The 55,388-nt window shown below is 71.5% G+C and carries 52 protein-coding genes; 26 read left to right on the top strand and 26 right to left on the bottom strand.

Annotated features, from left to right (window positions below; all coding sequences use genetic code 11):
* Positions 1-2: 2 nt before the first annotated feature.
* Positions 3-1,634: an LCP family protein gene (locus tag ABZ642_RS41360; RefSeq protein ID WP_360495186.1), complete on the top strand. Its 1,632-nt coding sequence runs from the start codon at positions 3-5 to the stop codon at positions 1,632-1,634.
* A 218-nt stretch (positions 1,635-1,852) separates the two neighbouring features.
* Complete coding sequence (locus tag ABZ642_RS41355; RefSeq protein ID WP_360495255.1) at positions 1,853-3,409, top strand: LCP family protein; 1,557 nt, start codon at positions 1,853-1,855, stop codon at positions 3,407-3,409.
* Positions 3,410-3,437: 28 nt separating this feature from the next.
* Here ABZ642_RS41355 and ABZ642_RS41350 read toward each other — a convergent pair whose 3' ends face one another.
* Complete coding sequence (locus ABZ642_RS41350; protein WP_360495183.1) at positions 3,438-4,475, bottom strand: glycosyltransferase family 2 protein; 1,038 nt, start codon at positions 4,473-4,475, stop codon at positions 3,438-3,440.
* 249 nt (positions 4,476-4,724) lie between these two features.
* On the opposite strand from ABZ642_RS41350, the gene ABZ642_RS41345 reads away from it, so the two are divergent.
* Positions 4,725-6,107: an LCP family protein gene (locus tag ABZ642_RS41345; protein WP_360495180.1), complete on the top strand. Its 1,383-nt coding sequence runs from the start codon at positions 4,725-4,727 to the stop codon at positions 6,105-6,107.
* Positions 6,108-6,204: 97 nt separating this feature from the next.
* Here ABZ642_RS41345 and ABZ642_RS41340 read toward each other — a convergent pair whose 3' ends face one another.
* Positions 6,205-6,753 (bottom strand): acyl-CoA thioesterase, encoded by a 549-nt coding sequence (locus ABZ642_RS41340; protein ID WP_360495177.1) that lies wholly within the window; start codon positions 6,751-6,753, stop codon positions 6,205-6,207.
* A 119-nt stretch (positions 6,754-6,872) separates the two neighbouring features.
* On the opposite strand from ABZ642_RS41340, the gene ABZ642_RS41335 reads away from it, so the two are divergent.
* Positions 6,873-8,174 (top strand): LCP family protein, encoded by a 1,302-nt coding sequence (locus ABZ642_RS41335; protein WP_360495174.1) that lies wholly within the window; start codon positions 6,873-6,875, stop codon positions 8,172-8,174.
* A 66-nt stretch (positions 8,175-8,240) separates the two neighbouring features.
* On the opposite strand, the gene ABZ642_RS41330 is transcribed toward ABZ642_RS41335, so the two are convergent.
* Both ABZ642_RS41330 and ABZ642_RS41325 read right to left on the bottom strand, forming a co-directional pair.
* Positions 8,241-8,606: a four-helix bundle copper-binding protein gene (locus ABZ642_RS41330; RefSeq protein WP_360495171.1), complete on the bottom strand. Its 366-nt coding sequence runs from the start codon at positions 8,604-8,606 to the stop codon at positions 8,241-8,243.
* Positions 8,607-8,748: 142 nt separating this feature from the next.
* Positions 8,749-9,906 carry an acyl-CoA dehydrogenase gene (locus ABZ642_RS41325; RefSeq protein ID WP_360495168.1) on the bottom strand — a complete coding sequence of 386 codons (1,158 nt, stop codon included), beginning with the start codon at positions 9,904-9,906 and terminating at the stop codon, positions 8,749-8,751.
* Positions 9,907-10,084: 178 nt separating this feature from the next.
* Here ABZ642_RS41325 and ABZ642_RS41320 point away from each other — a divergent pair, with 178 nt between their 5' ends.
* The gene (locus ABZ642_RS41320; protein ID WP_360495165.1) at positions 10,085-11,428 is read left to right on the top strand and encodes a UDP-glucose/GDP-mannose dehydrogenase family protein; all 1,344 of its coding nucleotides are present in this window, start codon (positions 10,085-10,087) and stop codon (positions 11,426-11,428) included.
* 187 nt (positions 11,429-11,615) lie between these two features.
* On the opposite strand, the gene ABZ642_RS41315 is transcribed toward ABZ642_RS41320, so the two are convergent.
* Complete coding sequence (locus ABZ642_RS41315) at positions 11,616-12,122, bottom strand: CGNR zinc finger domain-containing protein (protein WP_360495162.1); 507 nt, start codon at positions 12,120-12,122, stop codon at positions 11,616-11,618.
* Between the two features lie 118 nt (positions 12,123-12,240).
* Between ABZ642_RS41315 and ABZ642_RS41310 the strand changes: the two genes are divergently transcribed.
* Positions 12,241-12,600: a VOC family protein gene (locus ABZ642_RS41310; RefSeq protein WP_360495159.1), complete on the top strand. Its 360-nt coding sequence runs from the start codon at positions 12,241-12,243 to the stop codon at positions 12,598-12,600.
* Between the two features lie 14 nt (positions 12,601-12,614).
* Positions 12,615-13,001 (top strand): VOC family protein, encoded by a 387-nt coding sequence (locus ABZ642_RS41305; RefSeq protein WP_360495156.1) that lies wholly within the window; start codon positions 12,615-12,617, stop codon positions 12,999-13,001.
* 111 nt (positions 13,002-13,112) lie between these two features.
* Here ABZ642_RS41305 and ABZ642_RS41300 read toward each other — a convergent pair whose 3' ends face one another.
* The 4 genes from ABZ642_RS41300 to ABZ642_RS41285 all read right to left on the bottom strand — a co-directional run bounded on the left by ABZ642_RS41300 (position 13,113) and on the right by ABZ642_RS41285 (position 17,414).
* Positions 13,113-14,213, bottom strand: a complete 1,101-nt coding sequence (locus ABZ642_RS41300; RefSeq protein ID WP_360495153.1) for a dipeptidase — start codon at positions 14,211-14,213, stop codon at positions 13,113-13,115.
* A 340-nt stretch (positions 14,214-14,553) separates the two neighbouring features.
* Positions 14,554-15,732: a dipeptidase gene (locus ABZ642_RS41295; protein WP_360495150.1), complete on the bottom strand. Its 1,179-nt coding sequence runs from the start codon at positions 15,730-15,732 to the stop codon at positions 14,554-14,556.
* 21 nt (positions 15,733-15,753) lie between these two features.
* On the bottom strand, positions 15,754-16,278 hold the full coding sequence (gene purE, locus ABZ642_RS41290; protein ID WP_360495147.1) for a 5-(carboxyamino)imidazole ribonucleotide mutase: 525 nt from the start codon (positions 16,276-16,278) through the stop codon (positions 15,754-15,756).
* A complete protein-coding gene (locus tag ABZ642_RS41285; protein ID WP_360495145.1) occupies positions 16,275-17,414 on the bottom strand; it encodes a 5-(carboxyamino)imidazole ribonucleotide synthase in 1,140 nt (379 codons plus the stop codon). The genes purE and ABZ642_RS41285 overlap by 4 nt, the downstream gene beginning before the upstream one ends.
* Positions 17,415-17,621: 207 nt before the next feature.
* Here ABZ642_RS41285 and ABZ642_RS41280 point away from each other — a divergent pair, with 207 nt between their 5' ends.
* Entirely contained in the window at positions 17,622-18,131 is a 510-nt protein-coding gene (locus tag ABZ642_RS41280; RefSeq protein ID WP_360495142.1) for a GtrA family protein, read from the top strand.
* A gap of 5 nt (positions 18,132-18,136) precedes the next feature.
* Here the strand turns inward: ABZ642_RS41280 and ABZ642_RS41275 are convergent, their stop codons facing one another.
* A complete protein-coding gene (locus ABZ642_RS41275) occupies positions 18,137-19,411 on the bottom strand; it encodes an ATP-binding protein (RefSeq protein ID WP_360495139.1) in 1,275 nt (424 codons plus the stop codon).
* A 138-nt stretch (positions 19,412-19,549) separates the two neighbouring features.
* Positions 19,550-20,227: a response regulator transcription factor gene (locus tag ABZ642_RS41270; protein WP_007382513.1), complete on the bottom strand. Its 678-nt coding sequence runs from the start codon at positions 20,225-20,227 to the stop codon at positions 19,550-19,552.
* Between the two features lie 489 nt (positions 20,228-20,716).
* Here ABZ642_RS41270 and ABZ642_RS41265 point away from each other — a divergent pair, with 489 nt between their 5' ends.
* Complete coding sequence (locus tag ABZ642_RS41265) at positions 20,717-22,213, top strand: oligopeptide:H+ symporter (protein WP_360495136.1); 1,497 nt, start codon at positions 20,717-20,719, stop codon at positions 22,211-22,213.
* Between the two features lie 112 nt (positions 22,214-22,325).
* Here ABZ642_RS41265 and ABZ642_RS41260 read toward each other — a convergent pair whose 3' ends face one another.
* The 6 genes from ABZ642_RS41260 to ABZ642_RS41235 form a co-directional block, all read right to left on the bottom strand.
* A complete protein-coding gene (locus tag ABZ642_RS41260; RefSeq protein ID WP_360495133.1) occupies positions 22,326-23,645 on the bottom strand; it encodes a hypothetical protein in 1,320 nt (439 codons plus the stop codon).
* 2 nt (positions 23,646-23,647) lie between these two features.
* Entirely contained in the window at positions 23,648-24,703 is a 1,056-nt protein-coding gene (locus ABZ642_RS41255) for a hypothetical protein (RefSeq protein ID WP_360495130.1), read from the bottom strand.
* Positions 24,704-24,714: 11 nt separating this feature from the next.
* The gene (locus ABZ642_RS41250) at positions 24,715-25,566 is read right to left on the bottom strand and encodes a hypothetical protein (protein ID WP_360495127.1); all 852 of its coding nucleotides are present in this window, start codon (positions 25,564-25,566) and stop codon (positions 24,715-24,717) included.
* 29 nt (positions 25,567-25,595) lie between these two features.
* On the bottom strand, positions 25,596-26,306 hold the full coding sequence (locus tag ABZ642_RS41245) for an LPXTG cell wall anchor domain-containing protein (protein ID WP_360495124.1): 711 nt from the start codon (positions 26,304-26,306) through the stop codon (positions 25,596-25,598).
* 209 nt (positions 26,307-26,515) lie between these two features.
* A complete protein-coding gene (locus ABZ642_RS41240) occupies positions 26,516-27,034 on the bottom strand; it encodes an ATP-binding protein (RefSeq protein ID WP_360495121.1) in 519 nt (172 codons plus the stop codon).
* A gap of 174 nt (positions 27,035-27,208) precedes the next feature.
* A complete protein-coding gene (locus tag ABZ642_RS41235; protein WP_360495118.1) occupies positions 27,209-27,604 on the bottom strand; it encodes an STAS domain-containing protein in 396 nt (131 codons plus the stop codon).
* 304 nt (positions 27,605-27,908) lie between these two features.
* Between ABZ642_RS41235 and ABZ642_RS41230 the strand changes: the two genes are divergently transcribed.
* A complete protein-coding gene (locus ABZ642_RS41230; protein WP_360495116.1) occupies positions 27,909-28,802 on the top strand; it encodes an RNA polymerase sigma factor SigF in 894 nt (297 codons plus the stop codon).
* 311 nt (positions 28,803-29,113) lie between these two features.
* Entirely contained in the window at positions 29,114-30,622 is a 1,509-nt protein-coding gene (locus tag ABZ642_RS41225) for an RICIN domain-containing protein (RefSeq protein WP_360495113.1), read from the top strand.
* Between the two features lies 1 nt (position 30,623).
* On the opposite strand, the gene hutI is transcribed toward ABZ642_RS41225, so the two are convergent.
* From hutI to hutU, 4 genes are all read right to left on the bottom strand, one after another.
* Positions 30,624-31,802, bottom strand: coding sequence for an imidazolonepropionase (gene hutI / locus ABZ642_RS41220; protein ID WP_360495110.1), 1,179 nt, complete (start codon positions 31,800-31,802; stop codon positions 30,624-30,626).
* A gap of 47 nt (positions 31,803-31,849) precedes the next feature.
* On the bottom strand, positions 31,850-33,196 hold the full coding sequence (locus ABZ642_RS41215) for a formimidoylglutamate deiminase (RefSeq protein WP_360495252.1): 1,347 nt from the start codon (positions 33,194-33,196) through the stop codon (positions 31,850-31,852).
* Positions 33,187-34,389 carry an allantoate amidohydrolase gene (locus tag ABZ642_RS41210; RefSeq protein ID WP_360495249.1) on the bottom strand — a complete coding sequence of 401 codons (1,203 nt, stop codon included), beginning with the start codon at positions 34,387-34,389 and terminating at the stop codon, positions 33,187-33,189. The genes ABZ642_RS41215 and ABZ642_RS41210 overlap by 10 nt, the downstream gene beginning before the upstream one ends.
* A gap of 167 nt (positions 34,390-34,556) precedes the next feature.
* Positions 34,557-36,221 (bottom strand): urocanate hydratase, encoded by a 1,665-nt coding sequence (hutU, locus tag ABZ642_RS41205; RefSeq protein ID WP_360495107.1) that lies wholly within the window; start codon positions 36,219-36,221, stop codon positions 34,557-34,559.
* 164 nt (positions 36,222-36,385) lie between these two features.
* On the opposite strand from hutU, the gene ABZ642_RS41200 reads away from it, so the two are divergent.
* From ABZ642_RS41200 to ABZ642_RS41180, 5 genes are all read left to right on the top strand, one after another.
* Complete coding sequence (locus tag ABZ642_RS41200; RefSeq protein WP_360495104.1) at positions 36,386-37,816, top strand: diaminopimelate decarboxylase; 1,431 nt, start codon at positions 36,386-36,388, stop codon at positions 37,814-37,816.
* Positions 37,817-37,987: 171 nt separating this feature from the next.
* A complete protein-coding gene (locus ABZ642_RS41195; protein ID WP_360495101.1) occupies positions 37,988-38,377 on the top strand; it encodes a hypothetical protein in 390 nt (129 codons plus the stop codon).
* Positions 38,374-39,165 carry a transcriptional regulator gene (locus ABZ642_RS41190; RefSeq protein WP_360495098.1) on the top strand — a complete coding sequence of 264 codons (792 nt, stop codon included), beginning with the start codon at positions 38,374-38,376 and terminating at the stop codon, positions 39,163-39,165. Before ABZ642_RS41195 ends, ABZ642_RS41190 begins: the two co-directional genes overlap by 4 nt.
* A 31-nt stretch (positions 39,166-39,196) precedes the next feature.
* A complete protein-coding gene (locus ABZ642_RS41185; protein ID WP_360495095.1) occupies positions 39,197-39,703 on the top strand; it encodes a roadblock/LC7 domain-containing protein in 507 nt (168 codons plus the stop codon).
* A 21-nt stretch (positions 39,704-39,724) separates the two neighbouring features.
* On the top strand, positions 39,725-40,099 hold the full coding sequence (locus ABZ642_RS41180) for a hypothetical protein (RefSeq protein ID WP_360495092.1): 375 nt from the start codon (positions 39,725-39,727) through the stop codon (positions 40,097-40,099).
* 16 nt (positions 40,100-40,115) lie between these two features.
* Here the strand turns inward: ABZ642_RS41180 and ABZ642_RS41175 are convergent, their stop codons facing one another.
* From ABZ642_RS41175 to ABZ642_RS41165, 3 genes are all read right to left on the bottom strand, one after another.
* Positions 40,116-40,718 carry a hypothetical protein gene (locus tag ABZ642_RS41175; RefSeq protein ID WP_360495089.1) on the bottom strand — a complete coding sequence of 201 codons (603 nt, stop codon included), beginning with the start codon at positions 40,716-40,718 and terminating at the stop codon, positions 40,116-40,118.
* 119 nt (positions 40,719-40,837) lie between these two features.
* The gene (locus ABZ642_RS41170; RefSeq protein ID WP_360495087.1) at positions 40,838-41,680 is read right to left on the bottom strand and encodes a MurR/RpiR family transcriptional regulator; all 843 of its coding nucleotides are present in this window, start codon (positions 41,678-41,680) and stop codon (positions 40,838-40,840) included.
* The gene (locus ABZ642_RS41165) at positions 41,677-43,155 is read right to left on the bottom strand and encodes an aromatic amino acid ammonia-lyase (protein ID WP_360495084.1); all 1,479 of its coding nucleotides are present in this window, start codon (positions 43,153-43,155) and stop codon (positions 41,677-41,679) included. The genes ABZ642_RS41170 and ABZ642_RS41165 overlap by 4 nt, the downstream gene beginning before the upstream one ends.
* A 171-nt stretch (positions 43,156-43,326) precedes the next feature.
* Between ABZ642_RS41165 and ABZ642_RS41160 the strand changes: the two genes are divergently transcribed.
* The 6 genes from ABZ642_RS41160 (at position 43,327) to ABZ642_RS41135 (ending at position 47,917) form a co-directional block, all read left to right on the top strand.
* Complete coding sequence (locus ABZ642_RS41160; protein ID WP_360495081.1) at positions 43,327-44,361, top strand: ABC transporter ATP-binding protein; 1,035 nt, start codon at positions 43,327-43,329, stop codon at positions 44,359-44,361.
* Positions 44,358-44,999, top strand: coding sequence for an ABC transporter permease (locus ABZ642_RS41155; RefSeq protein ID WP_360495078.1), 642 nt, complete (start codon positions 44,358-44,360; stop codon positions 44,997-44,999). Before ABZ642_RS41160 ends, ABZ642_RS41155 begins: the two co-directional genes overlap by 4 nt.
* A gap of 1 nt (position 45,000) precedes the next feature.
* Positions 45,001-45,663 carry an ABC transporter permease gene (locus ABZ642_RS41150; protein ID WP_360495075.1) on the top strand — a complete coding sequence of 221 codons (663 nt, stop codon included), beginning with the start codon at positions 45,001-45,003 and terminating at the stop codon, positions 45,661-45,663.
* A 10-nt stretch (positions 45,664-45,673) separates the two neighbouring features.
* Entirely contained in the window at positions 45,674-46,603 is a 930-nt protein-coding gene (locus ABZ642_RS41145) for an ABC transporter substrate-binding protein (protein ID WP_360495072.1), read from the top strand.
* A 147-nt stretch (positions 46,604-46,750) separates the two neighbouring features.
* On the top strand, positions 46,751-47,437 hold the full coding sequence (locus ABZ642_RS41140; RefSeq protein WP_360495069.1) for a carbonic anhydrase: 687 nt from the start codon (positions 46,751-46,753) through the stop codon (positions 47,435-47,437).
* A 72-nt stretch (positions 47,438-47,509) separates the two neighbouring features.
* Positions 47,510-47,917, top strand: a complete 408-nt coding sequence (locus tag ABZ642_RS41135) for a hypothetical protein (protein WP_360495066.1) — start codon at positions 47,510-47,512, stop codon at positions 47,915-47,917.
* A 16-nt stretch (positions 47,918-47,933) separates the two neighbouring features.
* Here ABZ642_RS41135 and ABZ642_RS41130 read toward each other — a convergent pair whose 3' ends face one another.
* A complete protein-coding gene (locus ABZ642_RS41130) occupies positions 47,934-48,695 on the bottom strand; it encodes an SDR family oxidoreductase (protein WP_360495063.1) in 762 nt (253 codons plus the stop codon).
* A gap of 146 nt (positions 48,696-48,841) precedes the next feature.
* Here ABZ642_RS41130 and ABZ642_RS41125 point away from each other — a divergent pair, with 146 nt between their 5' ends.
* A complete protein-coding gene (locus ABZ642_RS41125) occupies positions 48,842-49,672 on the top strand; it encodes a helix-turn-helix transcriptional regulator (RefSeq protein ID WP_360495061.1) in 831 nt (276 codons plus the stop codon).
* A gap of 361 nt (positions 49,673-50,033) precedes the next feature.
* Here the strand turns inward: ABZ642_RS41125 and ABZ642_RS41120 are convergent, their stop codons facing one another.
* Positions 50,034-51,425, bottom strand: coding sequence for a cystathionine beta-synthase (locus tag ABZ642_RS41120; RefSeq protein ID WP_360495058.1), 1,392 nt, complete (start codon positions 51,423-51,425; stop codon positions 50,034-50,036).
* 150 nt (positions 51,426-51,575) lie between these two features.
* Between ABZ642_RS41120 and ABZ642_RS41115 the strand changes: the two genes are divergently transcribed.
* The 3 genes from ABZ642_RS41115 (at position 51,576) to ABZ642_RS41105 (ending at position 55,281) form a co-directional block, all read left to right on the top strand.
* Positions 51,576-52,634 (top strand): SGNH/GDSL hydrolase family protein, encoded by a 1,059-nt coding sequence (locus ABZ642_RS41115; RefSeq protein ID WP_360495055.1) that lies wholly within the window; start codon positions 51,576-51,578, stop codon positions 52,632-52,634.
* A gap of 316 nt (positions 52,635-52,950) precedes the next feature.
* The gene (locus tag ABZ642_RS41110) at positions 52,951-54,171 is read left to right on the top strand and encodes an acetyl-CoA C-acetyltransferase (protein WP_360495052.1); all 1,221 of its coding nucleotides are present in this window, start codon (positions 52,951-52,953) and stop codon (positions 54,169-54,171) included.
* 315 nt (positions 54,172-54,486) lie between these two features.
* Positions 54,487-55,281, top strand: a complete 795-nt coding sequence (locus ABZ642_RS41105; RefSeq protein ID WP_360495049.1) for a hypothetical protein — start codon at positions 54,487-54,489, stop codon at positions 55,279-55,281.
* Positions 55,282-55,388 lie beyond the last annotated feature (107 nt).

The raw sequence follows: 55,388 nt of genomic DNA, 5'->3' as shown, positions 1-55,388 counted from the left end.
CGATGTCCCTCGCACCGAAGACGTCCGGGGCGCCGGGCGGTGCGGGCGGCGGTCGTCGCAAGGGCGGCAAGGGCGGCAAGGGCGGCCCCAACGGATCGCACGGCGCGAACGGCGGCCGGCGCAGACGCGGACGACGCGCGTTGCGCTGGTCGGCGACCGTGCTGTCGGTGGTGGTCCTCGGTACGGCCGGTGCCGGTTACCTCTACTACCAGCACCTGAACGGCAACATCCACAAGGGCGAGCGCGACATCGGCGACGCCAAGGCGCGGAAGACCGCGGCCAACGCGGCCGGTCAGACGCCGCTGAACATCCTGCTGATCGGCTCCGACAGCCGTAACTCCGACGAGAACGTGAAGCTCGGCGGCGCCAAGTACGACCGGGGCAGCCCGCCGCTCGGGGATGTCCAGATGCTGATCCACCTGTCGGCGGACCGGAAGAGCGCGGCGATGGTGAGCATCCCCCGGGACACCCGCGTCGACATACCCAAGTGCACGGACCCGGACACCGGCAAGGTGTACCCGGCGACCAACACCATCATCAACGAGTCGCTGGCCCGCGGCGGCGCCGGCTGCACGCTGGCCACCTGGGAGAACCTCACCGGGGTCTACATCGACCACTGGATCACGATCGACTTCGCGGGCGTGGTGAACATGGCGGACGCCATCGGCGGCGTCGACGTCTGCGTGAAACAGAACGTGTGGGACCGGCCGACGGCCGCGGTGTCCGGTGGCTCGGGGCTGAAGATGACGGCCGGCACGCACAAGGTGCAGGGCGAGCAGGCCCTGCAGTGGCTGCGCACCCGGCACGCCTGGGGCAGCGACCCGCTGCGGGCCAAGGCCCAGCACATGTACCTCAACTCGATGATCCGGACGCTGAAGGGGCAGAACGTCTTCACCGACACCGGCAGGCTGATGGACCTGGCCGAGGCGGCCACCAATTCGCTGACGGTCTCCGAGGAGATCGGCACCCCGAAGAAGCTCTACGACCTGGGCATGCAGCTCAAGTCGGTGCCGACGGACCGCATCACCTCGCTCACGATGCCGAACCTCCAGGACCCGCAGAACAAGGACCACCTCGTACCGGACACCGCGAACGCCGACAAGATGTGGCAGATGCTCCGCGACGACGTGGCGTTCGACAAGAACGGCGACGCCAAGGAGAGCAAGAAGAAGAACACCGGGACCGCCGCGGCGACCAAGGCGCCCTCCGTCCCCGCCGGCCAACTCGGGGTGCTGGTGCAGAACGCCACCGGGACCTCGACCGAGGCCGCGGTCCCCCTTCGGGCCCGGACGATGGCCACGGAACTCGGCACCAAGGGCTACACCAGGGCGGCGGCGGACACCTCGTCGGCCACCGAGTCCGTGGAGAAGACGGTCGTGGAGTATCCGAGCGCGGACCTGCAGGGCGACGCCCAGGCGGTCGCCAAGGCGCTGGGGATCCCGGTCGGCCAGGTGAAGCAGACCACCGATGTGTCGGGTGTCACGCTCGTCGTCGGTGCCGACTGGCGCGAGGGGACGACATATCCCAAGCAGTCCGTACCGAAGGCCGGTGACCTGCCCGACAACTCCGACGCCATCAACGGCTCGGACACCGGGCAGTGCATGGACGTGTACGCGCCCTATCGGTGGCAGTAGCCCCGCAAGGTCTTAGCGGACGGGGCGGTCGCTTCACCTACAGGTCCCCACAGCTACGCACAGGCAACTCCTAAACGACTGCATGACACTGCCGCCGTGCCCCGGTGCCCAGGTACCCGGGTGTCGGGTGCGGCGGCAGTGGCGAGCGGGAGGGCGGGCAGTTGGTGCGCGGCAATGTGCGAGGGGAGGTGTCCGACGTGGCCGTGGTCGACGACACGATGACCCTGACTCCCCAGGGCGGTGACGGTGGGCACGGCGGCAGACGGCGCGGCGGCGGGGCGAACGGTGACCGCGGGCGGCGCGGACGCCGGGTGCTGCGCTGGTCGGCCTCGGTCGTGGCGCTGGCGATGGCCGGCACCGCCGGCGCCGGATACCTCTACTACGAGCACCTCAACGGCAACATCAAGAAGGAGTCCCTGAACATCGGGGACTCCAAGGACCGCGCGGCCGAGTCGAAGGCGAACGCGGCCGGGCAGAAGCCCCTGAACATCCTGCTGATCGGCTCCGACGCCAGGGACACCGCCGAGAACCAGAAGCTGGGCGGCGCCAAGGACATCGGCACCGCCGCCCGCGCCGACGTGCAGATGCTGCTGCACGTCTCGGCGGACCGCACCAACATGTCGGTGGTGTCCATGCCCCGCGACACCCTGGTCTCCATCCCCAAGTGCACGGACACCGACACCGGCAAGGTCTACGCGGCGACCTCCGACACCATGACCAACTCCTCCCTGGAGCGCGGCGGCCCCGGCTGCACGGTGGCCACCTGGGAGAAGCTCACCGACATCCACATCGACCACTTCATGATGGTCGACTTCTCGGGCGTGGTGTCCATGGCGGACGCGATCGGCGGGGTGCCGGTGTGCGTGGACGCCGACATCTACTCGCACACCTCCACAGGGCACGGCTCGGGCCTGAAGCTGAAGAAGGGCACCACGGCCGTCAAGGGCAAGCAGGCCCTGCAGTGGCTGCGCACCCGGTACGGCTTCGAGGACGGCAGCGACATCGCCCGCACCAAGGCCCAGCACATGTACATGAACTCGATGGTCCGCCAGTTGCGCTCCAACGCGACCCTCAGCAATCCCGACAAGCTCCTCAAGCTCGCCGAGACGGCCACCCGGGCACTGACGGTGGACGACGGCCTCGGCACGGTCACCGAGCTCTACGACCTGAGCAAGGAGCTGAAGAAGGTCCCCACCGAGCGCATCACCATGACGACGATGCCGTGGGTGTACTCCTCGGACGGCAACCGCGTCCTGCCCAAGCCCACCGACGCGGCCAAGCTGTGGCGGCTGGTCCGCGAGGACATCGCCCTCGACGGCAAGGACAAGAAGAAGACGACGACCGCGACCAAGGTCACCGACAAGGCGGCGGCCGACGACCGGATCGCCGTACAGGTGCAGAACGGCACCAGCAGCGGCACGGAGTCCGCCGTCACCGGACGGGCCGCCGCGGTCACCGGGCTGCTGGTCGCCAAGGGCTTCACCAAGGCGGCCGCCGACTCCTCGGCGCTGCTCAGCGAGGACCGGACGCTGGTGCGCTATCCGAGCGCCGACCTGGCGGGCGACGCCCAGCGGGTCGCGAAGGTGCTCGGCATCCCGGCCGACCAGGTGAAGAAGTCCACGGACGTCGACGGGGTCACGCTGGTGGTGGGCGCCGACTGGCGCTCGGGCACGAAGTACACCGCCGACGACGACACCACCCCGGCCTCGGCGAGCGCCCTGAACGCCGCCGACACCAAGGCGTGCATGCACGTCGACCCGGACTACACCTGGTAGTCCGGGCCGCGCTGACGGGAGCGGGCGCTCAGCTGGAGGAGGAAGGGCTGAGCACCGCGGGACGGCGGGACGCGATGACCCGCTTCGCCAGGGACCTGGGGCTGGTCAGGAAGCCGTATCCCCACGACATGTGCATGGTGGCGAGGGCCAGCGGGATCTGCAGCCGCGCCTTGAGCGGCAGCCCCTTGCCGGCCGGGACCGACCCGGCGGCGATCGCCGCGAGATAACCGCCCGGGATCACGAAACCGAACGGGGTCACCAGGGCCCCGACGACGATCCCGGCGGCTATCGCGCACACCGCCACCGGCGGGGCGAGGTAGCGCAGGTTGATGGAGCCCTCGTGGTAGCGGGCGACGACGTGCCGCCAACGGCCGTAGTCCTTGTACTGCTTGGCGAGCGCCTTCACGCTCGGCCGCGGCCGGTACGACACCTTCAGCTCCGGCGAGAACCAGATCAGGCCGCCGGCCTCGCGGATCCGGAAGTTCAGCTCCCAGTCCTGGGCGCGGATGAACTCCTCGTTGTAGCCGCCCTGTTGCTCCAGGGCCTCGCGGCGGAAGACACCGAGGTAGACGGTCTCGGCGGGACCGGCCTCGCCGCCCGTGTGGAAGGCCGCGTTGCCGACGCCGATCTTCGAGGTCATGGCCGCCGCGACCGCGTGCTCCCAGGCGTTCTCGCCCTCGGCGTGCATGATGCCGCCGACGTTCTGCGCGCCGGTCTCCTCAAGGAGCCGTACGGCGGTCGCGATGTAGTTCGGGGAGAGCATGCCGTGGCCGTCCACGCGCACCACGATCGGATGCCGGGAGGCCTTGATCGCGGCGTTCAGCGCGGCCGGGGTGCGGCCGGTCGGGTTCGGGACGGTGTGCACGCGCGCGTCTTCCGCAACGAGCTGCGCCGCGATCTCGTCCGTGCGGTCCGTGGACGGACCGAGGGCGATGACGACCTCCAGCTCGCCGGCGTACTCCTGCGCGAGGATCGCTTGGACGGCCCCACGCAGATGCCGTTCCTCGTTGAGGACGGGCATGATCACAGAAACTGCGGGGTGCCGCACGTCGGGCTTGGCGTTCATAGGGGGATCACGTTACCGCGAACGGGGGACACCGGTGCGCGCCGCCGGTGCCAAGCCGCGGGCTGAAGGTCGTATCGGCCTACGGTGCTCACGGATCCCACGTACGGCCTCGTCCGGAGGTGTCCTTTGGCCGCCAGCCCGCCCCGGTCCCCTGCCCGGCCCGCCCGGCCGCAGCGTCGACCACAGCCCACCCGTCAGGCCCCGCGGCCGCCGGTACGACCCGCGAGGCCCCGGCGGCCGCGCTGGGCCATGCGAGCCGTGACCACACTCTCGGTGGTGGTGCTGGCGTCGGCCGGGATCGGACACTCCGTGATGGCCAGTCTCGACGCGGACATCGCGCGGGTCGACCCGTTCAAGGACATGAAGAACCGCCCGGCCCCCGGCCACGGCATGAACGTCCTGCTGGTCGGCACCGACGGCCGCGACAAGATCACGGAGCGGGAGCGGCGGAAGTACCGGCTGGGCGGGGCGCCCTGCCACTGCACGGACACGATGATGATCGTGCACATCTCGGCGGACCGGGAGCGGGCGACGGTCGTCAGCCTGCCGCGCGACTCGTACGCCGAGGTCCCGCCGCACACCGACGAGACGACGGGCCGGGTGCACGGCGCCCACCCCATCAAGCTGAACGCGGCCTACGCGGAGGGCGGCCCGCAGCTGACCGTCCGCACGGTCGAGGCCATGACCCGTCTGAAGATCGACCACTATCTGGAGGTCGACTTCATCACGTTCATGCGGACCGTGGACGTGCTCGGCGGGGTCCGGATCTGCACGCCCCAGCCGCTGAAGGACTCCTACACCGGCCTCGACCTCTCCCCCGGCACGCACAAGCTGAACGGCGGGCAGGCCCTGCAGTTCGTCCGCTCCCGGCACGTCGACGCGGCGAGCGACCTCGGCCGGATGAAACGGCAGCAGCGGTTCCTGGCCGCGCTGATCGAGCGGGCGTCGTCGTCGGGGGTGCTGCTCAACCCGATCAAGTTCCGGGACGTGACACGGGCCGTGCTGGGCTCCGTACGGGCCGACATGGGCTTCGGCACGGACGAGCTGCTGGACCTCGGCCGGGCGATGCGGAACTTCTCCCCGTCCTCCTCCGAGTTCACGACCGTCCCCATCGGACAGCTGGGGTACGCCGTGAAGGGCATCGGCTCGACGCTGAAGTGGGACCAGGCCAGGTCGGACCAGCTGTTCCAGTCCCTGCGCGAGGACAAGCCGCTCGCGCCGCCGGCACCCGCGCGGCCCGCCCGCCCGGCGCCGACGACCGTGGAGGTGGCGCCTGCACAGATCCATGTGCAGGTGGAGAACGGCACGGGGACGGCGGGGCTCGGGCGGCGGATGGACGCGGCACTGGCGGCGGCGGGGTTCGCGACGAACCACCTGCCGGTGACCGCCGCCCGGCACGACGTGCGGCGGACGGTGATCTCCTTCGACCCCCGCTGGGACCGCTCGGCCCGGTCGCTGGCGGCGGCCCTGCCGGGGAGCGAGCTGCGGGCGGTGCGGGGGATGGGCCCGGTCCTGCGGGTGACGACCGGGGCGGACTTCAAGGGGCCGGCGAGTGTCCGGAAGGTACGGGCGGAGGAACCGGTGCCGCAGGGGGACGCCGCGGTTGTTCGGGGCGACGAGGCGGTGTGCTGAGGGTCGCCGGTCGACTGCGGGTGCGTGGGGGTTGTTCGCGCAGTTCCCCGCGCCCCTGAAGGGGCGCGGCCCCGCGGCAGACCGGTGCGGCCCCGCTCTAGTCCTCGAACCCCTGGGCCACCCGGCGCTCGCGCAGCTCGCGTATCTCTCGCCGCCTCGCCAGCCGGTGCGTCCGCCGGATCTGGGCCTCCTGATGCCGCCGCCGGTCCCTGTCGGTCTCGGGAACCACCGGCGGTACCCGGCGGGGCTTGCCGTCGGCGTCGACCGCCGCGAAGACCAGGTAGGCCGAGCCGACCTGGGTGGCGGGGGTCGACTCGTTCCAGCGCTCGGCGAGGACCCGCACGCCCACCTCCATGGACGTCCGGCCGGTCCAGTTGACCTGCGCCTTGACATGGACCAGGTCACCGACGCGGACCGGCTCCAGGAACGCCATCTCGTCCATGGAGGCGGTGACGGCGGGACCGCCCGAGTGGCGCCCGGCGACCGCGCCCGCCGCGTCGTCGACGAGCTTCATGATCACACCGCCGTGCACCGTGCCGAGGAGGTTGGTGTCGTTGTGGGTCATGATGTGGCTCAGCGTGGTCCGGGAAGCGGACGTCGGCTTGCCGGGAATATCGGACTCCGCCTCGGGGGCCTGGTCTGTCATGGCCCCTACCTTATGCCGAAGTGACAATCACGGAATTTGTGTCGGGTTGGCAACAGCGGTGCCCTGATTTCCCGACGACCCTTGTAAGAGGTACAGGCGCTGCCTGCACACTGGGGCCCATGAACGAATGGCCCGAGGGACGGTCGAACGACAACCGCGGCAACCGGTACGGACGCGGTAGCGCAAGCGCGCAGCCTGAGGGCGCCCGCGTGATGCGCCAAGTACGACGCGGGGAGCCGTCGGCGCCGCCGTACGGCGCGCCGCAGCAGGGGGGCGGCGGCTACGCCGGCGTCCCGCAGCAGCCGGCGTACGGCAACGGGTACGACGACGGCTCCGGGTACGACAACGGGTACGACAGCGGCTACAACACCGGCCAGGTCTACGGCGGCGGCCCCGGGGGCGGGGGACCCGGCGGCACCCGTGAGCGCGGCCCGCGGCCGGCTCCGAACTGGCGCAAGCGGATCAAGTGGACCGCGATCGTCGTCCTGAGCGTGCTGATCGTCACATCCGTCGCGACCTACTTCTGGGCCGACTCCAAGCTGCACCGGGACGTCGACCTGTCGAAGGTCATAGACCGTCCCGCGGCCGGCGCGGGCACCAACTACCTGATCGTCGGTTCCGACAGCCGCAAGGGCATGTCGGCCGACGAGAAGAAGAAGCTGCACACGGGGTCGGCCGAGGGCCAGCGCACGGACTCGATGATGATCCTGCACGTCGGCGACAACGGCGACACGCTGATCTCCCTCCCCCGCGACTCGGACGTGGAGATCCCCTCGTACAAGGGGTCCACGTCCGGCAAGGTCTACCAGGGCACCGGCCGGCACACGAAGCTGAACGCGGCCTACGCCGAGGACGGCCCGACCCTGCTCGTGCGCACGGTCGAGTACAACACCGGGCTGCACATCGACCACTACGTGGAGATCGGCTTCGCCGGTTTCGCGGACATCGTGGACGCGGTCGGCGGGGTCACGATCGACATCGACAAGGGCTTCACCGACAAGTACTCGGGCGCGAACTTCAAGGCGGGCAAGCAGACCCTGAACGGCGAGGAGGCCCTCGCCTTCGTCCGCACCCGGCACGCCTTCGCCGCGTCCGACCTGCAGCGCACCAAGAACCAGCAGAAGTTCCTGGCGGCGCTGGCCCATCAGGTGGCCACCCCCTCGACGGTCCTGAACCCCTTCAAGCTCTACCCCACCCTCGGCGCGGGCCTGGACTCCCTCACCGTCGACAAGGACATGAGCCTGTGGGACCTGGCCTCCATGTTCTTCGCGATGAAGGACGTCAACGGCGGCGACGGCACCTCGATGAACATGCCGGTCTCCGGCTCCACGGGCGGCAACCTCGTCTGGGACAAGGCGAAGGTCAAGACCCTGGTCGACGAGCTGAAGAACGACCAGAAGGTCACCGTCACCAGCAACTGAGCCCGGTCGTACCCGGTTCGGGGGCACCCTGTTGCGGGGTGCCCCCGACGCCGTTTCAGCGGGGTGTCACATGGCCGCGCCGGCCATCGAGCGGCACATCTCGGCGCAGCGGCGACACGCGTCGGCGCAGCGCTTCATCTGCGGATCCTCCGGCATGGACATACACGCCTCGGCGCACATGTCACAGGCCCTGGCGCACATCGCGCACATCTCGGCCGACAGGGGCGAGCGCCGCATCATCATGTCGGCGCACATCCGGGTCATCTCGGAGCAGTCCATCAGCGCGCGCATGATCCTCATGTGGGCCTGGCCGCCGTCCATGGACATGCAGGAGCTCATGGTCTCCTCGCACATCGTGTGGGTGGCCATGCACGCGTTGACGCACTCCTGCATCTGCTTGCTCATGGCCGTCATGGGTCCGGTCTGGGTCATGACTCCTCCAAGGGAGAGGGGAAGGGCCCGGGGCAGGCCCCGTTCGTCTCCCTTCTAAGCCCGACCGAGCGGTAGCGCCATTCGGCGACAGAGCGGGAAAAGGCGCCCCGAGGGGCGCCTTTTCCGGTGGATTCCTTGCGGGTTACGGCAGGTTCCGGGCCATCACGATGCGCTGGACCTGGTTCGTGCCCTCATAGATCTGGGTGATCTTCGCGTCACGCATCATGCGCTCGACCGGGTAGTCACGGGTGTAGCCGTAGCCGCCGAGGAGCTGGACGGCGTCCGTGGTGACCTCCATGGCGGTGTCGGAGGCGAAGCACTTGGCCGCCGCGCCCTGGAAGGTCAGGTCGGCGTCGCCGCGCTCGGAGGCGGCCGCGGCCTGGTAGGTGAGGGCGCGGGCGGCGGCGATCTTCATGGCCATGTCGGCGAGCATGAACTGGATGCCCTGGAAGTCGCCGATCGGCTTGCCGAACTGCTTGCGCTCCTGGACGTAGCCCTTGGCGTAGTCCAGCGCGCCCTGCGCGACACCCAGCGCCTGGGCGGCGATGGTGATGCGGGTGTGGTCCAGCGTCTTCATCGCGGTGGCGAAGCCGGTGCCCTCCTCGCCGATCATGCGGTCGGCGGGGATGCGGACGTTGTCGAAGTAGACCTCACGGGTCGGCGAGCCCTTGATGCCGAGCTTCTTCTCCGGGGCGCCGAAGGAGACACCCTCGTCCGACTTCTCGACCACGAAGGCCGAGATGCCCTTCGAGCGCTTGGACGGGTCGGTCACGGCCATGACGGTGTAGTACTCGGACACGCCCGCGTTGGTGATCCAGCGCTTCACGCCGTTGAGGACGTAGTGGTCGCCGTCACGGACCGCCTTCGTCTTCATGCCGGCCGCGTCGGAGCCCGCCTCCGGCTCGGAGAGGCAGTACGAGAACATCGCGTCGCCCTTGGCCAACGGCGCCAGGTACTTCTTCTTCAGGTCCTCGGAACCGGAGAGGATCACCGGGAGCGAACCCAGCTTGTTCACCGCCGGGATGAGGGAGGAGGAGACACAGGCGCGGGCCACCTCCTCGATCACGATGACCGTGGCGAGCGCGTCGGCCCCGGCACCGCCGTACTCCTCGGGTACGTGCACGGCGTGCAGGTCGTTGGCGACCAGCGCGTCGAGGGCCTCCTGCGGGAAGCGGGCCTCCTCGTCGACCGCGGCCGCGTACGGGGCGATCTTCGCCTCGACCAGCGCGCGGACGACGTCGCGGAGCATGTCGTGCTCCTCGGACGGGCGGTACAGGTCGAAGTCAGCCGATCCGGCCAAGGTCTCTCACTCCAGACGCAGTGGTGCTGACGCTAATTACTGTTAAGTAACTCAAAGTTTAGAGCGCGGCCCACGGAACGGTGACGTGAGGTACGCGACAGCGGGAAAGTTGCCCGCAGGAGGGCCCGGTTATGCTCGGCCCCGCAGCAGCACCGACATCCCCGAGCTGGAGCATTCCATGAGCCTCAAGATCACTGTGATCGGCACCGGTTACCTCGGCGCCACGCATGCCGCGGCCATGGCCGAGCTGGGTTTCGAGGTGCTCGGGCTCGACGTCGTACCCGAGAAGATCGCCATGCTGGAGCGCGGCGAGACCCCGATGTACGAGCCGGGCCTCGACGAGCTGCTGCGCAGGCACGTGGCGGGCTTCGAGGGCTCCAGCGGGCGGCTGCGCTTCACCACCGACTGGGCCGAGGTGGGCGCCTTCGGCGACATCCACTTCGTCTGTGTGAACACCCCGCAGAAGCACGGCGAGTACGCCTGCGACATGTCGTACGTCGACTCCGCGATCGCGTCACTGGCCCCGCATCTCACCGGGCCCGCGCTCGTGGTCGGCAAGTCGACCGTGCCGGTCGGTTCGGCGGAGCGGCTGGCCGCCTACCTCGCCGAGAACGCGCCCGCCGGCGCCGACGCCGAACTCGCCTGGAACCCGGAGTTCCTGCGGGAGGGCTTCGCCGTCCAGGACACCCTGCACCCCGACCGGATCGTGGTCGGCGTGCGCGGCGAGCGCGCCGAGAAGCTGCTGCGCGAGGTGTACGCGACGCCGGTGGGCGAGGGCACGCCGTTCGTCGTGACCGACTTCCCGACGGCCGAGCTGGTGAAGACGTCCGCGAACTCCTTCCTCGCCACCAAGATCTCCTTCATCAACGCCATGGCCGAGGTGTGCGAGGCCGCGGGCGGAGACGTGGCCAAGCTGGCCGAGGCGATCGGGCACGACGACCGGATCGGGAAGAAGTTCCTGCGCGCCGGGATCGGGTTCGGCGGCGGCTGCCTGCCGAAGGACATCCGCGCCTTCATGGCCCGCGCGGGTGAGCTGGGCGCCGACCAGGCGCTGACCTTCCTGCGCGAGATCGACTCCATCAACATGCGGCGCCGGGGGCAGATGGTCGAGATGGCCCGCGAGGCGCTCGGCGGCGGGTCGTTCCTCGGGAAGCGGGTCGCGGTGCTCGGCGCGGCCTTCAAGCCGGACTCGGACGACGTACGGGACTCGCCGGCGCTGAACGTCGCCGGGCAGATCCATCTGCAGGGCGGGCAGGTGACGGTGTACGACCCGAAGGGGATGGCGAACGCCCGGCGGCTGTTCCCGACGCTGGGTTACGCGGAGACCGCGCTGGAGGCCGTGCGGGGGGCACATGTCGTGCTGCATCTGACGGAGTGGCGGGAGTTCCGGGAGCTGGACCCGGCGGCGCTGGGTGCGGTGGCCTCGGCGAAGGTGATCCTCGACGGGCGGAACGCGCTGGAGCCGGAGGTCTGGCGGCGGGCGGGGTGGTCGTTCCGGGCGATGGGGCGGCCGACCGCCTGAGGCTGCCGGCGCCGCTTGGGTCTGCCGGCGCGCTTTGGTCTGGGGTGCGCTTTGGTCTGCGGGTGCGCTTGGGGCCGCCCTGGGCAGAAAGACGACACCGGTTCGGCCGAGGCTCAGTCGGCCGAACCGGTGTCGTGTCGCATTCTGCACCATGCCACACAGGTGTGACCGGTGAACTGCCTGTGCCTTACTTGTCCTTGGCCCGGTACCGGCGCATCTTCGCGCGCGCCCCGCACACCTGCATCGAGCACCAGCGGCCACGTCCGGCCGGGCTGCGGTCGTAGTAGGCCCAGTGGCAGGTGTCGGCCTCGCAGGCCTTGAGGCGCATCCAGGTGCCCTCGACCAGGGCCGTGGCGACGGCGGCGGCGATCCGGGAGAGCAGCGGGGCCGAGCCGGCGGGGGTGAGGGCCGCCGAGCCGTCCGAAGGGTCGACGGCGACATACAGGGGGGCTTGCGCGAGGAGCTCGCCCAGCGGGGTGACCTCGCGGTGCGGGGGGTGTCCGGCATGCGCGAGAAGGGCGGCGCGCAGGGACTCGCGCAGGGCGCGGGAGAGCGGGAGTTCGGTCTCCGTGATACCGAGGGGCGCCCTGCCGTCCGGCGTGTCGAGCGCGTCGGCGCCCGACTCGATGTCCAGCGTGTTCACCAGGGCCTCGACCAGGGCCAGGCCGCCCGGCGCGGGCGATCTCTCACTCATCCCTGCAAGCCTCCCGAATTCCCTTGCGAGGTTACCCCCGCTGCGGGAGCATGCGGTAACGGTGACTGGTTACCCGGCTCTACGGGTAACAAGCAACTCGGAACTCGAGGAGGAAGTCATGGCTCTCGCCAAGCTCGGTGCCGTCGTCCTGGACTGTCCCGACCCGTCCGCGCTCGCCGGTTTCTACGCCGGGGTGCTGGGTGGCAGTGTCGAGGGGGACGAGGAGTGGGTGGATCTGGCGGTGCCCGGCGGGCAGGCGCTGGCCTTCCAGAAGGCGCCCGGTTTCGAGCCGCCGAAGTGGCCCGCGCCCGACGATTCGCAGCAGTTCCACCTGGATCTGGTGGTGGACGATCTGGACGCTGCCGAGAAGGGGGTGCTGGAGTTGGGCGCGAAGCCGCTGGACGCGGCGGACCGGGGGCGCAGCTTCCGGGTGTACACCGACCCGGCGGGGCACCCGTTCTGTCTCTGCGCCTGCTGACCCAGGGAGGACTCGTGGCGATCGTCGCCCGTCTGCGCAACGTAGTGATCGACTGTCCCGACCCGCTCGCACTGGCCCGCTTCTACGCCGCCGTGGCCGGGGGTACCCCGGTGGCGGAGGACGACGAGTGGGTCGTACTGCAGGTACCGGACGGGCCGCGGCTGGGCTTCCAGCGGGTGGTGGGGTACACGCCGCCCGAGTGGCCGCGGGCCGACCGCAACGCCCAGCAGTTCCATCTCGACTTCGACGCGGGGTCGACCTGGGAGGAGGTCGACGCGGCCCACGAGAAGGTGCTGGCGCTGGGGGCACGGCCGCTGGACCTGGAGGACCGGGAGAAGAAGGACTTCCAGGTGTACGCCGATCCGGCCGGCCATCCCTTCTGTCTGTGCCGGATCCCCTGATCTCTGTCCGTGCCGGATCTCCTGATCCCGATCCCCTGATCCCGATCCCCTGATCCGGATCGCCCTGATCCCGATCCCCTGATCGCGCCGCCCGGATCGGCCGGGCGGGGCTCACGTCTCCGCGTCGGCCGGTCCCTGTCTGCCCGGGATCGGCTCGCGGCGGCCTTGGGCCGCGCGGGCGGTGAAGTCGGCGCTGCGCAGGACTCGCTGGACGTTTTCCCAGGTCAGCAGGGACAGCTCGGTGTCGGACCAGCTTCGCCGGAGCAGTTCGGCGATCAGGTGCGGGTAGCGGGAGGTGTCGGCGAGGTCGCGAGGGTGGGCGGCGCCGGAGTCGTAACTGCCGGACAGCGCGACGCACTCGGGGCCGGCCACGATACGGACATGGTCGAGATGGTCGGCGACGTCCCGGACGGTCGGCCCGGACTGCTCGGCGGTGAGCGGCACCATGCACAGGCCCCGCTGCTCGCCGAGCTGCGCGAGCAGCGCGTCGGAGAGGTTGGCGGGGTGGGGGCGTACGGCGGCGGCGGCGGAGCGGGTGCACAGGACCGGCGTCTTGGACAGGGCGAGCACCCGGGCCAGGACGGTCTCCGGGGCGCCGGACAGGTCGGCCAGCACGCCGAGCCGGTTCATCTCGCGGATCATTTCCTCGCCGAACCGGGTCAGACCCTCCCGGTCCGCCCAGTCGGCGCCGGCCAGCGAGAGCACGCGCAGGCCGAGGGAGTTCAGGACGCGCAGGATGCCGAGGGAGTCGTCGACGGCGGCGGCGGAGGCGGGGCCGAGCACCACGGCGACCCGGCCGCAGTTGCGGGCGTCGATGATCTGCCCGGCGGTGCGCACCAGCCGGAGCCCCTCCGGGTGTGTCTCGACCACCCGGCGCACCAGGTCCAGCTGTTCCAGCGTGGCCCCCACGGCCCGGTCGCCGCGCTCCTGCTCCGGCAGGTCCAGCGACCAGAACAGCGCGCCCACGTGCCCCTCGCGCAGCCGGGGCACGTCCGTGTCCACGGCCGCCTCGCCCAGCTCCAGGTCGTACCAGGGCAGCGGCCCCAGTGCCCGCGGCAGCCCGCTGTAGCCGTCCGCGACCGGGTACGCGTCCAGCAGGACATGGGCCCGCTCCAGGAACTCGGTGTCGGGCACCGAGAGGAACGGGTCGTCCGGGAGGCTGTCGTCCTCGCCGACCTCGGTCGTGGCGGGAATGTCGTGGAGGTCGGCCATTGCGGGCTCCGTACGTCGTCGTGAGCTACGTCGTGATGGGGCTGTAGCCCACCGTCGCACGGCCGCCCGGGAGGGTTCCTGGTGGACGCGGCGTTCGGGGGTACGGCCGCACGGCCCGGTCCCCCGAACCGGCGGCCGCACGAACCCGACCGGCCCGACGTCCCGACCGGCCCGACGTCCCGCTCGCCCACCCGGCCGAATCCGAGTCACTCATGGCGCCGCCCGGTGCCGTCCCGGGCCAGGAACGACGCCGTCGCGGCCCGGCAGGGGACCGACCCGCAGGTCAGGGCCGCCCCACCGAGCCGCTTGGAATCACGTCATGCGCGTGCCTGGCCGGACGTCAGCCGTCCAGCGACTCGATCGTCGCGTTCGACGGCCCCCGTGTCCCCTGGAGGTCCCGGGCCACGTCCTCCGCCGCGCCCAGCACGCGGACCGCGTTCTGCCAGGTGAGCTTGGCCAGGTCGGGACGGGACCAGCCGCGGTCGAGGAGTTCGGCGATCAGGTTGGGGTAGCCGGAGACGTCGTTCAGGCCGTCGGGGGTGAAGGCCGTGCCGTCGTAGTCGCCGCCGATGCCGACGTGGTCGATGCCGGCGGTCTCGCGCATGTGGTCGAGGTGGTCGGCGACCGTGGCGGTCGTCGCGACCGGGCGGGGGTGGCTCTCCTCGAAGGCCCGGTGGACCTTCATCGCGTCCTCGGTGGTGTCGAGGTGGTGGAAGCCGTGCGCGCGCATGTTGTCGTCGGCCGCCGCCGTCCAGTCGACCGCCGCCTGGAGCACGAACTTCGGCACGAACGTCACCATGGCCACACCGCCGTTGGCGGGGAGGCGTTCGAGGACGTCGTCCGGGATGTTGCGGGGGTGGTCGCAGACGGCCCGGGCGGAGGAGTGCGAGAAGACCACCGGGGCGGTGGTGGTGTCGAGCGCGGCCCGCATGGTCGTCGGGGCCACATGGGAGAGGTCCACCAGCATGCCGAGGCGGTTCATCTCCCGCACCACCTCGCGGCCGAAGGCGGAGAGACCACCGACCTTCGGCTCGTCCGTCGCCGAGTCCGCCCAGTCGTTGTTGTCGTTGTGGGTGAGCGTCATGTAGCGCACGCCGAGGGCGTACAGGCCACGCAACGTGCCCAGCGAGTTGTCGATGGAGTGGCCGCCCTCCGCGCCCATGAGAGAGGCGATCCGGCCCTCGGCGCGCGCCGCCTCCATGTCGGCGGCGGTCAGCGCGGCCCGCAGGTCGGCCGGGTAACGGGCGATCAACTGACGTACGCAGTCGATCTGTTCGAGGGTCGCCGGGACCGCGCCCGGCAGGTCCGAGCGGACGTACACCGACCAGAACTGCGCGCCCACCCCGCCCTCGCGCAGGCGCGGGATGTCGGTGTGCAGATGCGCGTTCTGGTGGCCGGCGATGTCACGGGCGTCGAGGTCGTAGCGGACCTGCTCGCGCAGCGCGTAGGGCAGGTCGTTGTGGCCGTCGACGACCGGGAACTCGCGCAGCAGGGACCGGGCTTCGTCGAGAGAGGTCATTGCGTATTGCTTCCCGGTGTCCTACTTGCCGAAGCCGAAGCCGTCAGAGCCGCTTTCGACCTTTGACCGCAGGCGCTTGCCCTTCTCGGTCGCCTGGTCGTTGAGGTCCTGCTGGAAGTCCCGCATCCGGGCCAGCAGGTCCTCGTCGTGCGTGGCCAGGATACGGGCGGCCAGCAGGCCCGCGTTACGGGCGCCGGCGACCGAGACCGTGGCGACCGGGACACCGGCCGGCATCTGCACGATCGACAGCAGGCTGTCCATGCCGTCGAGGTACTTCAGCGGGACCGGGACGCCGATGACCGGGAGGGGGGTCACGGAGGCGAGCATGCCCGGGAGGTGGGCCGCTCCCCCGGCACCCGCGATGATCACCTTCAGGCCGCGCTCCGCCGCCCGCTCGCCGTACGTCACCATCTCGCGCGGCATGCGGTGCGCGGAGACGACGTCGACCTCGTACCCGATCTCGAACTCGTCCAGGGCCTTCGCGGCGGCCTCCATGACGGGCCAGTCGGAGTCCGAACCCATGACGATGCCAACAACAGGGCTCATTCGGTGATCGTGCCTCTCAGGTAGCCGGCAGCGTGACGTGCGCGTTCGAGAACGTCGTCCAGGTCGTCGCCGTAGGTGTTGACGTGCCCGACCTTGCGGCCGGGCTTCACGTCCTTGCCGTACATGTGGATCTTCAGTTTGGGGTCGCGGGCCATGCAGTGCAGGTACGCGGAGTACATGTCGGGGTAGTCGCCGCCGAGGACGTTGACCATGACCGTCCACCTGGCGCGGGGCCGCGGGTCGCCCAGGGGCAGGTCGAGAACCGCTCGCACATGGTTGGCGAACTGGCTGGTGATCGCGCCGTCCTGGCTCCAGTGGCCGGAGTTGTGCGGGCGCATCGCCAGCTCGTTGACGAGGATGCGGCCGTCGCGGGTCTGGAACAGCTCGACGGCGAGGTGGCCGACCACGCCCAGTTCCTTCGCGATCCGCAGGGCCATCTCCTCGGCCCGCAGGGCGAGGGACTCGTCCAGGTCGGGGGCGGGCGCGATCACCGTGTCGCAGACGCCGTTCACCTGCTGGGACTCGACCACCGGGTAGGCGACGGCCTGGCCGTGCGGGGAGCGTACGACGTTGGCGGCCAGCTCGCGGACGTAGTCGACCTTCTCCTCGGCGAGCACGGGCACACCGGCCCGGAACGGGTCGGTGGCCTCCTCGGCGGTCTCCACGACCCAGACGCCCTTGCCGTCGTAGCCGCCGCGGACGGTCTTCAGGACGACGGGGAAGCCGTCGCCCTCGGCCGCGAACCGGACCACGTCCTCCGCGTCGGCCACGATCCGGTGCCGTGGGCACGGGACGCCGATCTCGGTGAGCTTCGCCCGCATCACGCCCTTGTCCTGGGCGTGCACCAGAGCGTCGGGGCCGGGGCGCACGGGGATGCCGTCCGCCTCCAGGGCCCGCAGATGCTCGGTGGGCACGTGCTCGTGATCGAAGGTGATCACATCGCAGCCGCGTGCGAACGCGCGCAAGGTCTCCAGGTCGCGGTAGTCGCCGATGACGACATCGCTCACCACCTGGGCCGCGGAATCCTGAGGAGTGTCACTGAGGAGCTTGAACCTGATGCCCAACGGGATGCCCGCTTCGTGCGTCATACGCGCGAGCTGGCCCCCGCCGACCATGCCGACTACCGGGAACGTCACACCCCCAGGGTATCGGCCGCGCCACAGTGGCCGGTTTCCGCGCCCGCGACCAGGGCTCTTACCGGCCGCTTCGCTGCCTCTTGTCCTGCTTTTCCGCTGCTCTTTCCAAGCCGTTCCCGACCTGTGTCGTCATCCACAGGCATGGGACATACTGGATCGTTAGCATGGCTGGGTCGCCAACACCTACGGACAGGAGCCCGCACAACCATGGAACGTGGTTCCTCGGGGCTGCAACGGCTCGTACGCGAGGTCGCCAAATTCGGCGCCGTCGGCGGTGCCGGCATTCTCGTCAATCTCGGCGTCTTCAACCTGGTCCGGCACCTCACCGAGCTTCCGGTGGTACGGGCGAGCGTGATAGCCACCGTCGTCGCCATTGTCTTCAACTACCTCGGCTTCCGCTACTGGACGTACCGGGACCGTGACAAGGGCGGCCGCACCAAGGAACTCACCCTGTTCCTGCTGTTCAGCGCGGTCGGCCTGGTGATCGAGAACGGTCTGCTGTATCTGGCGACCTACGGCTTCGGCTGGGACAGCCCGCTGCAGAGCAACGTCTTCAAGTTCGTCGGCATCGGCGTGGCGACGCTGTTCCGCTTCTGGTCGTACCGCTCCTGGGTGTTCAAGGCGCTGCCGGCCCGTGAGACGGTCGCCGACGCGGAGGCGATCCTGGAGCAGGCCGCCGACTCCCCGGAGCCCAAGCCCAAGCAGCGGGTCTTCTGAGCCTTCTAGCGGACCGTCGGCCGGTCGTCGTCCGGCGGCTTGTGGGCCGGCGGGGTGCGGGACAGGAACAGGCCGAACACCGGCGGCTGGGCCTGGAGCAGTTCCAGACGGCCGCCGTCGGCCTCCGCGAGGTCACGGGCGACGGCCAGCCCGATCCCGGTGGAGTTACGGCCGCTGATGGTGCGCTCGAAGATGCGGTTGCCGAGATCCGCGGGCACCCCGGCGCCCTCGTCGGTCACCTCGACGACCGCCTGATTACCGGTGACCCTGGTCCGCAGGGCGACCGTGCCGCCGCCGTGCATCAGCGAGTTCTCGATCAGTGCGGCCAGCACCTGCGCGACCGCGCCGGGCGTGCCCACCGCCCGCAGATGCCGCTTGCCCGAGCTGACGATCGCCCGGCCCGAGCTGCGGTAGGCGGGGCGCCACTCGGCGAGCTGCTGCTGGATGACCTCGTCCAGGTCGAAGGAGACGGCGGAGCCGGTGCGCGGGTCGCGGGAGTTCGTCAGCAGCCGCTCCACGACATCGGTCAGCCGCTCCACCTGCGTCAACGCCACGTTCGCCTCGTCCTTCACCGTGTCCGGGTCGTCGGTGAGGGTGATCTCCTCAAGGCGCATGGACAGGGCGGTGAGGGGAGTGCGCAGCTGGTGGGAGGCGTCGGCGGCCAGCCGCCGCTCGGCGGTGAGCATCCGCCCGATCCGCTCGGCCGAGGAGTCCAGCACGTCCGCGACCCGGTCCAGCTCCGGGACGCCGTACCGCTTGTGCCGGGGGCGCGGGTCGCCGGAGCCCAGCCGCTCGGCGGTCTCGGCGAGGTCGGTGAGCGGGGAGGCGAGCCGGTTGGCCTGCCGGATGGCCAGCAGCACGGCGGCGATCACGGCGAGCAGCGCGACGGCCCCGATGATCAGCAGCGTACGGCCGACCTCCCGGGTCACCGTGGACCGCGGCTCCTGGACGGTGACCGTCTCGCCTTCCTCGCCGTCGACGGTGTAGTGGATGACATCACCCTCGGGCCGGACCCCGAGCTCGATCGGCGCCTTGCCCGGGATCCGGATGACGGCGTACTGGTCCTTGCCGACCTGGCTGTGCAGTATCTCGGCGGTGACGTCCTCGTCCCCGAGGATGCGGCTGTCGACGATGCTGGCGAGCCGGAGCGCCTCGGAGTCCACTCGCTCCTGGGCGCTGTTGCTGATGGTCCGCGACTCGACGATCACGAGAGACACGCCGAAGACCGCGATGACGACCAGGACGACAGCGAGGGTGGACTGGATCAGACGACGACGCACAGGATTCTCCGAGGGGCGACTTCAGCGCCCCGCCAGGGGCGCGGGGCGCAGACATGTGCGGCTCCGCCGCGTGGGCGCGACCAGTCACCCACGACGGTCAGTCGCGCAGTGTGATGTACCACCCACGTCGATCCACACTCAGCTCTTCTCGAACCGGAAGCCCACACCACGCACCGTAGCGATGTACCGCGGGTTCGCCGCGTCGTCACCGAGCTTCTTCCGCAGCCACGAGATGTGCATGTCGAGCGTCTTGGTCGAGGACCACCACGTCGTGTCCCAGACCTCCCGCATCAACTGGTCACGAGTAACCACCCGCCCGGCGTCCCGTACGAGCACCCGCAGCAGGTCGAACTCCTTCGCGGTGAGCTGGAGTTCCTCGTCCCCCATCCACGCCCGGTGCGACTCGACGTCGATCCGCACACCGTGCGTGGCCGGCGGCTGCGCGGGCTCCGCGGCGCCGCGGCGGAGCAGCGCCCGTACCCGGGCGAGCAGTTCGGCGAGCCGGAACGGCTTGGTGACGTAGTCGTCGGCGCCCGCGTCCAGGCCGACGACGGTGTCCACCTCGTCGGCCCGCGCGGTCAGGATGAGGATCGGTACGGCGTGGCCCTCGGCACGCAGTCGGCGCGCGACCTCCAGGCCGTCCATGCCGGGCAGCCCGAGGTCGAGCACGACCAGGTCGATGCCGCCCTGCATTCCGGCGTCGAGCGCGGTGGGTCCGTCCTCGCGCACCTCGACCTCGTAACCTTCCCGGCGCAGTGCGCGGGCCAGCGGCTCCGAAATGGACGCGTCGTCCTCGGCGAGCAGTACACGGGTCATGGGGTGATGGTAGTCCGATTACGCGCTGTGCCGGGGTGTGATCGGCACCAGGGATTCTTACCTTGGGGCACAGTGGTACGAACCTGTGGGCGAGAGGTGAGACGGTAGAGGGGCCTTCGAAAGCGGGCACGCGGTTCCCCCGACACCTGTGATCCGTGTCTCAAGTCCTTCCATATACGGCAGTGTCCTGACGTACAGTGACGTGAACGCCTGTAGTACACCCGGTGACCTTTGGTGGGCTTTGACACTGAAGGTCTCTTTTGTGTGCGGGTCGGCCCCGGCCGGCCTTGAAAGGAATGACCTCTGGCCGGGCTCCGGACGCGACACAGCGTCACGGGGCGTGGATCCCGGTGGTCGCCGTCCGCCGCTCCGTGATCCGGGGCGGACTCCCCTGGGCGTGGGGTGGACGGTCCGACCCGCCGGTGCCGGCCACTCCCCCCACGGGCGCGCACAGCCCCACCGCGCGTCCCGACCAGCAAGGAACGACCCATGGCGTCCAGCCTGACGAAGGACTCGGTCCGACCGGGCACCCCCGGTTCCGAGAGGACCTTCTTCGGCCACCCCCGCGGACTGGCCACTCTCTTCATGACCGAGATGTGGGAGCGGTTCTCCTACTACGGCATGAAGGCCCTGCTCCCGCTGTACCTGGTCGCTCCCGGCGGCCTGCACATGACCGCGGCGACGGCGACGGCGATCTACTCCGTGTACCTGTCGCTCGTGTACCTGCTCGCCCTGCCGGGCGGCTGGTTCGCCGACCGGGTGCTCGGCCCCCGCAAGACGGTCGCCGTCGCGGGCGTGATCATCATGCTCGGCCACCTGACGCTGGCGCTGCCCAGCTCCGGTACGTTCTTCGCGGGTCTCGGCCTGGTCGCCATAGGCTCAGGTCTGCTGAAGGCCAACATCTCCACGATGGTCGGTCACCTGTACGAAGGTCCGGACGACCCGCGCCGTGACGGTGGCTTCACGCTCTTCTACATCGGCATCAACGTGGGCGCCTTCGCCGCGCCGCTGATCATCGGCACGGTCGGCGAGAACTACAACTGGCACCTCGGCTTCGCGCTGGCCGCGCTCGGCATGGCGCTGGGCCTCGCCCAGTTCCTGCTCGGTACGCGGCACCTGAGCTCGCGTTCGGACATCGTCCCGACGCCGCTGTCCGCCGCGGAGAAGAAGGCGACGCTGACGAAGGCCGGCTTCTGGGCCGCCGTCGCCGCGGTCTTCTACGTCGTCGTGGGTGTCTCCGGCGTCTACACGCTGAACTGGCTGCTGGTCCCGATCACCGTCGCCGGTCTGCTGATCCCGGTCTTCGTCATCGCCCGCATCAAGCGCGACAAGGACCTGGACCGGGCCGAGCAGTCCAAGATGAGCGCGTACATCTGGTTCTTCGTGGCCGCGGCCGTCTTCTGGATGATCTACGACCAGGGTGGCTCGACCGTCTCCCTGTTCGCCGACGCCTCCGCCAAGAACACCATCTTCGGCTGGAACTTCCCGGTCTCCTGGTACCAGTCCGTCAACCCGGTCATGATCATGGCGTTCGCGCCGGTCTTCGCCTGGGCGTGGCTGGCGATGGCGCGGCGCGGCAAGGAGCCGAGCACGGCCGTCAAGTTCGCCGGTGGTCTGGTGCTGATCGGCGCGTCGTTCTTCCTGTTCCTCGCGCCGCTGTCGATCGCCGACGGCGGTCACAAGGCCGCCGCGATGTGGCTGGTCGGGATCTACTTCGTGCAGACCGTGGGTGAGCTGATGCTGTCCCCGGTGGGTCTGTCCGTGACGACCAAGATGGCTCCGGCGAAGTACGCGTCCCAGATGATGGGCGTGTGGTTCCTGGCGGTCACCGCGGGCGACGCGACGACCGGTCTGCTCTCCATCGCGGGCGTCGACCTGAACAAGACGGGGATCGTGGCGTTCCAGGCGGTGCTGGCGGTGCTCGCCGGTGCGGCCGTGTGGATGTACCGGAAGAAGGTCCGGGAACTCATGGGCGACGTTCACTGATCGTCTTCTGACAGAGGGCCACCGCATTCTTTCGAATGGGGTGGCCCTCTTGTGTTTCGGCTATCCGCCGGACGCGGCGCGGCGCGCGGTTCCCCGCGCCCCTAAAGGCGGATCACCTGGTCCTCTTCCGAGGCATGAACGTGAACACCGCGCCGCCCAGCAGAATCGCCGTTCCTGCCACCAGGCCCAACGCCTTGAGCGCCCCATTGCTACTGTCGCCCGTCTCCGCCAGGCCGCCGCTGCTGCTGGAGCTGCCGGAGGAGCCACCGGACGTCGACGAGCCGCCCGACGCGCCGCTCGCCTGCTCGGTCGTGTCCAGGGTCAGGGAGACCGCCGTCTTGGTCGGCGTGCAGGTCGTGGTCGTGCCGAGGGCCTCGACCGTCAGGACGCCCGGCGACAGCGTCGACTCGCCGCTCGCCCCCGGCTTGTACGTGCCCGTCAGGTCCGGGATGTCGATCGGGTCGCCGGACTTGATCGCGGAGGAGTTGGTGGGGCCCTCCACATGGACCGTGCCCTTGTCGGCGCCGCCCAGGACCACCTCCATCGACGGCTTCACCGAGTTCGCCGGGATGTCCGCGGGGCTGTCCATCACCGACCCGTTGAACTGCACGGTGAGGTCGAAACTCCCGCCGTTCTTCTTGGCGTTGATCTGCACCGGCGAGGTCGCGTTCTTGTCGCCGATGGGCGTCTTGCAGGCGTAGGGGACGTCGACCTCCTTGCCCGTGAAGTCGGTCTGGCCGGTGCCCGTGCCGTCGGAGGCGGAGGCCGAGACCGAGTCGGACGGGGAGGCGGAGGCGGACTCCGACGCCGAGTCCGAGGGGCTCGCCGAGGACGACGGGGAGGCCGAGCCGGTGTCGGTCGGGGTCGCCGAGCCGCTGGAACCGCCGCCGGTCACCTCGATCGTCGCCGCCTTCGGCACCGTCCCCGAGGGGGTGCACACGGTGTCCGTCCCGAACGCGTTGACCTTGTACCCGTCCGGGGTGAGCGTCACCTCGCCGGGTGACGTCAGTTTCAGCGTGCCCGTCATGTCGGACAGCACCATGTCGCCGCCCTTGGGGATCGCCGGGTTCTCGCGCGGCCCCTGCAGGGCGATGTCGGCGGCCTGGGCGCCGGCCGCCTTGAGCGTGCCGGACGGCTGCACCGAGTTGGCGGGCAGGTCGATGATGTCCGGGTTCTTGGACGCGGCCTGCACGAACTTCCAGGTGATGTCGACCGTGTCGCCGACCTTCGCGGTGGCGGGCGCGGTGATCTCCACCTTCGTGGTCCCGTCGACGGGGTCGGCGACCCCGGCGGGCGGTACGCAGTGGGTCGCGAACGACACCTCGGCCGCCTGTGCGGTGCCGGCGGCCGCGCCGAGCAGGGCGCCCGTCCCGGCGAGGACCAGCGCGGCCGCCGCCGCACCCGCTCCGACCGGTGTCACTCTCCTTCGCATGGTCACGTGGTTCCCTTCCTGGTGGGAGTCGTGGGACTCGCGGAACTGTCGTCGTGCGGTGCGGAGAGCCGACCGGCCGCCGTGCCCGGATCGTTGTCCGGGGTGAACCACGGCAGGGTCGAGGTCGTGTCGGGCGCGCGCTCCGGCGCGCGCAGGCGGGACAGGCGCAGGGTCGGGCGGCGCACGCCCCGGTGACGGATGCCGCCCGCGCGGGGCGGTCGTACCCGGTCCACCACCGCCATGCCGATGCGGAAGACGGCGGCCGGTACGACCACGCAGAGCAGGAGCCAGAACAGGGTCACGCCCCAGGGACGGCCGACGCCCCAGGGCTGTTCGGCGAGGACCCTGCCGTCGTACCGGAGGGAGACGGTGTAGTCGCCGTGCGCCCCCGCGGAGAGTTCGACGGGCAGCTTGATCTGCGCCTTCCTGCCGGGCGCGAGGGTGCCGTGCCACTGCTGCTCGTCCCACTGGGGGGCGAACACGCCGTGTGCGGTGCCCACCTGGAAGACGGGGTCCTTGAGGGTGGTGGAGCCCGCGTTGCCGATGGTGAGGACGAGGGTGCGGGAGGGGGGTGCGCCGAACCAGGTCAACAGGCCCGAGGAGCCGTCGAGGCGGATGTCGGTGAGCATCGCGAGACGGCCGCCGGTGGGCTCGGCGGGCAGCGCCTTCACGGGGTGCCCGGCGACCTGGAAGACGGCGTCCGCGTCGGCTTTCGCGCCGGTCACGGTGGCCACGTGCACCACGCAGGGGCAGGGCACCGGCGGCTCGGCGACCGGGAGTTGCTTGCCGAAGCCGCCCTTCGCGTCGGTGGTGACGGCCCGTCCGTCGGCGTTGGCGCAGGAGTTGGTGCCGCCGATGACGCCCCGGGCGGGGGTGGCCTGGCCGCAGATCAGCATCATCACCAGGGTGTGCGGCCGCCAGCCGGTGCCGCTGACGGTGATCGACCCGCCGGTGCCGGCCTGGGCCTCGGAGACCTTCACGGCCGGCCCGTCGGCGGCCGCGGCCAGGGGCGTCAGGAGCAGTGCGAACACCGCCGCCAGCGCCGTCGATATCGCCATCGCACGCGCTCTCACCTCACCGCTCCCGTCAACTCGGTCTCCATGGACTGGGGTTCGTCCGTCGCCCGGCCGGCCCGGCGCCCGCGCAGTCGTACGACCGTCACGGCGGCGCCCACCGCCAGCGCGCCCGCGGTCCCCGCGACCGCGCCCCGGGGCACGAACCGCGCCCGGGCGCCCGCCGTGTCGTGCGCGCCGCCCGCCGCCGTCGCCGTCAGCCGGACCTCGACCGCGTCCAGGGCGGGGTGGCCGGGCCAGGGCTCGCTGAGTTCGGTACGGCTGCCGGGGGCGAGGCGGACCGGGAGGGTGCGCGGGGCCCGGTCGAGCAGATCCCGCCCGAAGACCCCGTCCGCGTGCACCGCGAGCTTCGGTACGAGGACGGTCGTACCCCGGTTGACCAGCTCGTACGTGATGCGGTCACCGTGGACGGCGACATGTTCGACGGTCAGCGCGGTCAGGGTGGGGCCGCCGACGCGCAGCCGGACACGGACGGTGGCGGTGCGCCCTTCGGCGTCCTTCGCGACGAGCGCGCCGGAGCGGTCGCCGGGGGCGGCACCGGCCGGGACGGTCACCGTGAAGGGCACGTCGGCCCGGGTGCGCGCGGGCACGCGGACGCTCGGCTCGGCGAAGGTGACGGGGACGCCGGTGCCGGACAGCCGTACCGTGACCGGGTGTCCGCCGCGGTTGGTCACCGACACGGTGTCCTGGAGGACGGCCCCGGGGGCGCCCTCGGCGTAGAACGACGGGCGGCCGCCGCCCGCGGGCGCGAGTGACCAGCCCCCGGCCGCCGCCGCGCGCGGGGCGGCGGCGAGCAGGGTCAGCACGGCGAGGCCGAGCACACGGGTGACGGACTGGGCGGACGGCATGGGCGGCTCCGGCGGTCGGACCCCGAGGGTCAGCGGCGTACGGGCTGGTTCCGCCGGGTCAGCCAGAGGGCGCCGGCCGCGCCCGCGAGCAGCACGGTGCCGCCGAGGGTGCCGAGCGCGACGAACGAATCCTCGGGACCGGTCTTCGGGAGGGTGCCCGCGGAGTCGGCGCCGGTGCCGCCGGACGAAGAGCCGGAGCCGGTGGAGCCGGTGGAGCCGTCCCCGCTCGCGGCGCTCACGTCCAGGGTCAGGGACGGGCCGGGGTTGTTGGTGGGCGTGCAGGTCGTCGTCGTGCCGAGCGCCTTGATGGTGAGGATGCCCGCCGTGAAGGTCACCTTGCCGGACTTCTCCGGGGTGTAGGTGCCGCTCAAGTCGTTGATCTTGATGGGGGTGTTGGCGGGTATCGCGGCCTGGTTGGGCGAGCCGGTCACGTTCAGGGTCCCGCTGTCGGCGCCGCCGAGCTTGATGGTGGCGCTCGGGTTCATCGCGCCCTTGCCGAGTTCGACGGGACTGGAGGAGACGCCCTTCTGCCAGGACATCGTGATCTTGTAACCGCTGCCGCTCCGGACGCCCTTGATGTCGATCGGCGAGACGGCGCTCTTGTCGCCGATCGGCGTCTTGCAGGCGTAGTTGACGTCGACGACGGTGGCGTGCGCCGCCGGGGCGGCGAGCAGCACCACCGAGCCGGCGAGGGCGGCGGCGGACGCGAGTACGGCGGTGCGTTTCGGGTACGACGACACGGTCGGTCCACCCCATTCGCTACTGACGAGGTATCAGATTCGGCCGTCAAGGTACGCCGGGGCCCATGAGGAGGGAAGAGAAAGGGCGTGGCGGAAGTGTGAGCACTCCCCAAGGGGGCGCGGGGCCGTGTCTGACATGCGGCTACCGCCGCGTGGGCGCGGCCGTCCCCACCGGCCCGCAACCGCGAACCGACACCGGGCGGCTCCCCCTACGCCGGCGCTCCCAGCTCCGCCCAGACCGTCTTCCCGGTCTCCCCGGACGCCCGGACGACCCCCCAGTCCAGGCACAGCCGCTGCACGATGAACATCCCGTGCCCGCCCGGCCGTCCCGCCCGGTGCGGGGTCCGCGGCGCCGGCTGCCCGGCCCCCCGGTCGGACACCTCCACCCGGATCACCTTGTTGTCGCAGGCCAGGACCAACTCGTCCGGCCCCTCCGCATGCAGGCACGCGTTGGTGACGAGCTCCGAGACGACGAGCAGTACATCCTCGGCGGCGGCCCTGCGGTCGGCGGACGCGGCGGGCAGCCACCCCCACGCGTACAGCGCCTGGCGCGCGAAGTCGCGGGCTAGCGGGACGACCCCGCTCTCACCGGCGAGGCGCAACCTGCGGACCTGACGACCCCCCGACGAGGCGGACGGCACGTCGGACGCCGCCGCCTCGGACATCCCGGAAACGCCGCTGGTCTCCGGGCCGCGGTCGCCCGGCGGGTAAGGCCGGGTGGTGCTCATCAGCGCTTCACCTCACCGTTTCACCGGTTCACGATTCATAAACTCGCGTTGCTGCATTTCGTACGGGCCTGTCGGTATGGCCTACTCAACCGGGGCCGGGTCGGCCGCCGACAGATCTCTCCTGCCCGGGCGATCCGCCGGGACACCCCTCGGTTGCGAACACCGGGCCGGAACTCAGCTCTCGTCGCCGGTCTCGGGGGTTCCGTCGGCCAGGGCGGCCTCGACGGAGTCATGGACGGTGAAGACCGCCTCGGCCCCCGTGATCTCGAACACCCGGGCGACGACGGGCAGCATCCCCGCGAGGTGCACCCCGCCTCCGGCGGCCTCGGCCCGTAGCCGGGCGCCGAGCAGCACGTTCAGCCCGGTGGAGTCGCAGAACTCAAGGCGCGAGCAGTCGACGACAAGGCGCGAGAACCCCTTGTCGAGGAGATCGTCGAGCGGCTCGCGCAGCAGATCGGCGGTGTGGTGATCGAGCTCACCCGCCGGAATCACGACGGCGCTGGGGCCCTCTTCCCGCACCTCCACCAGCAGCCGGCCCGACTGTGCGCTGCCGACCGTCCCGTGGTCCATTGCCGTCTCTCTCCCGAGGTCGTGACGCTTTTGCCACCGTCTGACCGATGTCTGACGATGCCCACCGATGTCCGCCGAACGCCGTGTCGACGCCCTCGAACATTACGCCTTCTCCACGCCCTCCGACACCCGAACAACCTCTCACAAACGGACAAATGCTAATAGAACGGACTTGCGAGTGACTCGTCGAAGCGGGTAGGGCTAGTAGAGACACCTAAACCGACACGGCCGGCTTTGGAGGCGCCGCACTCCGCAGTGCACGCACGGCTTCGGCAGCCTTATGCCGAGAACGATGGAGGACACCATGTCACCCCGGCTCGACGCATCGCATACCCGGACGGCGACGTCGACACCCCCACCGGAACAACTGGATGCCATCGAGGGATCCGTCGCGGGGCTCGACCTCCCCGAGATCCCCCCGTACGACGAGGTCGACGCGGTCGACGCGCGAGCCCTGTCCAAGACCCTCTTCGAGCGGCTGGAGTCGCTGGAGGAAGGCACGTACGAGTACTCGTACGTACGCAACACGCTCGTCGAGCTGAACCTCGCGCTCGTCAAGTTCGCCGCCTCCCGGTTCCGCTCCCGCAGTGAGCCGATGGAGGACATCATCCAGGTCGGCACGATCGGCCTGATCAAGGCGATCGACCGCTTCGAACTGGCTCGTGGCGTCGAGTTCCCCACCTTCGCGATGCCTACCATCATCGGCGAGATCAAGCGTTTCTTCCGCGACACGTCGTGGTCGGTACGGGTCCCGCGCCGCCTCCAGGAGCTGCGTCTCGACCTCGCCAAGGCGGGCGACGAGCTGGCCCAGAAGCTGGACCGCGCCCCCACGGTCGCGGAACTCGCGGAGCGCCTCGGCCTCTCGAACGAGGAGGTCGTCGAGGGCATGGCGGCCTCCAACGCCTACACGGCCTCCTCGCTGGACGCGCAGCCGGACGAGGACGAGTCCGAGGGTGCCCTGGCGGACCGCATCGGCTACGAGGACCACGGCCTCGAAGGCATCGAGTACATCGAGTCCCTGAAGCCGCTGATCGCCGAACTCCCGCCCAGGGACCGGAAGATCCTCTCGCTGCGCTTCGTCGCCGGTCTGACCCAGTCGGAGATCGGCGAGGAACTGGGCATCTCGCAGATGCACGTGTCCCGGCTGCTGTCCCGCACGCTGGTGCGGCTGCGGAAGGCACTGACGCTGGACGAGTGACGGGAGCGGTGACCCGGAGTCGTACGGCTGCGGGCGCGTGGGGACCGGTCGTCCCACGCGCCCGCAGTCGTGTGCCGGACGCCCGTGGTGCCCGCAGTCGTACGCCGGACACCCTCGGTGCCCGCACTCGTATGCCGGACACACCCTCGGTGCCCGCAGGCGTATGCCCGACACGGCCCCGTGCCCCTCGGAGCGGCGATTCCCAGCCGTCTCTTTTCGCCAAAGGCCTCCCTCGCGCCCCACGCACACCCCAAACTGGCCGGTACGTCAGCAAGGACGGGCCCGCTGAGGCCGGCGCGAAGGGGTGCACCATGGTCCAGGACAACCCACCCTCGGACGCGCGCCTGACCGAACTCCTGCGCACGCCCGCCGCCACCGCCTACCCGGCCCTCCAGGAACTGCGCGCCCGCCACCAGCCAGCGGTCCTCGGCTACGCCCGGCTCTGCACGGCCGGCGACGCGGCGGCCCGCCGGCTCACCGCGCAGACCTTCACCACCGTCGCGCGGGACATCGCGCGCGGCGCCGAACCGGTCGTCCCGCTGCGCCACCACCTGCTCCTGCTGACCGCGCGCCTGGCCGCCGAGTGGTCGCACGACGAACGCTCCGCCGCCCTGGACCCCACCCTCCTCCTGGTCCTGAACTCGACGGGCGCCGCCGAGCCGCCCGCCCCGCCGCTGCTCGCGGCGTTCCAGTCCCTGCCGTCCCGCACCCAGGGCCTGCTCTGGTACGGCGTACTGGACCAGGAACCCCCGGCCCGGACGGCCACCCACCTCGCCCTGACCCCCGAGGACGTCCGGTACGGCACCCCGCCCGCGCTCCAGTCGCTGGCACAGGCCTGTCTGCGCAGCCGCCTGGCCGCCTCCGACGACCCGCGCTGCCCTGACTTCCGCCGGCTGATCGAGGAGTCGGTACGCCCGGAGAACCCCCGGCACAGCGCCGACCTGCACGCGCACATGGCCCACTGCCCGTACTGCACGGCCGCGTTCGAGGACCTGACCGCGCTCCGGGACAGTCCCCGCACGGCCCTCGCGGAGGGCCTGCTGCCCTGGGGCGGAACGGGGTACGTACGGCAGGAGATCCCGGCCGAGGCGGCCGCCGAGCCCGGCCCGGCGCGCGGCCGCCGGTCCCCGTCCCGCCGCGTCCTGCTGACCTCCACGGCGCTGGGCGTGGCCCTCGTACCGCTGCTGCTGGTGCTCCTGAGCCGCCCGGCCGGGCACACCCGGACCCCGGCGGCCGCGGCCCCGGCCCCGGCACCGCCCGCCACCCCCCAGGTGACCGTGACGGCGACGGCGACCCTCTCCCCGTCGCCCTCGCCCACGAAGCCGTCGCACAGCCCGGCCCCGACGCACTCCGCGTCGCCCACCCCGACCCCGACACACTCCGCCTCGCCGACCCCGTCACCCACCCCGAGACCACCGGGCGCCGGCTACGCCCAGGTCGTGAACGCCGCCACCGGCCGCTGTCTGGACGTCCGGGACGGCGACTTCGACAACGGCACCGACGTCGTCACGGCTGCCTGCTCCGGCTCCGCCACCCAGCGCTGGCGGGTCGACACGGACCGGGGCGTGCTGCAGTCCGCCGCGGATCCCGACTTCTGCCTGGACAGCCGGGGTTCGGTCGACAAGGGCGTCGGCATCTGGGAGTGCTCGTCGGTGGACGGCGACCACGGCGACAACCTGCGCTTCACGATCGTCTCCGACGGCGAGATCCGCCCGGAGATCGCCATCGAGACGGCCCTCACCCCGAGCGGCGACGACCAGCTCTCCCTGGACCCGGTGAACGAGGGCACGGCCCAGCGCTGGCGGGCCGGGGCGCGCTGACTCAGCCGACGGCCCGGACGCCCCTGCGCCACACCCCGGCGACCAGCGGAACACCCGGCCGGTAGGCCAGATGGACGTGGCTGGGGGCGTCCAGCAGGGTCAGATCGGCGTAGGCGCCCGGGGCGAGCCGGCCGATGTCGTCCCTGCGCAGGGCCTTCGCGCCGCCCGCCGTCGCCGACCACACCGCCTCGTCGGGGGTCATGCCCATGTCCCGGACGGCCAGGGCGATGCAGAAGGGGACGGAGGAGGTGAAGGAGGAGCCCGGGTTGCAGTCCGTGGAGAGGGCCACGGTCACGCCCGCGTCGAGGAGTCGGCGGGCGTCCGGCCACGCGGCCCGGGTGGAGAACTCGGCGCCCGGCAGGAGGGTGGCGACCGTCCCGCCGTTCGCGAGCGCGTCCACGTCGGCGTCCGTGAGGTGGGTGCAGTGGTCGGCGCTCGCCGCGTCGAGTTCCACGGCCAGCTGGACACCGGGGCCGTAGGAGAGCTGGTTGGCGTGGATGCGCGGGGTCAGGCCCTTCGCCTTGCCCGCGGTGAGGATCGCGCGGGCCTGGTCGCCGTCGAAGGCGCCCTTCTCGCAGAACACGTCGACCCAACGGGCGTACGGGGCGCAGGCGTCGAGCATCTCGCCGGTGACCAGGGAGACGTAGGCGGCCGGGTCGTCGGCGTAGTCCGGGGAGACGACGTGGGCGCCGAGGTAGGTCACCTCGTCGGTGTGGGCGGCGGCGATGCGCAGGGCCCGCGCCTCGTCCCGGACGGTCAGGCCGTAGCCCGACTTCGTCTCGAAGGTGGTGGTGCCCTGGCGGAGGGCCTCGGCGAGGTAGTGCGTGAGGTTCGCCTCCAGTTCCGCGTCGGTCGCGGCGCGGGTGGCGGCGACGGTGGTACGGATGCCGCCCGCGGTGTACGACCGGCCGGACATCCGGGCGTTGAACTCCTGGGTGCGGTCGCCCGCGAAGACCAGGTGGGAGTGGGAGTCCACGAAGCCCGGCAGCACCGCCCGGCCGCCCGCGTCGACCCGGTTGTCAGTGGCGGGTGCTTTGCCGGCTTCACCGGTCCACACGATGCGGTCGCCGTCGATGACGACGGCCGCGTCCTGGATCAGACCGAGAGGGGAGTTGTCACCGAGGGAGGGGTCGTTGGTGACCAGCGTGGCGATGTTGGTGATGACGGTGCTGCTGCTCATGGTGTCCTCGTGGGTGGTCGTCAGGCGCGGGATGCTTCGACGGCCCGTCAGGCGCGAAGGGCTTCCACGGCCCGCGCGAGGGCCTGTGGCGCATCGGGAACGAGGGTGTGCGCACCGTCTCGTACGACGTGCCGCCCACCCACGACCGTGTGCCGTACGTCCGCCGCCGTCGCGGCGAATACGGCCGTCTCGGCGCCCAGCCGGGGCAGCGGCCCCGCCGTTCTGACCGAGTCCAGCGCGATCGTCGTCAGGTCGGCGTGCATGCCGGTCTCGATGGTGCCGGCGTCCTCCCAGCCGAGCGCGGCGTGGCCGTCGGCGGAGGCGGCGCGCAGCAGGGCGGCGGCCGTCCAGTGGCCCCGGGTGCGGGTGCGCAGCCGCTCGTTCAGCTCCATCGCGCGTGCCTCTTCGAGCAGGTCGATGACGGCGTGGCTGTCGGAGCCGAGGGAGAGCGGCGAGCCCGCCCGCTGGAGGGCGACGGCCGGTCCGATGCCGTCGGCCAGGTCCCGCTCGGTGGTCGGGCACATGCAGGTGCCGGTGCCGGAGCCGCCGAGCAGGGCGATGTCCTCGTCCGTGAGGTGGGTGTTGTGGACGCCCGTGGTGCGCGGGCCGAGGACGCCGTGGTCGGCGAGCAGGCGGGTGGGGGTGCAGCCGTGGGCGGCCAGGCAGGCGTCGTTCTCCGCCGTCTGCTCGGACAGGTGCACATGGAGCGGGGCCCGCCGCTCCTCGGCCCAGCGGGCCACGGTCGCCAGCCGGCCGGCGGGCACGGCCCGTACGGAGTGGACGGCCGCCCCGATCCGCGCGTGATCCCGTTCCTTGAGAACTGAACAGCGTTCGGCCCAGGCCTCCGCGCTGCCGTCGGAGAAGCGGAGCTGGTGGGCGTTGGGCGGCTCGCCGAAGCCTGCGGAGAGGTAGGCGGTGTCGAGGAGGGTGATGCGGATGCCGGCGTCGGCGGCGGCCGCGATCAGCGCCTCGCCCATGGCGTTGGGGTCGGCGTAGGGGGTGCCGCCGGGGGCGTGGTGGACGTAGTGGAACTCTCCGACGCAGGCGATGCCCGCGAGCGCCATCTCGGCGTACACCGCGCGGGCGAGCGCGTGATAGGTCTCCGGGGTCAGCCGGTCGGCGAAGGAGTACATCAGCTCGCGCCAGGTCCAGAAGGTCCCGGAGCCGACCTGGACCGTGCCGCGCAGGGCGCGGTGGAAGGCGTGCGAGTGGGCGTTGGCCAGGCCGGGGAGGGTGAGACCGCGCAGGATCTCGGCCCCCGGCGGCGGGGTGGGGGTCTCCGCGCGGACGGCGGTGATCCGGCCGTCCGCCACCTCCACGGCGACACCGGGCTCGACGTACGTGTCCAGCCAGGCGTACTCCAACCAGTACGTCGTCCGTGTCGTCACCCGCAGGCCAGCCCTTCCAGTACGTCGGCGAGCGCGCTCACCCCGGCCACGCAGTCGTCCTCGCCCGCGAACTCGGCCGGGGAGTGCGAGACACCGGTGGGGTTGCGCACGAACAGCATGGCGGTCGGGACGCTCCCGGAGAGGATCCCGGCGTCGTGTCCGGCACCGGTGCCCAGGACGGGCACGGTGAGACCGGTGTCCCGGCCGAGGATGCGGCCGAGTTCGTCCCGCAGGGCGTGGTCGAACTCGACGACCGGGGTGAAGGACTCCCGGACCACGTCGAGGTCGATGCCGTGCGCCTGCGCGTACTCCCGGGCCGCCTTCTCGATGCCGCCGACGACGGTGTCGAGGGTGGCCTGGTCGGCGGCGCGCGAGTCGAGCCAGCCGCGCACCAGGGAGGGGATGGCGTTGACACCGTTCGGCTCGACGGAGATCTTGCCGAAGGTGGCCACGGCACCGGCGAGTTCGGCCTCGCGGCGGGCGGCGAGCACGGTCTCGGCGTACGACAGCATGGGGTCGCGGCGGTCGGCCAGCCGGGTCGTGCCGGCGTGGTTGGCCTCGCCCCGGAAGTCGAACCGCCAGCGGCCGTGCGGCCAGATGGCGCTGGCGACGCCGACCCGGTCACCGGACAGGTCCAGCGCCCGGCCCTGTTCGACGTGCAGCTCGACGAAGGCACCGATACGGGCGAGCCGCTCGGGGTCGGCGCCGATGGCGTCGGGGTCGTAGCCGGCGGCCTCCATGGCCCGGGGCAGGGTGACCCCGTCCCCGTCGGTCAGCCGGTGCGCCTGCTCGACGGTGAGGTGTCCGGCGGTCAGCCGTGACCCGACACAGGCGAGCCCGAACCGGGCACCCTCCTCGTCCCCGAAGTTGACGATGGCGAGGGGCCTTGTGAACTCCGCTCCCCTGCGGCGGAGTTCGTCGAGCGCGGCGAAGGAGGACACGACACCGAGGGGGCCGTCGAAGGCCCCGCCGTCCGGGACGGAGTCCAGATGCGACCCGGTGACGACGGCGTCCCCGGCGGTGGGGTCGCCGAGCCAGGCCCACTGGTTCCCGTTCCGGTCGACCTCGTGGAGCAGGCCACGCGCCTCGGCCTGCTCCTTGAACCAGGCGCGGCACTCGGCATCGGCCCCGGTCCAGGCGAAGCGCCGGTAACCACCGGAGTCGGGGTGCCGGCCGACGGGGAGCAACTCGCGCCACATCTCGTGGAAGGAAGCCGAGCCCCGCACAGGCCGCGAGCCCTCGCCCGCCACAGGCTGTGGGCAGTCGTTCCGCAGGGCGGAACGGGTGGGCACAGCCGCACCCGTGCCCGGCGACGAGGCGTCGGCCCCCACCGGAGCGCTGCCGCCACGTCCACCCTCACGAGGGTTCACGCGTCGTCGCCCTCACGCATCGGCACCCGCACGCCCCGCTCGTCGGCGACCGACTCCGCGATGTCGTACCCGGCGTCCACGTGCCGGATGACACCCATGCCGGGGTCGTTGGTCAGTACCCGGCGGATCTTCTCGCCGGCGAGCTTCGTACCGTCGGCCACCGTCACCTGCCCCGCGTGGATGGACCGCCCCATCCCCACCCCGCCGCCGTGGTGGATGGAGACCCAGGACGCACCCGACGCCACGTTCACCATGGCGTTCAGCAGCGGCCAGTCGGCGATCGCGTCGGACCCGTCCAGCATGGCCTCCGTCTCGCGGTAGGGCGAGGCCACGGAGCCGCAGTCGAGGTGGTCGCGGCCGATCGCCAGCGGCGCCGCCAGCTCGCCGCTCGCCACCATGTCGTTGAACCGCTCGCCGGCCTTGTCCCGCTCGCCGTAGCCGAGCCAGCAGATACGCGCCGGCAGGCCCTGGAAGTGGACCCGCTCACCGGCCAGCTTGATCCAGCGGTGGAGGGACTCGTTCTCGGGGAAGAGGTCGAGGATCGCCTTGTCGGTCTTGTGGATGTCGGAGGCCTCGCCGGACAGGGCCGCCCACCGGAAGGGGCCCTTGCCCTCGGAGAAGAGCGGGCGGATGTAGGCGGGGACGAAGCCGGGGAAGGCGAACGCCCGCTCGTAGCCCGCCAGCTGCGCCTCGCCGCGGATGGAGTTGCCGTAGTCGAAGACCTCGGCACCGGCGTCCATGAAGCCGACCATGGCCTCGACGTGCTTGGCCATCGACTCCCGGGCGCGGGTCGTGAAGCCCGCCGGGTCCTTGGACGCCGCGTCCGCCATGTCCTCGAAGGCCACGCCCACCGGCAGGTAGGCCAGCGGGTCGTGCGCCGAGGTCTGGTCGGTGACGATGTCGATGGGCGCGTTCATCGCGAGCAGCTGCGGGACCAGCTCGGCCGCGTTGCCGAGGACACCGATGGAGAGCGGGCGGCGGGCGTCGCGGGCCTCGGTCGCCAGCTGGAGCGCGTGGTCGAGCGAGTCGGCCTTCACGTCCAGGTACCGGTGCTCGATGCGGCGCTCGATGGCGCGCGGGTCGACGTCGATACAGATCGCGACGCCGTCGTTCATGGTGACGGCGAGCGGCTGGGCGCCGCCCATGCCGCCGAGGCCGGCGGTGAGGGTGATGGTCCCGGCGAGGGTGCCGTTGAACTTCTTGGCGGCGACGGCGGCGAAGGTCTCGTAGGTGCCCTGGAGGATGCCCTGGGTGCCGATGTAGATCCAGGAGCCGGCGGTCATCTGGCCGTACATGGTCAGGCCGAGGGCCTCCAGGCGGCGGAACTCCTCCCAGTTGGCCCAGTCGCCGACCAGGTTGGAGTTGGCGATGAGGACACGCGGGGCCCACTCGTGGGTCTGCATGACGCCGACCGGGCGGCCGGACTGGACCAGCATGGTCTCGTCCTGCTTGAGGGTGCGCAGTGTGCGGACCATGGCGTCGAAGGAGCGCCAGTCGCGGGCGGCCTTGCCGGTGCCGCCGTAGACGACGAGCTTGTCGGGGTGCTCGGCGACCTCGGGGTCGAGGTTGTTCTGCAGCATCCGCAGGGCGGCTTCCTGCTGCCATCCCAGGGCGCTCAGTTCCGTACCGCGCGGCGCTCGTACGGGGCGGGGTCCTGACATGGTCTGCCTCCTAGCGAATGACGGCCAGTGAAGTGTTCCTGCGGTTATTCGGTTATTCACATCCTGGCCCGCTGAATAGAACTAGTCAATACATCGGTCCGCCAGCGCGGCCGCGTTCCGGGTGTTTCGCTGGACTTATGGGCCTTAAGGGTGCGGACGACGACATGTCGGGGGACGACGTGGCGGACGGCAGGACGGGCGGCGAAGTGGGCAGGGACGGTTGCGTGGACGACAGCGAGCGGGTGGTGCGGCGGGACGACGCCGTGCGGGCGGCGGTGGAGCAGGGACTGCTGGGGCCGGACGCGCCGATCGTAGGCCTGCTGGACGTGACCGGCATCCGAGCCTCGGCGGCGGCGCTGCGCCGGGCGTTCGAGGCGGTCGCGGCGCCCGGCACCCCGATCCTGCACGCCTTCGCGGTGAAGGCGAACCCGCTGGTGCCGGTGGTACGGCTGCTGGCCGGGGAGGGCATCGGCGCCGAGGTGGCCAGCGCGGGCGAGCTGGCCCTGGCGCGGGCGGCCGGGGTGCCGGTGGAGCGGACGGTGTTCGACGCGCCCGCCAAGACCGGGGCGGAGCTGCGCGAGGCGCTGGCGCTGGGCATCGCCGTGAACGCGGACAACCCGCAGGAGCTGGCCAGGATCGACGCCCTGGTGACCGGCGGCGCACCCGCCGGCGGCCTCCCCCGCTCGCCGCTCGGGATCCGGGTGAACCCGCAGATCGGCGCCGGGAGCATCGGCGCCACCTCCACCGCGACGGCGACCTCCAAGTTCGGGGTGGGGCTGCGGGACGAGGGGGCGCGGGAGTGGGTCGTGCGGGCGTTCGCGGAGCGCCCGTGGCTGACGCGGCTGCACGCGCACATCGGTTCGCAGGGGATCTCGCTGTCGCTGCTGGCGCGGGGCGTGGCGGAGACCTACGCGCTGGCCGAGGAGATCAACGCGCGGATCGGGCGGCGGCAGATCGACACCCTCGACATCGGCGGCGGGCTGTCGGTCAACCTCGCGTCGGAGGCCACGGAGCCGACGTACGCGCAGTACGCGCGGCTGCTCGCGGAGGTGGTGCCGGGGCTGTTCGACGGGCGGTACGGGCTGGTCACGGAGTTCGGGCGGTCGCTGCTGGCCCGGCACGGCACGGTGGTGGCCCGGGTGGAGTACGCCAAGAGCTCCGGCGGGCGGCGGATCGCGGTGACGCACGCGGGCGTACAGGTGGCGGCCCGAACGGTGTACGTGCCGGGGACGTGGCCGCTCAGGATCGCCGGGTACGACGCCAAGGGGCGGCCCAAGGAGGGGCCGCCGGTGGTGCAGGACGTGGCGGGGCCGGCCTGTTTCTCGGGCGACCTGCTCGCCGAGGGACGCGCACTCCCGGCGCTGGAGCAGGGGGACCACGCGGCCGCGCTGGACACCGGCGCGTACTACTTCGGCACCCACTACTCCTACAACTCCCTTGCCCGGCCCGGGGTTTACGGCTTCGCACCGGACGGCGCCGGAGGCGTGGCGTTCGCCGTCGTACGGCAGCCGCAGACGGTCGCGGAGATCGTGGCCGATTCCGGAGGGGCGCACGCCGACGCACTCACCACCCTGCGCGCAACCGGAAGCCGTTGAGGGACCCCGGACAGAGGGATCAACTGGTGCGAAAAGCAGCTCAGTTGACCAACACTAGTCTGCCGCATGCATGTTCCACTGGAAAATGCCAAACGCACCCCTCCCGCCGCACACGTTGCGTAGTGTCTGCGTCACTCAACCGGAGAGCCAGGCGGTGGGAGGGGAGCCACGGTGCCCGGAATCGACGAGTGCTTACTGGAAGCGATGCGACTGCCCGGTGCCCGGGGGGCCGCGTTGGTCGACTGGACGAGCGGGCTGGCCCTGGGCACGGTCGGGGAGGCGCCCGGCGGTGACCACGAGACCACCGCCGCGGAGGCCGCCGAACTGGCCCGGCTGGCCGCCGAGCACGGGGCGTTCAGCACGGAGGACGACACCGAGGTGAACCCTCCGGTGGAGGACCTGATCGTCAGCAACCGGGACAGCTACCACCTGCTGCGGTTCGTGGTCACGTCCTTCGACGCCACGGTGTTCCTGCATCTGTGGCTGGCCCGCGAGGACGGCAATCTCGCCCTCGCCCGGATCCGGCTCGGCGAGATGGCCGAGCGGCTGGTGCTGGGATGACCGTGGTCGACATACCTCCGCCGCTGCCGGTCCGGGACCGGGCGGCCCCGTACGACGGGGCGGCCGGCACGCTCTCACCGATGCTGATACGCCTCGCCGAGGAGCGGGCCACCGGAGTCCTGGTCCGCGAGCACGGCACCCTGCACCTGGCCGAGGGCCGCGTGGTACATGCCGAGAGCCCCCTCGCACCCGGCCTCGACGTGCTCCTCACGGCCCACGGCACGCTCGACGCGGCGGTCTGGCCCTGGACCGACGACATACCCGCCGCGGTGCACCGGCTGCGCGATGCCGGTCTGCTGCCGAAGGGGGCCCTGGAACTGTGCCGCCTCGGCGCGCTGTACGACGCCGGGTACTTCGCGCTCGCGCCCAGCAGCACCCCGGGCCGGTTCCGGTACGGCACCCCGGCCGCCACCGGCCCGTTCCCGGCGGTCTCCGTCACCGCCCTGGAGCGCGAGACCCTGCGCCGCCGCGAGCTGCTGTACCGGATCTGGCCCGACCCGTCGACGGACGGCACTCCGCTGATCCGCGCCGACCCGGTCGCGGCACCGCCGGTCACCCAGCGCCAGCGGGCGGTCCTGGGCCGGGTGGACGGCGTCCGCACAGCCCCGGAGATCGCCCGGGAGCTGGGCCGGCCGGCCTTCCACACGCTGGTGGACATACGGCGGCTGGCGGCGGCCGGGCTCCTCGCCCCGATGAGCAGCACGGCCGCACCGCCCCGGCTCCCCCCGGTCACCGACCCCGACATCGCGCTGCTGAAGAGGCTCAGGGATGCGCTGGAGGCCCTTTGAACGGCACCGCCCCGCCGAGAGGAGACAGCTGATGGCGGCAGAACCCGGCAGCTCCGGCAGAGAGGCCGTCCTCGACGAACTGCGCCGGTTACGCACCCGGATGCCCCAGCTCACCGGCGCCCTCGCGGCCGGCGTCGACGGCCTGGTCGTCGCGCACGACTGCCCGGGCGTCGACCCGGAGGGCCTCGCCGCCCTCACCGCGGCCGAGCTCGGCGTCGCCGTGCGGGTCTCCGACGCCACCGGCAAGGGCGAGCTCAGGGAGCTGCTGGTACGCGGCGAGGACGGCTATGTCGCCACCTACGCGGCCGGCCGCAGCGCCGTGCTCACCCTGCTCGCCGAGGACCGGGTGAACGTCGGCCGGCTCCACCTGGAGGGCCGCCGGGCCGCCGCCCGGATCGGCGAGCTGGTCGACGCCGCCGAGGCCGCCGCCAAGGCCCTGCGCCCGGCCCGCAGCACCGCAGCCACACGGACCAGATCCACGCGCACGCCACGTACCAGCACCACTACCGACGCGCGCACCGCAGCAACCGACAGTTGAGTTGAAAGGAAACAGAGAGTCATGGCCAACACCGAAACCGCGCTGAAAGAGGCCCTCACCTCCATCGAGGGTGCCACCGGCGTCGCGCTCGTCGACTACACCACCGGCATGGCGCTGGGCACGATGGGCGGCAGCAAGACCTTCGACCTCAACGTGGCCGCCGCCGGCAACACGGACGTGATCCGGGCCAAGATGCGCACCATGGAGCACCTGGGGCTCAAGGGCGAGATCGAGGACATCCTGATCACGCTCTCCTCCCAGTACCACCTGATCCGGCTGCTCAAGGGCCGGGGCGGCAACGGCCTCTTCCTCTACCTGGTGCTGGACATCTCCCGGTCCAACCTGGCGATGGCCCGGCACCAGCTGAGGAAGATCGAGGAGGACCTGGAGGTCTGACCCCCGGGTCCCGGAGTCACACCAGCGCCGCGGTGCGGCGGCGGGCCCCGCCCGGGGCCGCGTCGCCCGCCGCGATGCCGGTACCGCGGTACGCCTTGACGGCCTTGCCGGCCGGGCGTCCGCCGCGCCCGTCGAGCCAGTCGACGCGCAGCCACATCAGTTGCTCCTCGGCCCGCTCCCGGCGGCCCAGCCAGGCCGCCTTCAGCCGCAGCCCGGTGCCGGTCCCGGCGAGCAGCATGCCGCCGGCGGCCGGCACCGCGAAGGCGCTGCCGAGCGCGACGGCCCAGGCCAGCAGCAGCCACCAGCGGTGCCCGCGACGCCAGTTCCGCACGGTCACCGCCCGGTCCTGGAGCACATCGTGCTTGCCGGCCCGGGCGGCCCCGCGCAGCAGTGCGGTGTACCGCTTGCGGCGGGTGAGCGCCACGACGGCGGCGCCCACGATGAACAGCGCGGCCCCGGCCATGACGCCGATCCGGCGTCCGGTGATCCCCTCGGGCAGCAGGCCGATCCCGGCCGCGAACACCCCGAACCACCACAGCGGGGCGGCCCCGGCCCGTACGACCACGGCCACCCGGGCCAACCCCTGTCCGCCCCGTGCCCCTCGTACCGCACGCGCCATGTCCGCAGCCTCCTCGCCCGTATCGGCCCAGTGGGTCCGTAGGGCGGGACGCTAACCAGAGAACGTGAGACGAGTCTTAAAGCCGGTCGTTCGACTAGCCGCCTGTTCGACCTGGCGGGCTATTCGACGAACAGCCCCCGGGTCGCCGCCCGCGCGTCGAACTCCTCCAGGCGGGCCTGCGCGTCCGGCAGGTCGTCGGCCATCGCCTCCAGGAGCACCCGGCCCAGCAGCATCGGCGCGCACGCCGTGTCGAAGGCGAGCCCGGTGCCGACGGCGGCCGGCAGCAGCAGGTCGGAGACCTTGGCCACGGGCGCGAAGGCGGAGTCGGCGACGGTCACGACGGTCAGCCCGGCCGTCCGCGCATAGCCCAGGGTGTCCACGACCTCGCGCGGATGCCGGGGCAGCGCGAAGCACAGCAGCGCCGTCGCACCCGCCCGTAGGGCCGCGTCGATACGGTCGTGGATCATCGTGCCGCCCTCGTTGAGCAGCCGGACGTCCGGGTGCACCTTGGCGGCGAAGTAGGCGAAGCCGTACGCCTGCGAGGCGGCGGCCCGCAGGCCGAGCACCGGCAGCGGCCGGGACGCGGCCAGCACCCGGCCGGCCTGCTGCACCGGGCGCGGGTCGGCGAGTACCTCGGCGAGGTGCCGCAGGTTCTCGATCTCGGCCTCGACGGCCTGCTGGTACTCGTTGTACGACCCGTTGCCGGCCGCCTGTTCGGCGGGCACCACCTCGCGCAGGTGCTTGCGCAGCGCCGGGTAGCCGTCGAAGCCCAGGGCGACCGCGAACCGGGTCACGGACGGCTGGCTGACCCCGGCCAGTTCGGCCAGCTCCACGCTGGACAGGAAGGGCACGTCGGCGGCGCGCCGCACCATGCTGTGCGCGATGCGCCGCTGGGTCGGCGTGAGCCGGTGCCCCTCGAAGAGCGCCTGCAACCGTGTCGCAGGGCTGTCGGTCACGTTCATGACGTGCTCCCCCTCCAGATGTCCGTGAACCGGTCGAGCAGCCCGGCCGCCGCCGTGACGTCGTCCGTGAGTGGCCGGTCGGCCGGGTCCGCCTCGAGCACCGCCTCGGCGAGCTCCAGCGCCAGTCCCACCCCCAGCCCGGGTTCGGGCCGGAGCTCGCGCTGGCGCAGCGCCCGTACGGCGGCGACGAGTTCGCAGCCGACCACCAGACGGTACGCACGGCAGGCGCGCAGCGTTTGACGGGCGGCGAGCGAGGCGAAACTGGCCTGCTCCTCGACGCCTCGGGAGAGTACAGCGTGCCCGAGGGAGGCGGGCGCGGAGAAGGCGCGCAGATCGCCGAGCGCGGCGCCGGCGGCGTACTCCAGGATCATCACGCCGGAGGAGGCGGGCTCCGGGTCGGCGAGGAAGGGGCGCAGGCGGGTGAAGGCGGGCTCGTTGAGGGAGGAGAGCCGGGAGGTGGACAGGCGTGCGACCTGGGTGACGGCGAGCCGGAAGTGGTCGAGGGCGAGGGCGAGCTGGGCCTGGTAGAAGCCGCCGTGGTGGTAGGCGGCGAGGTCCTCGGACGAGATCAGGGGGTTCTCGGCGGCCGCGTTGATCTCGATCGCGAGGACCTGCTCCAGGGCGTCGGCGGCGTCCAGCGCGGGGCCGTGGATCTGGGGCAGGCAGCGGAAGCCGTAGGGGTCCTGGATACGGCCCAGCGGCGGGGTGGGCCGGTCGGCGGCGCCGATCAACTCCCGCATCCGGCGGGCGACTTCGACACTGCCCCGGTGCGGGCGGGCCGCGTGTACCGGGGCCGCGTAGGCCTCGTGCGAGCCGTCGACGGCCAGCAGCGACAGGGCCGCCACCACCTGGGTGGCCTCGATCAGCCCGCGCAACTCGTGCAGGGCGAGCGCCGACTGACCGAGGGTGAGGGCGTTGCTGCTGATCAGGGCGAGGGCGTCGTTGTTGTCCAACGGCTGGGGGTCCGGGGCCTTCTCGCCCCGCCATGGGTGTTCCCCGGCCAGCGCCAGGCCCACCTGTGCCAGCGCGGCGATGTCCCCGGTGCCGACCGAGCCGAACTCGTTGACGACCGGGTGGGCTCCCGACTCCAGTGCCTCGCACAGGGCGGTGACGACGCTCGGCCGCAGTCCCGCGCCGCCCGCCAGCAGTTGGTTGGCCCGCACCGCGAGCATCGCGCGCACCTGCCGGGCGGGCAGTTCCTCGCCGATCGCCCCGGCGTGGCTGCGCAGCAGCCGCAGTCCGTGTCCGGCGGCCGCCTCGGTGGGCACGTCCTCGTTCCGGTTGGCGCCGACGCCGGTCGAGCGGCCGTAGACGCGGCCGGTCGCGGCGATCTGCCGGGCGGCGTTCCAGGACTCCTCCGCGCGCCGCATCCCGCCGGTGCCGGGGACCGGCCGGGCGGCGCCGTCGGCAAGTCGTACGACATCCTCGACGCCCATTCCGATGCCGTCGAGGATCACCAGGTCGGAATGCACCATTCCGGATGCGTCCACGATACGAGACGACAACACGCCCAAACTCCCCTCGATCCGGACACCCGATCTTGCGTTGCGGTCATCCGTTACCTCGGATTAACGCCAGACCGTTGACAAGCTATTCACCTACGAAGAACTCTGCATGACGTTATACAGCCGGGCAAGGGACATCTCATGATCCAGTTCGACGCGGTCCACAAGCGCTTCCCCAACGGCACGACAGCAGTCCACGATCTCTCCCTGGAGATGCCGGAGGGCGGGGTGACCGTCCTGGTCGGCTCCTCCGGCTGCGGCAAGACCACCACCCTGCGGATGATCAACCGGATGGTCGACCCGACCTCCGGCACCATCAAGGTCGGCGGCAAGGACATCCTCGACCAGGACGCGGCCGAACTGCGCCGCTCCATCGGGTACGTCATCCAGCAGGCCGGGCTCTTCCCGCACCGCACGGTGCTCGACAACATCGCCACCGTCCCGCTGCTGCTCGGCTGGAACCGGAAGAAGGCCCGCGCCCGCGCCGCCGAACTCCTTCAGACCGTGGGCCTGGCCGCCGACTCCGGCAAGCGGTATCCGCACCAGCTCTCCGGCGGTCAGCAGCAGCGCGTCGGCGTGGCCCGTGCCCTCGCCGCCGACCCGCCGGTACTGCTGATGGACGAGCCCTTCGGCGCGGTCGACCCGGTGGTCCGCGCCCAGCTCCAGGACGAACTGCTCCGGCTCCAGAAGGAGTTGAACAAGACCATCGTCTTCGTCACGCACGACATCGACGAGGCGGTCCGGCTCGGCGACCGGATCGCCGTCTTCCGCACCGGCGGCCATCTCGTCCAGTGCGCGCCGCCCGCCGAGCTGCTGGCCCGCCCGGCCGACGACTTCGTGGCCGACTTCCTGGGCGCGGAGAGGGGACTGAAGCTGCTGTCCCTCAAGACCCTCGCCGACGTCCCGCAGGGTCCGGCACCCCAGGGCGACTGGACCCTGGCGCTCGACCCGGCGGGCAAGCCCCTGCACTGGCGGTCCGAGGACGCCGAGCTCCCCCTGCGGCCCCTCAAGGACGGCGACTCCCTGCTGGCGGCGCTCGACGAGTCGATCGCCTCCCCCACCGGGCTCATAGCCCGGGTCGACGCGGACGGCGTCCTCACCGGTGTCTCGTCCCGCGACGACATCCACGCGCACGCCGGCCAGGCGCACACCGAGGCCCGGGTGGTGGCGGCATGACCATCGACTGGTCGTGGATAGGCGACCACACCGACGACCTCACCAGCCTCACGTTCTCCCATCTCCAGGCGGCGATGACCGCGGTCCTCCTCGGCCTGCTGATCTCGCTCCCGCTCGCGGTCCTCGCCCACCGGGTCCGCCCGCTGCGCGGCTTCCTGCTCGGCCTGTCCAACGTGCTCTTCACGATCCCGTCGATCGCGATCTTCGTCCTGCTGCTGCCGGTCAGCGGCCTGACCCGCACCACCACCGTCATCGGCCTCACCGTCTACACGCTGGTCGTACTGCTGCGGAACACGGTCGAGGGCCTGGACTCGGTCCCCGCGAAGACCAAGGAGGCGGCCAAGGCGATGGGCACCCGCCCGCTGCGCACCCTCCTGACGGTCGAGTTCCCGCTGGCCCTCCCGGTGATCATGGCGGGCGTCCGGATCGCCACGGTCATGTCCATCTCGCTGGTGAGCGTCGCCACCTACATCGGCGACGGCGGCCTCGGCCAGCTCTTCACCGACGGCTTCCAGCGCGACTTCCCGACCCCGGTGATCGCGGGCGTGGTGCTCACGATCCTGCTCGCGGTGGTCGCCGACGCCCTGCTGGTGGCCCTCCAGTACGTCCTCACCCCGTGGCGCAGGAGGCGAGCCTGAGATGTTCGAGCTGTTCAAGAACCTCGGCACCTGGCTGACCAGCGGCTCGCAGTGGGCCGGCCCGGACGGCATCGGCCACCGGCTCGCCGAGCACCTCCAGTACTCGCTGCTCGCGACCCTGATCGCGGCCGCGATCGGCCTCCCGATCGGCCTGCTCATCGGTCACACCGGCAAGGGCGCGTTCGTCGCCATCAACCTGGCGTCCTTCGGCCGCGCGCTGCCCACCGTCGGCCTGGTCGTCCTGGTCTTCCTGGCCGGCGGTCTGTCGATGCTGCCGGTCTACGTGGCGCTGGTCGCCCTCGCCGTACCGGCGATCGTCACCAACACCTACGCCGGGATGACGGCCGTCGACCCGGACGTCCGCGACGCCGCCCGCGGCCAGGGCATGCGCGGCCACCAGGTCCTCTTCCACGTCGAGCTGCCGCTGGCACTCCCCCTGATCATGACGGGCCTGCGCCTCGCGCTCATCCAGGTCGTGGCCACCGCGACCATCGCCGCCTACGTCTCCTTCGGCGGCCTCGGCCGCTACGTCTTCGACGGACTCGCCCAGCGCGACCTCGTCCAGGTGCTCGGCGGCGCGGTCCTGGTGGCGGTCGTCGCCATCGTCCTGGACCTGCTGCTGAGCAGCCTCCAGCGCTTCCTCTTCCGCCACCGCACTGCCTAGGGACCATTCGATGAACCGACGCACTCTCCTCGGGGGCCTCTTCGCGGCGGCCTCCGTCCCCGCCCTCTCCGCCTGCTCCGGCGGCATCACCTCCCTGAACGAGCAGAGCGGTTCGGCCGCCGGCGGCGGCTCCAGCAAGAGCGGGATCACCATCGGCACCGCCAACTTCACCGAGAACCAGGTGCTCGGCTACCTCTACGCGGCCGCCCTCAAGGCCGCCGGGGTGAAGGTGAAGGTCCGTCCCAACCTCGGCACCCGGGAGATCGTGATCCCCGCGCTCAAGGCCGGCGACATCGACCTGCTGCCCGAGTACCAGGGCGCCCTCCTCAACTACCTGGCGCCGAAGGACACCTCGGCGGACCCGGGCACCATGCAGAACGCGCTGGCGATCGCCCTGCCCAGCGGCCTCCAGGTGCTGCCGTACGGGCAGGCGGCCGACTCCGACTGCTTCGTCGTCACCCGGGCGACCGCCCAGAAGTACGGCCTGACCTCGCTGGCCGACCTGGCCAAGCAGAACGGCAGGCTGGTCATCGGCGCGGCGCCCGAGGTGAAGAAGCGGCGGGTGGGCGCGGTCGGGCTGCAGGAGGTGTACGGCGTCCAGTTCAAGGAGTTCAAGTCGCTGGACTCGGACGGGCCGCTGGTCAAGGGCGCCCTGAAGAAGGGCGACGTGGACGTGGCGAACCTCTTCACCACCGACACCGACATCGCCGCCGACGACTGGGTGGTGCTGACCGACCCGAAGAACCTGGTCCCCAGCCAGCACATCGTCCCGCTGATCGCCGACCGCAAGGCCGACTCCACGGTCCGCAAGGCCCTCGCCCGGCTCGGCAACCTCCTCACCACCGAGCAGCTCACCCAGCTCAACAGCCAGGTGGACAACGACAAGAAGGACCCGGAGGACGTGGCGGACGCCTACGCCGAGGAGCACGGGCTGACCTGATCACGAAGCCGTATCGCAAGATCGATGACCTGACGACGGAAGTACCAAATGTCCGCAAACAGGCACACGGAGTGACCGTGCGTGTGCTTACGGTGAGGAGGTGTCAACAGCACCGCACCGGAACTCTGTGAACTCTGAGGAAGCGTCATGGCCTCGAACCGCAGGGCCTTTCTGACCGCCACCGCAACCGCAACCGCCGTCGGCGCCCTGGCCGTCGCCCCCACCCCGGCGACGGCCGGCACCGGCCGCCCGGGCGCCCCCGCTCCCGTCACCGCCGGCCCCGCGCTGGACGAACTCCTCGCCGGCAACCGGCGGTACGCGGCCGGCCGGCCGCGCCACCCGCACGACATCGTCGGCCACCGCCGGCTGCTGGCCCGCGGACAGCATCCGTTCGCCGTCGTCCTCGGCTGCATCGACTCCCGGGTCGTCCCCGAGCTGGTCTTCGACCAGGGTCTCGGCGACCTGCTGTGCATAAGGACGGCCGGGCAGGTACTGGACGAGGCCGTGCTCGCTTCGATCCAGTACGGCGTGGCGGAGCTGCGCGTCCCGCTGGTCGTGGTGCTCGGCCACGAGCGCTGCGGGGCCGTCGCCGCCACCCTCGGCCGGCTGCGCACCGGCGCGCCCGTCCCCGGCCACCTGGAACTCCTCGTCGAGGAGATCACCCCGGCCGCCCGCCGCACCAGGGCGCTGCCCGGCGACTGGGCCGAGCACACCATGCGGGCGCACACCACCTGGGTGCGGGACGCGATCCGGGCGGACCCCGCGTTCGGCGGGGCGTCGGTGGTGGCGGCACGGTTCGACCTGGACAGCGGGCTGGTGTCGCTGCTGCCCTGAGGGCGGGCCCCCGGAGAATTGCGGGGGCTTACCCCAGTGCGCCGGGCGTCCCGGCTCCCTACCGTGGGCTCCATGACGGACGCGCATGACACCGACCTGAAGAAGGAACTCGACGCCACCCTGCACGCCCGCGGGGAACTGGGGCCCGAGTACGAGTCGGAGCTGGCCGACTCCTTCCTGGAGAAGATCGACCAGCGCATCGACGGCGCCGTGGAGCGCCGGTTGCGCAGGACCCTGGCCGAGCAGCAGCTCCAGGTGGCCCGGAGTACGCGGCGCGGCAAGGGCACCGACTCCTGGGGAGAGCGGTTCGGTTTCGCGATCGTCTCGCTGGTGCTGGCGGTCCCGCTGTCGGCGCTCGGCGGCACGTTCGGCGGCACGACCGGCCTGATCGCCACCTGGCTCGGCATCGTCGGCGTGAACATGGCCCAGGCGGTCCGCGTCAACCCGGGCATGTTCCAGCGCCCCGACCGCGAGAAGTGACCCGCGACCCCGCAGGTCACACCTGACGGGTCGGCAGCACCACGACCTGGCGCAGGTTGACGTGGCGGGGCCGGCTGGTCACATAGCCGACCAGGTCGGCGACGTCCTCGGCGGCCAGCGTGCCCATCCCCTCGACCATGCCGCCCAGTTGCTCCCGCAGTTCGGCCGACCCGATGTGGTCGGCCAGTTCGGTCTCCGTCAGCCCCGGCTCGACATTGGTGACCCGCACGTCACGCGGCCCGAACTCGGCGCGCAGCAGCTGCGAGAGATGGGTGACGGCGGCCTTGGTGGCGCCGTACACCGCGTAGGTGGGGAAGACGGCGTGCGCGCCGACGGACGACACATTGACCAGATCGGCGGTACGGCCCTCAGACGCGGCGTCCACCAGGTCTTTGGTGAAGGCGCGCAGCACCCGCAGCACACCGGTCACATTGGTGTCGATCATGCGCTGCCACTCGTCGAGCCGGCCGTCGTCGACCGGGTGGGGCAGCATGACGCCGGCGTTGTTGACGACCAGGTCGACGGTCCCGAAGGCCTCGTGCACGGCGTCCGCGGCGGCCCGCACCGACGCGTCGTCGGTGACGTCGGCGACCACGGCGAGGGCCTGTCCACCGCCCGCCCGGATCTTCTCCACGACGGTCTCCAGCCGGTCCGCGCGCCGGGCCAGCAGTGCCACCCGGGCGCCCGACCCGGCGAGCCGCAGGGCGACGGCCGCTCCGATCCCGCTGGCGGCCCCGGTGACGACGGCGGTACGCCCGGACAGGTTGTCGTACGACATGAGGTGCTCCCTGAAGAGGGCCGCCGGGCCGGTCCCGGTGGCGTGTCTCCACCCTCGCCGGGTCCGGGCGTCCTACCCAGGGATGCGCTTTTCCTGGGTCTGGCAGAACCAGGTTGGAGGCCCACCGCTCCCCTACGATCGAACCCATGGACGGGGAACTCGGAGACTTTCTGCGCTCACGCCGCGCCCGCATCCGGCCCGAGGAAGTGGGGCTGCCCACGCACGGGCGGCGCCGGGTGCCGGGCCTGCGCCGCGAGGAAGTGGCGCAGCTGGCGGGCGTGAGCGTCGACTACTACATCCGGCTGGAGCAGGGGCGCGGCCCGAGCGTCTCTGACGCGGTGCTGGACGCGATCGCCCGCGTTCTGCGCCTGGACGAGACCGAACACGCGTATCTGCGGACGGTGGCCCGCCCGGGCAAGGACACCAAGCGCGCCAGGTACTCCGCCGGCCCGCGCGTGCGCCCCGGTGTGCAGCTGCTGCTGGACGGCATGGACCGGACGGCCGCGTTCGTGCTGGGCCGCCGGATGGACGTGCTCGCCTGGAACGCGCTCGGCGACGCGGTGAACGGCTTCAGCGCGCTGGCCCCGGCCGAGCGCAACGTGCCGCGCCAGGTCTTCCTCGACCCGGCGGCCGAGGACTTCTACCCCGACTGGGCGGCCGTCGCGGCGCAGACCGTGGCGAACCTGCGGATCGACGCGGGCCGCCACCCCGACGACCCCCGCATGGCCGCGCTGATCGGCGAACTGTCCCTGAAGAGCGCGGACTTCCGCCGGCTGTGGGCGGACCACGAGGTCAAGGAGTGCGCGTACGGCGTGAAGCGCATCCAGCACCCGGTGGCCGGACTGCTCACCCTCCCCTACGAGACCCTCACGGTCCCGACGGCCCCGGACCAGACGGTCGTGGCGTACACCCCGGAACCGGGTTCGGAGACGGCGGAGCGGCTTGCGCTGCTGGCGAGTTGGGCGACGACCGGCTGAGCCGGGCCTCGCCGGGCCGGGAAGAGCCGGGCCGGGAAAAGTAATGCGCGGGGACCGCCGCACCCCCGTTACCGGGGGGCGGGACGACGGCGGTCCCCGCGAGGGACATGGACCGGGTCAGGGCCGGGTCTCACGTCCAAGCGTCCATGGAGGTCCGGGAGCCGCTCCGGAGGTCCTTGGACGTTCGGTGTCGGCCGGGGCGGGGAGCCGCTCCCGCCCTGCCGACACCCACCAATGTGCCGGACCCGTGTTAAGCGTGTGCTGCGTGGACGTGACACGCTCGTACCACTTCCGCGAAGTCCACCGCCTGGACGGAGGGCAGCAAGTTCCCCGGCGTCACGGCCGGTTCACCGGACGTTCGCTAGTGCTTGCCGCCCTTGGCGAGAAACGCCAGCAGGTCCTGCCGGCTGACGACGCCCTTGGGCTTGCCCTCGACGAGGACGATCGCCGCGTCCGCCGCGCCCAGCACCGACATCAGGTCGCCGACCGGCTCGCCGGAGCCGACCTGCGGCAGCGGCGCGCACATGTGCTTCTCCAGCGGGTCCTGCAGGGAGGCCCGCTTGCTGAACAGCGCGTCGAGCAGCTCCCGTTCGACGACCGAGCCGACGACCTCGGCGGCCATCACGTCCGGGTGCCCGGCGCCCGGCTTGACGACCGGCATCTGCGAGACGCCGTACTCGCGCAGCACCTCGATGGCCTCCCCGACGGTCTCCTCCGGGTGCATGTGGACGAGGGAGGGGATGGAGCCGCCCGCCTTGTCGCTGAGCACGTCGGCGACGCGGGCGCTGGGGCCCTCGTCCTCCAGGAAGCCGTAGTCGGCCATCCACTCGTCGTTGAAGATCTTGCTGAGGTAGCCGCGGCCGCTGTCCGGGAGGAGGACGACGACCACGTCGTCCGGGCCGAGCCGCTCGGCGACCCGCAGCGCGGCCACGACCGCCATGCCGCAGGAGCCGCCGACCAGGAGGCCCTCCTCCTTGGCGAGCCGCCGGGTCATCTGGAAGGAGTCCTTGTCGGACACCGCGACGATCTCGTCGGCGACGGTCCGGTCGTAGGCGGTGGGCCAGAAGTCCTCACCGACGCCCTCGACGAGGTACGGCCGCCCGGACCCGCCGGAGTACACGGAGCCCTCCGGGTCCGCGCCGATCACCTGGACCCGGCCGTCGCTGGCGTCCTTCAGGTAGCGGCCGGTGCCGGAGATGGTGCCGCCGGTGCCCACGCCCGCCACGAAATGCGTGATCTTCCCCTCCGTCTGCTCCCACAGCTCGGGGCCGGTCGAGTGATAGTGCGAAAGGGGGTTGTTCGGGTTGGAGTACTGGTCCGGCTTCCAGGCGCCGGGGGTCTCCCGCACCAGCCGGTCGGAGACGTTGTAGTACGAGTCCGGGTGCTCGGGATCGACGGCGGTGGGGCAGACGACCACCTCGGCGCCGTACGCCCGCAGCACGTTGATCTTGTCGGTGCTGACCTTGTCGGGGCACACGAAGATGCACTTGTACCCCTTCTGCTGGGCCACGATCGCCAGCCCCACCCCGGTGTTTCCGCTGGTCGGCTCGACAATGGTCCCGCCGGGCTGAAGCTCCCCGCTCTTCTCGGCGGCCTCGATCATCCGCAGGGCGATGCGGTCCTTCACGGAACCGCCCGGGTTGAAGTACTCGACCTTGGCGAGCACGGTGGCCTGGATGCCCTGGGTGACGCTGTTGAGCCTCAGCAGCGGGGTGTTGCCGACGAGGCTGATCATCGAGTCGTGGAATCGCACCGTTGTCTCCGGTTGCTTTCAAAAGAAGTGGTCCTGGTGGTGCCGCCAGCCTAAGGCCCGCTCCGGAGGTTCACTCACCGTTGAGATTGGCGGACTGCCAGTACGGGGCAAGGAGTGGATGTACGGGCAACGAGGAGGTGTCGGCGACGTATGTCGAGCATGTCTAGGGCACGGGTGGCCCGGCGGATCGCGGCCGGGGCGGCGTACGGCGGAGGCGGGATCGGGCTGGTCGGCGCGGCCGCGGTGGGCCTGGTGCTGGCCGAGGTGCGGATGGCCAGGATCCGGGTGGGCAACGGCAACAGCGGCGGCCGGGTACCGGCGGCGGACGGCCGCTACGGCGACGCGTACGGCACCGATGAGCCTGCGCTGCGCCTGACGATGCTCGGCGACTCCACGGCGGCGGGGCAGGGGGTGCACCGGGCCGCGCAGACGCCGGGCGCGCTGCTGGCGTCGGGCCTCGCGGCGGTGGCCGAACGCCCGGTCGAGTTCACCAACGTGGCCCTGCCCGGCGCCCAGTCCGACGACCTGGACCGCCAGGTGGCGCTGGTCCTGGGCTCGGCCTCGCCGGCCCCCGACGTCTGCGTGATCATGGTCGGCGCGAACGACGTCACCCGCCGCATGCCGCCGACCCGCTCGGTGCGTCATCTCTCGGCGGCGGTACGACGGCTGCGCACCGCGGGCGCGGAGGTGGTGGTCGGCACCTGTCCCGACCTGGGCACGATCGAGCCGGTACGACAGCCGTTGCGCTGGCTGGCCCGGCGGGCGTCGCGCCAGCTGGCGGCGGCCCAGACGATCGGCACGGTGGAGCAGGGCGGCCGTACGGTGTCGCTGGGCGACCTGCTGGGTCCCGAGTTCGCGGCGAACCCCCGGGAGCTCTTCGGCCCCGACAACTACCACCCCTCGGCGGAGGGCTACGCCACTGCGGCCATGGCGGTGCTCCCCACGGTCTGCGCGGCCCTCGGCCTGTGGCCGGCGGAGGAGGAGCGCCCCGACGTCACCCGCCGCGAGGGTTTCCTCCCGGTCGCCCGTGCGGCGGCGGAGGCGGCGGCGGAGGCCGGCACGGAGGTGACGGCGGCGATGCCGACGGGTCCGCGAGGACCGTGGGCGCTGCTGAAACGCCGCCGGCGCCACCAGGTCGACGAGCCGCCCGCCCTCCCGACCGACCCGGCTTCCGAAGAGGCGAGGTCGAGGGCCGGCACGACCGACTAGGGAGACGGTGTGCCGAGTCGGGGCGTGTCACTTACCGGCGCCGGCCGGGTGCCTCCCCCAGAGGGGGCACCCCCAGCGCCAACCCGTGGCCCCTGGGGGCACGGAGAGGCGGCGGGGAAGCGTCCCTTCAGGGGCGCGGGGAACTGCGCGACCAGCCCCCACCCACCCGCACGGAACGACGCACCCCTCGACACCGAAAAAGCAAGCGCTTAGAAAGTGCGGTCAGTGTCACACCGCGGTACCGGTGACCGATGACATACGTGCGGGTAACTTCCCAAGCAGCCCTGTCAATCCCCCGCGTCACTGGAGCCGTGAGATGCCCGAAGCCGTCATCGTCTCGACCGCCCGTTCCCCGATCGGCCGTGCCGTCAAGGGCTCCCTGAAGGACCTGCGCCCCGACGACCTCACCGCGACGATCATCCAGGCCGCCCTCGCCAAGGTCCCCGAGCTGGACCCCAGGGACATCGACGACCTGATGCTCGGCTGCGGCCTCCCCGGCGGTGAGCAGGGCTACAACCTCGGCCGGATCGTCGCCGTCCAGATGGGCATGGACCACCTCCCCGGCTGCACGATCACCCGTTACTGTTCCTCGTCCCTCCAGACCAGCCGCATGGCGCTGCACGCCATCAAGGCCGGCGAGGGCGACGTGTTCATCTCGGCCGGTGTCGAGACGGTCTCCCGGTTCGTCAAGGGCAGCTCCGACGGCCTCCCGGACACCACCAACCCGATCTTCGCCGAGGCCCAGGCCCGTACCGCCGCCACCGCCGGGTCCACCGGCTCCACCTGGCACGACCCGCGCGAGGACGGCCTGGTCCCCGACCCGTACATCGCGATGGGCCAGACCGCCGAGAACCTGGCCCGCGTCAAGGGCGTCACCCGCCAGGACATGGACGAGTTCGGCGTCCGCTCCCAGAACCTCGCCGAGGAAGCCATCAAGAACGGCTTCTGGGAGCGCGAGATCACCCCGGTCACCCTTCCCGACGGCACGGTCGTCAGCAAGGACGACGGCCCGCGCGCCGGCGTCACCATCGAGGGCGTGGCCGGCCTGAAGCCGGTCTTCCGCCCCGACGGCCTGGTCACGGCCGGCAACTGCTGCCCGCTGAACGACGGCGCCGCCGCCGTGATCATCATGTCCGACACCAAGGCCCGCGAGCTCGGCCTGACCCCGCTCGCCCGGATCGTGTCGACCGGCGTCACCGGCCTCTCCCCCGAGATCATGGGCCTCGGCCCGGTGGAGGCCTCGCAGCAGGCCCTGCGCCGCGCCGGTCTGACCGTCGACGACATCGACCTCTTCGAGATCAACGAGGCGTTCGCCGCCCAGGTGATCCCCTCCTACCGCGACCTGAACATCCCGCTGGAGAAGCTGAACGTGAACGGCGGCGCCATCGCCGTCGGCCACCCCTTCGGCATGACCGGCGCCCGGATCACCGGCACGCTCATCAACTCCCTCCAGTTCCACGACAAGCAGTTCGGCCTGGAGACGATGTGCGTCGGCGGCGGCCAGGGCATGGCGATGGTCATCGAGCGCCTGAGCTGAGCCACCGCGGGGCTCCGATCGATCTCCGAGTGATCCCCGAGTAATCCCTGAGTGACCGTCACGGGACCCACCGTGACGCCACGGCCCGGTGTTCGAGAAAACTCCGAACACCGGGCCGATTTGTGATCCAATCTCCCCCAGGATGTGACCTATCTCCCTCTGCGGGTATATCACCGCAGGTCAGGTGGGTCGCCCCAGTAAACCCGAGGGTCAAAGTCCTGTCCCTTTCGTGACGTTACGCACTGACAGCTTGATAGTCCGCCCTTCAAGCTGATGTAGGAAGTCGGGGGTCGACTTTGAACCGGGAGTACGTCAGTGAGCGCCATGCCGATCGCCTTGCTGCTCACCACGGCCGCCACGGGCGCCGTGGGCGTCGCTGTCCTGCGCAGTGTTCTGAAGCTGCGCCGTCAGGTCGCCGAGCTGCACACCCAGCTCGCCCAGAACCAGGCCGCCGCGATGCGCGCGCTGCTGCCGGCCGCCCGCAGTCATGCGGACGCCGAGCAGATACGGGCCGCCGTGGCCGAGGCGCTGGCCGAGGAGCGGGAGCGGGAGCTGGCCGAGGCGCGGGCCTTCTGGGCCGCGCAGGAGGTGCGTGACGCCTCCGACACGCCTTCGCTGCTGGGTCTGGCGGACGGTGAGCCGTTCCTGCCCCGGCACAGCGACTTCGTGGGCCTGGAGCCGGTCGCCGAGCAGGCGACGGAGGCCGACGACTTCGCCGGGGGCGCCCCCACCGAGTCGCCGGAGCTGGCGGCGGCCCGCCGCCGCCACCCGTCCCACCCGGACTTCGTACCCGTGCAGTCGCCGGTGGTGAACGACCATGAGCGCACGGTCGCGGCGCTGGAGCAGCTGGCCGAGTCCCGGGTCGAGCTCTCCGACGTGCGTCCGGGGCCGCTGGGCACGCTCGACGTCTACGTCTTCGCCGACGGCACCACGCTGTGCATGACGCCGGGGCACCGGGAGACGGCGGAACGGCTGGCCGCGGCGCTGAGCGCGGGCGAGACGCCTTACCTGCTGGGCGGGTCCGGGATCTCCGGCGCCTACACGCTGACGTTCGCGTGCGGCGAGGAGAACGTGTACATCCTGGCGGACCGGGTCATAGCGTCCCTGTGAGCCGTTGAGGGTGCGTGGCCGGGTGCGGGACCGTCGTGGCTGGTCGCGCAGTTCCCCGCGCCCCTGAAAAGCAGGGCGTTGCGCCGAGCGCACCTTCAACAGCTCAC

The sequence above is a fragment of the Streptomyces sp. NPDC007157 genome (assembly GCF_040634235.1).
Classification (GTDB): domain Bacteria; phylum Actinomycetota; class Actinomycetes; order Streptomycetales; family Streptomycetaceae; genus Streptomyces.
This window is presented reverse-complemented; position numbering and strand designations above follow the sequence as displayed.

Excerpts from the sequence above, each read along its gene's own strand:
- ABZ642_RS41360 (WP_360495186.1), top strand. The coding sequence starts at position 3 with ATGTCCCTCGCACCGAAGACGTCCGGGGCGCCGGGCGGTGCGGGCGGC.
- ABZ642_RS41355 (WP_360495255.1), top strand. The coding sequence starts at position 1,853 with ATGACCCTGACTCCCCAGGGCGGTGACGGTGGGCACGGCGGCAGACGG.
- ABZ642_RS41350 (WP_360495183.1), bottom strand. The coding sequence starts at position 4,475 with ATGAACGCCAAGCCCGACGTGCGGCACCCCGCAGTTTCTGTGATCATG.
- ABZ642_RS41345 (WP_360495180.1), top strand. The coding sequence starts at position 4,725 with ATGCGAGCCGTGACCACACTCTCGGTGGTGGTGCTGGCGTCGGCCGGG.
- ABZ642_RS41340 (WP_360495177.1), bottom strand. The coding sequence starts at position 6,753 with ATGACAGACCAGGCCCCCGAGGCGGAGTCCGATATTCCCGGCAAGCCG.
- ABZ642_RS41335 (WP_360495174.1), top strand. The coding sequence starts at position 6,873 with ATGAACGAATGGCCCGAGGGACGGTCGAACGACAACCGCGGCAACCGG.
- ABZ642_RS41330 (WP_360495171.1), bottom strand. The coding sequence starts at position 8,606 with ATGACCCAGACCGGACCCATGACGGCCATGAGCAAGCAGATGCAGGAG.
- ABZ642_RS41320 (WP_360495165.1), top strand. The coding sequence starts at position 10,085 with ATGAGCCTCAAGATCACTGTGATCGGCACCGGTTACCTCGGCGCCACG.
- ABZ642_RS41315 (WP_360495162.1), bottom strand. The coding sequence starts at position 12,122 with ATGAGTGAGAGATCGCCCGCGCCGGGCGGCCTGGCCCTGGTCGAGGCC.
- ABZ642_RS41310 (WP_360495159.1), top strand. The coding sequence starts at position 12,241 with ATGGCTCTCGCCAAGCTCGGTGCCGTCGTCCTGGACTGTCCCGACCCG.
- ABZ642_RS41300 (WP_360495153.1), bottom strand. The coding sequence starts at position 14,213 with ATGGCCGACCTCCACGACATTCCCGCCACGACCGAGGTCGGCGAGGAC.
- ABZ642_RS41295 (WP_360495150.1), bottom strand. The coding sequence starts at position 15,732 with ATGACCTCTCTCGACGAAGCCCGGTCCCTGCTGCGCGAGTTCCCGGTC.
- purE (WP_360495147.1), bottom strand. The coding sequence starts at position 16,278 with ATGAGCCCTGTTGTTGGCATCGTCATGGGTTCGGACTCCGACTGGCCC.
- ABZ642_RS41280 (WP_360495142.1), top strand. The coding sequence starts at position 17,622 with ATGGAACGTGGTTCCTCGGGGCTGCAACGGCTCGTACGCGAGGTCGCC.
- ABZ642_RS41270 (WP_007382513.1), bottom strand. The coding sequence starts at position 20,227 with ATGACCCGTGTACTGCTCGCCGAGGACGACGCGTCCATTTCGGAGCCG.
- ABZ642_RS41265 (WP_360495136.1), top strand. The coding sequence starts at position 20,717 with ATGGCGTCCAGCCTGACGAAGGACTCGGTCCGACCGGGCACCCCCGGT.
- ABZ642_RS41260 (WP_360495133.1), bottom strand. The coding sequence starts at position 23,645 with ATGCGAAGGAGAGTGACACCGGTCGGAGCGGGTGCGGCGGCGGCCGCG.
- ABZ642_RS41255 (WP_360495130.1), bottom strand. The coding sequence starts at position 24,703 with ATGGCGATATCGACGGCGCTGGCGGCGGTGTTCGCACTGCTCCTGACG.
- ABZ642_RS41250 (WP_360495127.1), bottom strand. The coding sequence starts at position 25,566 with ATGCCGTCCGCCCAGTCCGTCACCCGTGTGCTCGGCCTCGCCGTGCTG.
- ABZ642_RS41240 (WP_360495121.1), bottom strand. The coding sequence starts at position 27,034 with ATGAGCACCACCCGGCCTTACCCGCCGGGCGACCGCGGCCCGGAGACC.
- ABZ642_RS41235 (WP_360495118.1), bottom strand. The coding sequence starts at position 27,604 with ATGGACCACGGGACGGTCGGCAGCGCACAGTCGGGCCGGCTGCTGGTG.
- ABZ642_RS41230 (WP_360495116.1), top strand. The coding sequence starts at position 27,909 with ATGTCACCCCGGCTCGACGCATCGCATACCCGGACGGCGACGTCGACA.
- ABZ642_RS41225 (WP_360495113.1), top strand. The coding sequence starts at position 29,114 with ATGGTCCAGGACAACCCACCCTCGGACGCGCGCCTGACCGAACTCCTG.
- hutI (WP_360495110.1), bottom strand. The coding sequence starts at position 31,802 with ATGAGCAGCAGCACCGTCATCACCAACATCGCCACGCTGGTCACCAAC.
- ABZ642_RS41210 (WP_360495249.1), bottom strand. The coding sequence starts at position 34,389 with ATGTGGCGCGAGTTGCTCCCCGTCGGCCGGCACCCCGACTCCGGTGGT.
- hutU (WP_360495107.1), bottom strand. The coding sequence starts at position 36,221 with ATGTCAGGACCCCGCCCCGTACGAGCGCCGCGCGGTACGGAACTGAGC.
- ABZ642_RS41200 (WP_360495104.1), top strand. The coding sequence starts at position 36,386 with ATGTCGGGGGACGACGTGGCGGACGGCAGGACGGGCGGCGAAGTGGGC.
- ABZ642_RS41190 (WP_360495098.1), top strand. The coding sequence starts at position 38,374 with ATGACCGTGGTCGACATACCTCCGCCGCTGCCGGTCCGGGACCGGGCG.
- ABZ642_RS41185 (WP_360495095.1), top strand. The coding sequence starts at position 39,197 with ATGGCGGCAGAACCCGGCAGCTCCGGCAGAGAGGCCGTCCTCGACGAA.
- ABZ642_RS41180 (WP_360495092.1), top strand. The coding sequence starts at position 39,725 with ATGGCCAACACCGAAACCGCGCTGAAAGAGGCCCTCACCTCCATCGAG.
- ABZ642_RS41175 (WP_360495089.1), bottom strand. The coding sequence starts at position 40,718 with ATGGCGCGTGCGGTACGAGGGGCACGGGGCGGACAGGGGTTGGCCCGG.
- ABZ642_RS41170 (WP_360495087.1), bottom strand. The coding sequence starts at position 41,680 with ATGAACGTGACCGACAGCCCTGCGACACGGTTGCAGGCGCTCTTCGAG.
- ABZ642_RS41165 (WP_360495084.1), bottom strand. The coding sequence starts at position 43,155 with ATGGTGCATTCCGACCTGGTGATCCTCGACGGCATCGGAATGGGCGTC.
- ABZ642_RS41160 (WP_360495081.1), top strand. The coding sequence starts at position 43,327 with ATGATCCAGTTCGACGCGGTCCACAAGCGCTTCCCCAACGGCACGACA.
- ABZ642_RS41155 (WP_360495078.1), top strand. The coding sequence starts at position 44,358 with ATGACCATCGACTGGTCGTGGATAGGCGACCACACCGACGACCTCACC.
- ABZ642_RS41150 (WP_360495075.1), top strand. The coding sequence starts at position 45,001 with ATGTTCGAGCTGTTCAAGAACCTCGGCACCTGGCTGACCAGCGGCTCG.
- ABZ642_RS41145 (WP_360495072.1), top strand. The coding sequence starts at position 45,674 with ATGAACCGACGCACTCTCCTCGGGGGCCTCTTCGCGGCGGCCTCCGTC.
- ABZ642_RS41140 (WP_360495069.1), top strand. The coding sequence starts at position 46,751 with ATGGCCTCGAACCGCAGGGCCTTTCTGACCGCCACCGCAACCGCAACC.
- ABZ642_RS41135 (WP_360495066.1), top strand. The coding sequence starts at position 47,510 with ATGACGGACGCGCATGACACCGACCTGAAGAAGGAACTCGACGCCACC.
- ABZ642_RS41130 (WP_360495063.1), bottom strand. The coding sequence starts at position 48,695 with ATGTCGTACGACAACCTGTCCGGGCGTACCGCCGTCGTCACCGGGGCC.
- ABZ642_RS41125 (WP_360495061.1), top strand. The coding sequence starts at position 48,842 with ATGGACGGGGAACTCGGAGACTTTCTGCGCTCACGCCGCGCCCGCATC.
- ABZ642_RS41115 (WP_360495055.1), top strand. The coding sequence starts at position 51,576 with ATGTCGAGCATGTCTAGGGCACGGGTGGCCCGGCGGATCGCGGCCGGG.
- ABZ642_RS41110 (WP_360495052.1), top strand. The coding sequence starts at position 52,951 with ATGCCCGAAGCCGTCATCGTCTCGACCGCCCGTTCCCCGATCGGCCGT.